The 57,671-nt window shown below is 41.9% G+C and carries 56 protein-coding genes and 3 pseudogenes (2 of these 59 running past the window's edge); 34 read left to right on the top strand and 25 right to left on the bottom strand.

Features of this window, described 5'->3' with window-relative positions; genetic code table 11:
* The 3 genes from BN1067_RS16195 to BN1067_RS16185 form a co-directional block, all read left to right on the top strand.
* Nucleotides 1-688 carry the 3' portion of a DUF1028 domain-containing protein gene (locus BN1067_RS16195; protein WP_053219861.1) on the top strand. The gene continues 176 nt to the left of window position 1, outside the view, so the window shows 688 of its 864 coding nt (coding positions 177-864); the start codon falls outside the window, past its left edge; the stop codon is at nt 686-688.
* A 181-nt stretch (nt 689-869) separates the two neighbouring features.
* Nucleotides 870-2,297 (top strand): hypothetical protein, encoded by a 1,428-nt coding sequence (locus tag BN1067_RS16190; RefSeq protein WP_053219860.1) that lies wholly within the window; start codon nt 870-872, stop codon nt 2,295-2,297.
* 144 nt (nt 2,298-2,441) lie between these two features.
* Entirely contained in the window at nt 2,442-3,431 is a 990-nt protein-coding gene (locus tag BN1067_RS16185) for a zinc-binding dehydrogenase (RefSeq protein ID WP_053219859.1), read from the top strand.
* 82 nt (nt 3,432-3,513) lie between these two features.
* Here the strand turns inward: BN1067_RS16185 and spoVAE are convergent, their stop codons facing one another.
* The 5 genes from spoVAE to BN1067_RS16160 form a co-directional block, all read right to left on the bottom strand.
* Complete coding sequence (gene spoVAE / locus BN1067_RS16180) at nt 3,514-3,864, bottom strand: stage V sporulation protein AE (RefSeq protein WP_053219873.1); 351 nt, start codon at nt 3,862-3,864, stop codon at nt 3,514-3,516.
* Nucleotides 3,864-4,880 carry a stage V sporulation protein AD gene (gene spoVAD, locus BN1067_RS16175; RefSeq protein WP_053219858.1) on the bottom strand — a complete coding sequence of 339 codons (1,017 nt, stop codon included), beginning with the start codon at nt 4,878-4,880 and terminating at the stop codon, nt 3,864-3,866. Before spoVAD ends, spoVAE begins: the two co-directional genes overlap by 1 nt.
* A complete protein-coding gene (gene spoVAC, locus BN1067_RS16170) occupies nt 4,880-5,347 on the bottom strand; it encodes a stage V sporulation protein AC (protein WP_053219857.1) in 468 nt (155 codons plus the stop codon). Before spoVAC ends, spoVAD begins: the two co-directional genes overlap by 1 nt.
* A gap of 16 nt (nt 5,348-5,363) precedes the next feature.
* Nucleotides 5,364-5,837 (bottom strand): YhcN/YlaJ family sporulation lipoprotein, encoded by a 474-nt coding sequence (locus BN1067_RS16165; protein WP_053219856.1) that lies wholly within the window; start codon nt 5,835-5,837, stop codon nt 5,364-5,366.
* A 267-nt stretch (nt 5,838-6,104) separates the two neighbouring features.
* Nucleotides 6,105-7,115 (bottom strand): aldo/keto reductase, encoded by a 1,011-nt coding sequence (locus BN1067_RS16160; RefSeq protein ID WP_053219855.1) that lies wholly within the window; start codon nt 7,113-7,115, stop codon nt 6,105-6,107.
* A gap of 172 nt (nt 7,116-7,287) precedes the next feature.
* On the opposite strand from BN1067_RS16160, the gene BN1067_RS16155 reads away from it, so the two are divergent.
* The gene (locus BN1067_RS16155; protein ID WP_053219854.1) at nt 7,288-7,734 is read left to right on the top strand and encodes a hypothetical protein; all 447 of its coding nucleotides are present in this window, start codon (nt 7,288-7,290) and stop codon (nt 7,732-7,734) included.
* 24 nt (nt 7,735-7,758) lie between these two features.
* Here BN1067_RS16155 and BN1067_RS16150 read toward each other — a convergent pair whose 3' ends face one another.
* Entirely contained in the window at nt 7,759-8,523 is a 765-nt protein-coding gene (locus tag BN1067_RS16150; RefSeq protein WP_053219853.1) for a hypothetical protein, read from the bottom strand.
* Between the two features lie 225 nt (nt 8,524-8,748).
* Between BN1067_RS16150 and BN1067_RS16145 the strand changes: the two genes are divergently transcribed.
* Nucleotides 8,749-9,123 carry a hypothetical protein gene (locus BN1067_RS16145; RefSeq protein ID WP_053219852.1) on the top strand — a complete coding sequence of 125 codons (375 nt, stop codon included), beginning with the start codon at nt 8,749-8,751 and terminating at the stop codon, nt 9,121-9,123.
* A 43-nt stretch (nt 9,124-9,166) separates the two neighbouring features.
* On the opposite strand, the gene BN1067_RS16140 is transcribed toward BN1067_RS16145, so the two are convergent.
* A complete protein-coding gene (locus BN1067_RS16140) occupies nt 9,167-9,349 on the bottom strand; it encodes a hypothetical protein (protein WP_053219851.1) in 183 nt (60 codons plus the stop codon).
* A 164-nt stretch (nt 9,350-9,513) separates the two neighbouring features.
* Here BN1067_RS16140 and BN1067_RS16135 point away from each other — a divergent pair, with 164 nt between their 5' ends.
* From BN1067_RS16135 to BN1067_RS16120, 4 genes are all read left to right on the top strand, one after another.
* The gene (locus BN1067_RS16135) at nt 9,514-10,113 is read left to right on the top strand and encodes a class I SAM-dependent methyltransferase (RefSeq protein ID WP_053219850.1); all 600 of its coding nucleotides are present in this window, start codon (nt 9,514-9,516) and stop codon (nt 10,111-10,113) included.
* Between the two features lie 426 nt (nt 10,114-10,539).
* A complete protein-coding gene (locus BN1067_RS16130) occupies nt 10,540-11,079 on the top strand; it encodes a TRAP transporter small permease (protein WP_053219849.1) in 540 nt (179 codons plus the stop codon).
* A complete protein-coding gene (locus BN1067_RS16125) occupies nt 11,076-12,356 on the top strand; it encodes a TRAP transporter large permease (protein ID WP_053219848.1) in 1,281 nt (426 codons plus the stop codon). Before BN1067_RS16130 ends, BN1067_RS16125 begins: the two co-directional genes overlap by 4 nt.
* A gap of 15 nt (nt 12,357-12,371) precedes the next feature.
* A complete protein-coding gene (locus BN1067_RS16120) occupies nt 12,372-13,424 on the top strand; it encodes a DctP family TRAP transporter solute-binding subunit (RefSeq protein ID WP_053219847.1) in 1,053 nt (350 codons plus the stop codon).
* Between the two features lie 292 nt (nt 13,425-13,716).
* On the opposite strand, the gene BN1067_RS16115 is transcribed toward BN1067_RS16120, so the two are convergent.
* A complete protein-coding gene (locus tag BN1067_RS16115) occupies nt 13,717-14,040 on the bottom strand; it encodes a hypothetical protein (RefSeq protein ID WP_053219846.1) in 324 nt (107 codons plus the stop codon).
* A 302-nt stretch (nt 14,041-14,342) separates the two neighbouring features.
* Between BN1067_RS16115 and BN1067_RS16110 the strand changes: the two genes are divergently transcribed.
* Together BN1067_RS16110 and BN1067_RS16105 are read left to right on the top strand one after the other, a co-directional pair.
* Complete coding sequence (locus tag BN1067_RS16110) at nt 14,343-14,750, top strand: YwpF-like family protein (protein WP_053219845.1); 408 nt, start codon at nt 14,343-14,345, stop codon at nt 14,748-14,750.
* Between the two features lie 190 nt (nt 14,751-14,940).
* Nucleotides 14,941-16,329 (top strand): putative bifunctional diguanylate cyclase/phosphodiesterase, encoded by a 1,389-nt coding sequence (locus tag BN1067_RS16105; protein WP_053219844.1) that lies wholly within the window; start codon nt 14,941-14,943, stop codon nt 16,327-16,329.
* Nucleotides 16,330-16,386: 57 nt separating this feature from the next.
* On the opposite strand, the pseudogene BN1067_RS20645 reads toward BN1067_RS16105, so the two are convergent.
* From BN1067_RS20645 to BN1067_RS16085, 4 genes and pseudogenes are all read right to left on the bottom strand, one after another.
* Nucleotides 16,387-16,891: pseudogene (locus tag BN1067_RS20645) on the bottom strand (IS5/IS1182 family transposase); the annotation flags it as partial.
* A 378-nt stretch (nt 16,892-17,269) separates the two neighbouring features.
* Nucleotides 17,270-17,347 (bottom strand): annotated as a pseudogene (locus tag BN1067_RS20260) (YjcZ family sporulation protein); the annotation flags it as partial.
* Between the two features lie 350 nt (nt 17,348-17,697).
* On the bottom strand, nt 17,698-18,864 hold the full coding sequence (locus tag BN1067_RS16090) for a S1C family serine protease (RefSeq protein WP_053219842.1): 1,167 nt from the start codon (nt 18,862-18,864) through the stop codon (nt 17,698-17,700).
* Between the two features lie 27 nt (nt 18,865-18,891).
* The gene (locus BN1067_RS16085; RefSeq protein WP_053219841.1) at nt 18,892-20,049 is read right to left on the bottom strand and encodes a zinc ribbon domain-containing protein; all 1,158 of its coding nucleotides are present in this window, start codon (nt 20,047-20,049) and stop codon (nt 18,892-18,894) included.
* 569 nt (nt 20,050-20,618) lie between these two features.
* Here BN1067_RS16085 and BN1067_RS16080 point away from each other — a divergent pair.
* Together BN1067_RS16080 and BN1067_RS16075 are read left to right on the top strand one after the other, a co-directional pair.
* Entirely contained in the window at nt 20,619-20,852 is a 234-nt protein-coding gene (locus tag BN1067_RS16080) for an aspartyl-phosphate phosphatase Spo0E family protein (protein ID WP_110943622.1), read from the top strand.
* A 42-nt stretch (nt 20,853-20,894) separates the two neighbouring features.
* Entirely contained in the window at nt 20,895-21,068 is a 174-nt protein-coding gene (locus BN1067_RS16075; RefSeq protein WP_110943523.1) for an aspartyl-phosphate phosphatase Spo0E family protein, read from the top strand.
* A gap of 415 nt (nt 21,069-21,483) precedes the next feature.
* Here the strand turns inward: BN1067_RS16075 and BN1067_RS16065 are convergent, their stop codons facing one another.
* Nucleotides 21,484-22,641, bottom strand: a complete 1,158-nt coding sequence (locus BN1067_RS16065) for an aminotransferase A (RefSeq protein WP_053219838.1) — start codon at nt 22,639-22,641, stop codon at nt 21,484-21,486.
* A 389-nt stretch (nt 22,642-23,030) separates the two neighbouring features.
* On the opposite strand from BN1067_RS16065, the gene BN1067_RS16060 reads away from it, so the two are divergent.
* Nucleotides 23,031-23,906, top strand: a complete 876-nt coding sequence (locus tag BN1067_RS16060) for a patatin-like phospholipase family protein (RefSeq protein WP_053219837.1) — start codon at nt 23,031-23,033, stop codon at nt 23,904-23,906.
* Nucleotides 23,907-23,969: 63 nt separating this feature from the next.
* A complete protein-coding gene (locus BN1067_RS16055) occupies nt 23,970-24,356 on the top strand; it encodes a hypothetical protein (RefSeq protein ID WP_053219836.1) in 387 nt (128 codons plus the stop codon).
* A 576-nt stretch (nt 24,357-24,932) separates the two neighbouring features.
* Here the strand turns inward: BN1067_RS16055 and BN1067_RS16050 are convergent.
* The 4 genes from BN1067_RS16050 to BN1067_RS16035 form a co-directional block, all read right to left on the bottom strand.
* Nucleotides 24,933-25,142 (bottom strand): hypothetical protein, encoded by a 210-nt coding sequence (locus tag BN1067_RS16050; RefSeq protein WP_053219835.1) that lies wholly within the window; start codon nt 25,140-25,142, stop codon nt 24,933-24,935.
* 198 nt (nt 25,143-25,340) lie between these two features.
* Nucleotides 25,341-25,811 carry a YkyB family protein gene (locus BN1067_RS16045; protein ID WP_053219834.1) on the bottom strand — a complete coding sequence of 157 codons (471 nt, stop codon included), beginning with the start codon at nt 25,809-25,811 and terminating at the stop codon, nt 25,341-25,343.
* Nucleotides 25,812-25,893: 82 nt separating this feature from the next.
* Nucleotides 25,894-26,469, bottom strand: coding sequence for an SCO family protein (locus BN1067_RS16040; protein ID WP_053219833.1), 576 nt, complete (start codon nt 26,467-26,469; stop codon nt 25,894-25,896).
* Nucleotides 26,470-26,572: 103 nt separating this feature from the next.
* Nucleotides 26,573-27,424, bottom strand: coding sequence for a metallophosphoesterase (locus BN1067_RS16035; protein ID WP_053219832.1), 852 nt, complete (start codon nt 27,422-27,424; stop codon nt 26,573-26,575).
* 144 nt (nt 27,425-27,568) lie between these two features.
* Between BN1067_RS16035 and fadH the strand changes: the two genes are divergently transcribed.
* Nucleotides 27,569-28,336 carry a 2,4-dienoyl-CoA reductase gene (gene fadH / locus BN1067_RS16030; RefSeq protein ID WP_053219831.1) on the top strand — a complete coding sequence of 256 codons (768 nt, stop codon included), beginning with the start codon at nt 27,569-27,571 and terminating at the stop codon, nt 28,334-28,336.
* A 55-nt stretch (nt 28,337-28,391) separates the two neighbouring features.
* Here the strand turns inward: fadH and trhA are convergent, their stop codons facing one another.
* Nucleotides 28,392-29,030, bottom strand: coding sequence for a PAQR family membrane homeostasis protein TrhA (gene trhA / locus BN1067_RS16025; RefSeq protein WP_053219830.1), 639 nt, complete (start codon nt 29,028-29,030; stop codon nt 28,392-28,394).
* Nucleotides 29,031-29,285: 255 nt separating this feature from the next.
* Between trhA and cbpB the strand changes: the two genes are divergently transcribed.
* The 4 genes from cbpB (at nt 29,286) to BN1067_RS16005 (ending at nt 32,642) form a co-directional block, all read left to right on the top strand.
* Nucleotides 29,286-29,762, top strand: a complete 477-nt coding sequence (cbpB, locus tag BN1067_RS16020) for a cyclic-di-AMP-binding protein CbpB (protein WP_053219829.1) — start codon at nt 29,286-29,288, stop codon at nt 29,760-29,762.
* Nucleotides 29,763-30,177: 415 nt separating this feature from the next.
* Nucleotides 30,178-30,897 carry a 2,3,4,5-tetrahydropyridine-2,6-dicarboxylate N-acetyltransferase gene (dapD, locus tag BN1067_RS16015; RefSeq protein ID WP_053219828.1) on the top strand — a complete coding sequence of 240 codons (720 nt, stop codon included), beginning with the start codon at nt 30,178-30,180 and terminating at the stop codon, nt 30,895-30,897.
* Nucleotides 30,898-31,018: 121 nt separating this feature from the next.
* On the top strand, nt 31,019-32,146 hold the full coding sequence (locus BN1067_RS16010; protein ID WP_053219827.1) for an N-acetyldiaminopimelate deacetylase: 1,128 nt from the start codon (nt 31,019-31,021) through the stop codon (nt 32,144-32,146).
* Nucleotides 32,147-32,399: 253 nt separating this feature from the next.
* The gene (locus BN1067_RS16005) at nt 32,400-32,642 is read left to right on the top strand and encodes a YkuS family protein (RefSeq protein ID WP_053219826.1); all 243 of its coding nucleotides are present in this window, start codon (nt 32,400-32,402) and stop codon (nt 32,640-32,642) included.
* A gap of 66 nt (nt 32,643-32,708) precedes the next feature.
* On the opposite strand, the gene BN1067_RS16000 is transcribed toward BN1067_RS16005, so the two are convergent.
* Entirely contained in the window at nt 32,709-33,554 is an 846-nt protein-coding gene (locus tag BN1067_RS16000; protein WP_053219825.1) for a mechanosensitive ion channel family protein, read from the bottom strand.
* Between the two features lie 354 nt (nt 33,555-33,908).
* Here BN1067_RS16000 and BN1067_RS15995 point away from each other — a divergent pair, with 354 nt between their 5' ends.
* The 5 genes from BN1067_RS15995 (at nt 33,909) to BN1067_RS15975 (ending at nt 40,963) form a co-directional block, all read left to right on the top strand.
* Entirely contained in the window at nt 33,909-35,660 is a 1,752-nt protein-coding gene (locus tag BN1067_RS15995; RefSeq protein WP_053219824.1) for an ABC transporter ATP-binding protein, read from the top strand.
* Between the two features lie 12 nt (nt 35,661-35,672).
* Nucleotides 35,673-37,517, top strand: a complete 1,845-nt coding sequence (locus BN1067_RS15990; protein ID WP_053219823.1) for an ABC transporter ATP-binding protein — start codon at nt 35,673-35,675, stop codon at nt 37,515-37,517.
* Nucleotides 37,518-37,880: 363 nt separating this feature from the next.
* Nucleotides 37,881-39,212: a cytochrome ubiquinol oxidase subunit I gene (locus BN1067_RS15985; RefSeq protein WP_053219872.1), complete on the top strand. Its 1,332-nt coding sequence runs from the start codon at nt 37,881-37,883 to the stop codon at nt 39,210-39,212.
* Nucleotides 39,209-40,222 carry a cytochrome d ubiquinol oxidase subunit II gene (locus BN1067_RS15980; RefSeq protein WP_053219822.1) on the top strand — a complete coding sequence of 338 codons (1,014 nt, stop codon included), beginning with the start codon at nt 39,209-39,211 and terminating at the stop codon, nt 40,220-40,222. The genes BN1067_RS15985 and BN1067_RS15980 overlap by 4 nt, the downstream gene beginning before the upstream one ends.
* 72 nt (nt 40,223-40,294) lie before the next feature.
* On the top strand, nt 40,295-40,963 hold the full coding sequence (locus BN1067_RS15975; RefSeq protein WP_053219821.1) for a potassium channel family protein: 669 nt from the start codon (nt 40,295-40,297) through the stop codon (nt 40,961-40,963).
* A gap of 97 nt (nt 40,964-41,060) precedes the next feature.
* Here BN1067_RS15975 and rnjA read toward each other — a convergent pair whose 3' ends face one another.
* Both rnjA and BN1067_RS15965 read right to left on the bottom strand, forming a co-directional pair.
* Nucleotides 41,061-42,728 (bottom strand): ribonuclease J1, encoded by a 1,668-nt coding sequence (gene rnjA / locus BN1067_RS15970; protein ID WP_053219820.1) that lies wholly within the window; start codon nt 42,726-42,728, stop codon nt 41,061-41,063.
* Between the two features lie 3 nt (nt 42,729-42,731).
* Nucleotides 42,732-42,941, bottom strand: a complete 210-nt coding sequence (locus BN1067_RS15965) for a DNA-dependent RNA polymerase subunit epsilon (protein ID WP_053219819.1) — start codon at nt 42,939-42,941, stop codon at nt 42,732-42,734.
* A gap of 513 nt (nt 42,942-43,454) precedes the next feature.
* On the opposite strand from BN1067_RS15965, the gene BN1067_RS15960 reads away from it, so the two are divergent.
* A complete protein-coding gene (locus BN1067_RS15960; protein ID WP_053219818.1) occupies nt 43,455-44,228 on the top strand; it encodes a Cof-type HAD-IIB family hydrolase in 774 nt (257 codons plus the stop codon).
* Nucleotides 44,229-44,393: 165 nt separating this feature from the next.
* Here the strand turns inward: BN1067_RS15960 and def are convergent, their stop codons facing one another.
* On the bottom strand, nt 44,394-44,945 hold the full coding sequence (gene def / locus BN1067_RS15955) for a peptide deformylase (RefSeq protein ID WP_053219817.1): 552 nt from the start codon (nt 44,943-44,945) through the stop codon (nt 44,394-44,396).
* A 238-nt stretch (nt 44,946-45,183) separates the two neighbouring features.
* Here def and BN1067_RS15950 point away from each other — a divergent pair, with 238 nt between their 5' ends.
* From BN1067_RS15950 to BN1067_RS19920, 7 genes and pseudogenes are all read left to right on the top strand, one after another.
* A complete protein-coding gene (locus BN1067_RS15950) occupies nt 45,184-45,927 on the top strand; it encodes a YkyA family protein (RefSeq protein WP_110943521.1) in 744 nt (247 codons plus the stop codon).
* A 515-nt stretch (nt 45,928-46,442) separates the two neighbouring features.
* Nucleotides 46,443-47,525: a pyruvate dehydrogenase (acetyl-transferring) E1 component subunit alpha gene (pdhA, locus tag BN1067_RS15945; protein WP_053219816.1), complete on the top strand. Its 1,083-nt coding sequence runs from the start codon at nt 46,443-46,445 to the stop codon at nt 47,523-47,525.
* A 3-nt stretch (nt 47,526-47,528) separates the two neighbouring features.
* On the top strand, nt 47,529-48,506 hold the full coding sequence (locus BN1067_RS15940) for an alpha-ketoacid dehydrogenase subunit beta (RefSeq protein WP_053219815.1): 978 nt from the start codon (nt 47,529-47,531) through the stop codon (nt 48,504-48,506).
* Between the two features lie 27 nt (nt 48,507-48,533).
* Complete coding sequence (locus tag BN1067_RS15935) at nt 48,534-49,817, top strand: dihydrolipoamide acetyltransferase family protein (protein ID WP_053219814.1); 1,284 nt, start codon at nt 48,534-48,536, stop codon at nt 49,815-49,817.
* A gap of 3 nt (nt 49,818-49,820) precedes the next feature.
* Nucleotides 49,821-51,230, top strand: a complete 1,410-nt coding sequence (lpdA, locus tag BN1067_RS15930; protein WP_053219813.1) for a dihydrolipoyl dehydrogenase — start codon at nt 49,821-49,823, stop codon at nt 51,228-51,230.
* A gap of 361 nt (nt 51,231-51,591) precedes the next feature.
* A pseudogene (locus tag BN1067_RS15925) lies at nt 51,592-52,578 on the top strand (dihydrolipoyl dehydrogenase); the annotation flags it as partial.
* A gap of 335 nt (nt 52,579-52,913) precedes the next feature.
* Nucleotides 52,914-53,069, top strand: coding sequence for a hypothetical protein (locus BN1067_RS19920; RefSeq protein WP_199868543.1), 156 nt, complete (start codon nt 52,914-52,916; stop codon nt 53,067-53,069).
* A 455-nt stretch (nt 53,070-53,524) separates the two neighbouring features.
* Here BN1067_RS19920 and BN1067_RS15920 read toward each other — a convergent pair whose 3' ends face one another.
* Together BN1067_RS15920 and BN1067_RS15915 are read right to left on the bottom strand one after the other, a co-directional pair.
* Nucleotides 53,525-53,905: a hypothetical protein gene (locus BN1067_RS15920; protein ID WP_053219812.1), complete on the bottom strand. Its 381-nt coding sequence runs from the start codon at nt 53,903-53,905 to the stop codon at nt 53,525-53,527.
* Between the two features lie 345 nt (nt 53,906-54,250).
* A complete protein-coding gene (locus tag BN1067_RS15915) occupies nt 54,251-55,792 on the bottom strand; it encodes a glycine betaine uptake BCCT transporter (protein ID WP_053219811.1) in 1,542 nt (513 codons plus the stop codon).
* 360 nt (nt 55,793-56,152) lie between these two features.
* Between BN1067_RS15915 and BN1067_RS15910 the strand changes: the two genes are divergently transcribed.
* Nucleotides 56,153-57,034: a polysaccharide deacetylase family protein gene (locus BN1067_RS15910; RefSeq protein WP_324777926.1), complete on the top strand. Its 882-nt coding sequence runs from the start codon at nt 56,153-56,155 to the stop codon at nt 57,032-57,034.
* Between the two features lie 61 nt (nt 57,035-57,095).
* Here BN1067_RS15910 and BN1067_RS15905 read toward each other — a convergent pair whose 3' ends face one another.
* Nucleotides 57,096-57,671, bottom strand: the 3' end of a protein-coding gene (locus tag BN1067_RS15905; RefSeq protein ID WP_053219810.1) for an aminotransferase class I/II-fold pyridoxal phosphate-dependent enzyme. It continues 897 nt past the right edge of the window; only the last 576 of its 1,473 coding nucleotides appear in the window; the start codon falls outside the window, past its right edge; it ends in the stop codon at nt 57,096-57,098.

Genomic DNA, 57,671 nt, shown 5'->3' with positions numbered 1-57,671 from the left:
GCGGGGACTAGAGCTACTGGAAAATGGCCTGACACCTGAAGAAGCGATTGAACAATTGATAAAAGAGGATCCTGAGCATGAGGAACGCCAAGTAGGCATAGTCGATGCCAAGGGAAACAGTGCTACATACACAGGTGCGCGATGTTTTGACTGGGCTGGGGGCATTCGGGGCGAAAATTTTGCAGCACAAGGAAATATACTCGTAAATGAAGCGACTGTGACACAAATGGGGAATGCCTTCCAAGAAACAGACGGAACGTTGGCAAAACGGTTGCTGGCATCGTTGCAAGCAGCACAAAAAGCTGGCGGAGATAGCAGGGGGAAGCAGTCAGCAGCCCTCTATATAGTGAAAGATAAGGGAGGTTACGGCGGCTTCAATGACAGAATGGTCGACTTGAGGGTAGATGATCATCCTGAACCGATCAAAGAACTTGTTCGTCTGTATGAGCTCCAACAGCTATATTTTGGGGAAACCAAGCCGGAAAACGTACTTTCTATTGAAGGAGCAACTAAACAGAAAGTGATCGCAGGTTTGGTCAGAAAGGGGTACCTTCCTAACGGAGAAGTATCCATGGAAGAACTCCAGAAGGGGCTGACGGCATACCTTCATACGGAAAATTTTGAAGAAAGAGAACTGGAACCCGGAAAAATTGATAAAGAAGTATTGCAATTTTTGAATAAGCAATAACTATTCAAAACCGTTCTGTCTGCATAGCAGGACGGTTTTTAGTTGCCTATCCAAACTGGAAAGGCGTCAATTCGGTGCACTGTGGTAGAACGGTCAGTCCAGAAGCCGGCACTCGCTGGGTCCCTGTCGCATAGGCTATAGCACATACACATAGCAGCACAATTGAAGGAGGATCCTTGCTATGGAATTGACTGTTTCCCATTGGATGTATGGTTTCTTTACTTTACTGATTATCATCACCATGATGTTTCGAAAAGGGGTGGTATTGCCGACCCTCCTGGGCACTTTTCTGGTTGCATGGGTCTTCAAAGGTAATGTTATCGGTGGTTTTACCGCTGTTTTTAATGCGAACCTTGTAGCTGCTAAAGAACTCTTTAATATTTTCTTGATAATTACTTTTATGGTGGCGTTACTTCATTCTTTGAAGGACCTGGATGCCGACAGAAGAATGATTCAGCCTATTCAAAAAGTAATGATTAATGGTCATCTTGCTTTTTTTGTTTTAGTAGTGGTAACCTATGTGATTTCATTGTTTTTCTGGCCAACACCTGCTGTCCCGCTTATATGCGCGCTGCTTGTTCCAGCTGCCATCCGGACAGGACTACCTGCGGCTGCAGCGGCCGTTGCTGTTGCTCTTTCCGGGCAAGGGATGGCTTTATCCTCTGATTATGTTATCCAAGTGGCCCCTGGTTTATCTGCGGCATCCGCCGGAGTGGAAACGGCCGACGTATTGGATAAAGGATTTATTTTATCCTTGATAACCGGAGGAATTGCCATTTTCCTTGCTTATCTGATCAACCGACGGCATATCCGATCGCAAAATGACCCGAGAAACGAAACAGAGCTTACGATGATGCGGGGAATAGAAGAGGGAGATCAACAGGAAAAAGATAAACCGAAAGTCCCGCTTTGGGGAAAGTTTTTTGCTGTGATTGTTCCACTGTCGATGCTGGCTGTCATGATTTACATGGTATCCACCAAGCTAACATCCGGAAGAATGGGAGGATTTGAAGGGGGAGACGGAGCAGCTTTTATCGGGGGTGTAGCAGTCGTATTGCTGCTCTTATCGACCGTGGCATTTGGCAAACACCGTGCGTTGGATTATATTAGTGAGCACATCACCAATGGATTTGTTTTTGCGTTTAAAGCTATGGGACCTGTTATACCGATTGCTGGATTTTTCTTCTTGGGCAGTGCTGATTTTGCCGGCTCTATTCTGTCTATAGAGGAAGACCGAACACCTGCCCTGCTTTTTGATTTAGTCCAGTCTTTCCAAACCTATCTTCCGGAAAGTACCATTCTGGCAGGATTCAGTATTTTGCTTATCGGGATTATCACTGGTCTTGATGGTTCTGGATTTTCCGGCCTGCCTTTAACCGGAGCATTATCCGGGGCTTTGGCTAACGGCACGATTGATCCATCCGTACTGGCTGCTATCGGTCAAATGGGCTCGATATGGACCGGGGGAGGCACCATTATTGCCTGGTCCTCCTTAGTAGCGATAGCCGGATTTTGCGGAATACCGGTCATGGAACTGGTCCGCAAAAACTTCATCCCTGTTATGGCGGGCCTATGTATTTCTACCCTGCTCGCGCTATTTATTTTCTAATCGGATGAAGTAGAGGGACAGTCCCTGAAAGTCAGGGGACTGTCCCTCTGTTCATTGGTGAACGAATTGTTTCGTTCCCTGGTGAGAGTTATGATACGATAAATGCTAGTAGGACAGTACATATTCCATAGGGAGGATGGTTTGATGAAAGCTTTTGTCCATCAGGGTGACGCAATTGTCTATACGGATGTAAAGGAACCGAGAGTCGATCAGGGCATGGTCAAGGTCAAACTTCAGACTGCAGGTTTGAATCACCGTGACTTAAACATTCCGAAACGAAGAGGAAGCCAGCCTGAACCATTAGTGTTGGGTTCGGATGGAGCAGGGACAATTGAGGAAATCGGAGAAGGCGTGTCCAGTTTTAAGATTGGAGATGAGGTAATTCTCAATCCGGGATTAGGCTGGTATGATAACAGTGAAGCACCGCCTGAAGGGTTTGAAATTTTAGGCATGCCGGATAACGGTACATTCGCCGAATATATTGTGTTATCAGCAGAACATGTGGAAAAGAAACCTGCCTTTTTAACCTGGGAGGAAGCTGGAGTTCTCGCTTTAGCCTCTCTGACCGGTTTCCGGGCGCTGTTTACCAAGGGAAATCTCCAGCCTGGGCAAACCTTGTTTATTCCAGGGGCAGGAAGTGGGGTTGCTACCTTTTTGATTCAATTTGCCAAAGTAAAAGGTGCTCGGGTTCTTGTCTCGTCCAGAAGCGGTAAGAAGCGAGAAAAAGCGTTGGAACTTGGCGCTGACAGGGCAATAGACACGAACGTCGATTGGCGAGAAGCTTTATCAGACGAAAATATTGATCTTGTTATTGATAGTGTCGGCCGAGCTACCTTTAATAGATCATTGGATGTATTGAAAAAAGGCGGCAGGATTGTCAGCTTTGGTGCCACAACAGAGGATGAAATCAACATCAATATCCGGAAGTTTTTCTATGGGCAATACCAGCTGTTCGGTTCTACAATGGGCAGCAGGGAAGAATTGCGGGACATGCTTCGCTTTATTGAGGAGCATAACATCCATCCGGTTGTAGGAAACACTTTCGCTTTGAAAGAGGCACAGGCAGCATTTGATTATTTGCAAGAAGGAAAACAGTTTGGCAAGGTGGCACTTCGTATTGCTTCGACAGATTAATCAGTAAATTCCTTCCAAAAAACAGGTCCGATTCTTCAAAGTGGAGAACCGGACCTTTATTTTTTGGCATCCCTAGATTGGCTCATCCTTTTGGCTTAAACAAAATCGCGCCAATCATACCGAAAATGATCGCTGCGGTTATACCGGAACTAGTCATTTCGAACATACCAGTCACTACGCCGATCACACCATGCTGTTCAGCTTCCTGCATGGCTCCATGTACCAGTGAGTTTCCGAAACTGGTAATAGGGACGGTGGCCCCGGCACCTGCAAAGTCGATGAGCGGTTCATATAAACCGAACCCATCCAGTAAAGCTCCGATTACAACCAAAATACTAAGTGTATGGCCGGGAGTCAGTTTGAGTACGTCAAACATCAATTGTCCTATGACACATATAATACCCCCGACAACGAATGCCCAAAAATACATCATCATGATACTTCACCTCCGTATTCAATTGCCACCGCATGGGCGATACATGGAATAGACTCTTTTTGCTGCGTGGTGAGCGGTGACAACAAGGCTCCGGTGGCGACAACCAATATACGATTCAGTTCACCGCGTTTCATACGATTGAGAAAGTGACCGTACGTGACCACTGCGGAACAACCTGCGCCACTTGCTCCTGAATGGACGTTTTGCTCATCCCGGTAAATGGTCAAACCACAATCAACATAGTTTTTTTCCGGTACATTCGTTCCGTTTTCTTTGAATAAATCAAGGGAAATTTGACGCCCGATTTTGCCCAAGTCTCCCGTAATGATTAAGTCGTAATAAGAGGCATCGACGTTTAGATCGTTAAGATGGGCTTCTATTGTGTCCACTGCAGCTGGTGCCATGGCTCCACCCATATTGAACGGGTCATTCATGCCCATATCAATTACTTTTCCGATTGTAGCGGAAGTAACCACGGGACCTTGTCCATCCTTACTTAGCAGAGCAGTACCTGCACCTGTAACAGTCCATTGGGCTGTCGGTGGCTTTTGACCGCCATATTCGGTTGGATAGCGGAATTGCTTTTCGACAGCTGCATTATGACTGGATGCTCCGGTCAACACATAATTTGCCCCTCCTGCATTGATTAAGAAGGCGCTTAGTGCAAGTCCGGCCATTGAGGTGGAACAGGCGCCGAATAACCCTAAATAGGGCGTTCCCAACGTTTTTGCGGAGAAACTTGTAGGCGTGATTTGATTGATTAAATCACCGGCTAGAAAAAACTGGACTTGGTCATTGGTCACTCCTGCTTTTTCGATCGCTTTTTGTCCGGCTTTTTCAAGTAGTACTTTATGTGCTTTTTCAAAAGTATCCTGTTCCATATATAAATCGGGATGAAGCAGATCAAAGTCTTCTGCTATGTTTCCTTCTGCCTCAAAAGGTCCGCCAACTGTTCCCGTAGAAATAATAACCGGCTTATTGGCGAATGTCCAAGTTCGTTGGCCAGTTAGCATTATAATACACCCCATTGGATAAGTAATGTTTTAATTAACGCAATCACAAAAGCAGAGAACACGCCAAAGAGAATAACAGACCCGGCGAGTTTGAACATATTACCACCGACCCCGAGCACGAATCCTTCTGTCCGGTGTTCAATTGCTGCCGAGATGACCGCATTGCCGAATCCAGTAACTGGAACAGCCGACCCTGCACCTGAGAATTGTGCGATTTTGTCATAAACACCAAAACCTGTCAATAACATCGTGAGAAAAATCAACGTGGCCACTGTCGGGTTTCCGACATTTTGCTCGGTGAAATGGAAAAAATGAATATAAAAATTGGATATTAATTGGCCGAATGCACATATTAGACCACCGATGAGAAAGGCTCGGACACAATTCATGAATACCGGACGTTTTGTTTCCCGTTGTTTAGCGAATTGTTGATATTGTTGATTTGTTTGTTTGTTTTTGGAAGTCATCTTTATCCCTCGTTCTTTAAGCCTGATCTGAAATCAGTTTCTTTATCCTGTCGGTTTGTTTTTGTAATTTTTTCTTTGATACATCCTCTGTTTGCAATTGACCTTCTAATTCATCCAGCTCTAAGTAAATTTTTTTATCAGTAGATACTGTCACCTTTTTATCTTTAAACTTTTTTTGTAGTGCCGTAGTGAATTTCTTTTCCAGTTTTTTAAGGCGAAGGCGATCCATTTGCCGGACTTCTATCGCTATAAGCAACTGATCGGAAGTATTGACTCCACGAGCACCGATCACTTCTTTATTTTTCAACAAAGTCCGTTTCGCCTGGTTAGCTATTTCCTGGCTGACGTCCGCTTTATTGCTCACTTGTGTTAAATCGTAATTTGAATCATTGCCGGCACTGCGTCCGTCATTATTGTTTCCACAGCCTGCCAAGGAAAAGAGAGTCAATAGTAAAACGGGCATTGTGATTGTTATCAATATTCCTTTCATTTGCATCACCTGTAGTAGTCAGAATGAAAAACAAAAAGCAGTGTAAATTCCTGCCGTCTTAGCATGAACTTATCATGGATAAATATACTTTCAATAAATTACCTGTAAAAAAGCAGGAGAGGAGTATAAAAATCTATGGTTTTCATGAATAGCGGGTGCTTCTGATAGGGGTAATGGATAAGGACGAGGTGAATCCGGGAAAATGACCAAAAGAAAAAACTTGTAGAAAAACCGGGGTTTCTCTACAAGTTGAAGGGAAGAAGGTGTTTATCCATATAATTCCTGCTTATTAGGAGGAGCCATAAACTCTGTACCAATTGGAGAGTGAATGGAGCGCATGAGAATTTCATCTATATCCTTTATCGTATCGTCGTCAATGGAAAAATCCCAAAGTCCGTCCATAGGAGACAGCTGATCCGGATGACGTGCACCCCATAAAGAAATATTCTCGCCTGGCTGCTGAAGGTTCCAGCGTAAGGCCAACTCAAGCACGTTTTTTTGAAATCTGTCCTGAGCCAGGTCGTTTAATTCATTGACAGTCTTCATGTATTGCTCAAAACGAGGTTGTTGAAATTTTGGATCCGTTGCACGGCGGACATCTCCTTCTGGAAAGTGGGTGTTTTCGGTAATCTGTCCAGATAACAACCCTCTCGTCAATGAACTGTAAAAAAATGTAGTTATCTCATTATTCTCCGCATATGGGAGGAGTTCATCTTCACTACTTCGCTCAAAAAGATTATGCGGGACTTGAATTGCATGTATTGGTGCAGCTTCCCGAAAAATATCCATTTGTTCCGTGGTGAAATTACTTAGACCGATTGCTCTGATTTTGCCCTCTTTATACAAATAATTCAAAGCTTCCGCTGTATGGTGAAATGGGGTCAAAGTATCCGGCCATTGGACATGGTACACGTCGATATAATCGGTTTTAAGGTTCCGGAGTGATCGTTCAACGTCCTTGTGAATAAAGGATTTGGTGGAATCCCGAAACAGTTCACCTTTCTCATTCCAATTCAGTCCCGTTTTAGTAGATATCGTTATTTCAGACCGATTCAAACCGGCGGATTGCAGCGCCTTTCCGATTAATTCTTCTGCTTTCCCAAATCCATATGACGGAGCCGTATCAATTAACCTAATTCCCTTGTCAAAGGCGGCATGAATGGTTTTAACCGCTTCCTGTTCATCGCTGCCTCCCCATTGAAAGCCTCCGATCGCCCACGTGCCTAAACCAAGTTTGCTCGTTTCTATATTCGTTTGTTTCAGTTTTATTTTTTCCAAAAATTTCACCTCCAGTAATAACGGGCGCTGATAAAACAATTCCCACAATCTCTGTCATTCAATCGTAAAAAAAATGTCGGTAATATGAAACTTTTTCCATATAGGCATCGTCTATAATATAGGAGAATGGTATGACACAGATGTATGTTTTGGAAACAAGAGGGGGAAAAATATGGGTAAAAAAATACTGGTGATTTGTGCGGCATTGGTTGTTTTCGGGGCAGTGGCCGTTTATTGGTTTGTAGAGACCTCCAGTGCAAAGCTGGCGGAGCCTGTGCAGGTAAGCAAGGAATCAGAGGATTTTATCATGCACGTACAAGTCGAAAAAACGGACGAGGGGTTTCAGGTTTTGAGGTCGCTCGAATATACAGGAAATGAACCGGTCGTATTATCTCATCGTACTCCATTAATTTCACTCCATGTCAACCATGACACGAAAAATTTTACCGGCAGTCCCGTTACCAAGGAACTCAATCCCGGAGATGTCTATCATCCCCAGGAAGCCAAAATATACAATCCCTTAAAAAAGGGCAAACACACTTTGTTCATGGATTGTGAATTTTTCATAGACGGAGAACGAAAAAATATTAAAGCGGAAAAAGAAATGATCTTCCGGTAACAATCCAATATTCAGAATGCTCGATTATTGGATTGTTAATTCTAGCGTTTTTGTCGGTTGCTCGGACTCATACCAGGTTTCCAGTGATTCATCTGTTTCCTCACTGTCGGGAAGAGTCACGGACAAGCTTTGATTGTTTTTCCAGGAAGCGGACAGAATCGGCCAATTGTATTCATTTTTAAAGGGTTCGCCATTGTCCATTAACGTTTTTTGCCGTCTCATGTCTGTCAAATCTACTATTACCATTTTATCTCTGGTAATGTCTTCGTGGATACTGGGCTGTTTTCTTTGGAATAGAAGTAACAGCAGGTCGTTTTCAGGTGAAATAGAGGCAGATTTAAACATCGCTAAGTCTGCAGCAAGAAAGGAGCCACCCTCTTCCTGTTGGTTCAGTAAAAGGTAAGAGCAGTTATCCTCTCTGCAGGAAAATTCTAAAAGATAAATCGTATCTTTATCCGGGATGTCTACTCTGGTTATCGACATGCCGTCTATTTCCGTCTCCCTATCTTCTGCAGCAGATAAATAATGCTTCAATATCTTTACTTGATTCAAATCAATGACGACCTGTTCACTAGGCAAGGTAAACTCAAGAAACATTTCCTCCTGCTCAGAATCCTCATCCTGCTCTTCGGCTTCTTTTTCAACCAATACCGGTTTTTTTTCAGATGCATCCGCTTGCTCTTCTGACTTGACGAGTACCGGTTGGCCTTCTTCATCGGAACACGCCGAAACCATCATCATTATAATCATTAAAATCAACCAGGTTAGTAATCGTATTCCTGCACGCATTTTGTCAACCTCCGGCCATTTATTGAATGCTTTGTTTTCATTATACATAAGTTTTGTTAAAAAGATTAGGGGAAAAGGCTGTTGGATGGGGCAAAATCTCCATTAGCATGTGGAGTTGAGGGCAAGGCTGCTAGGATCTTCGCTGATAAAAATAAGTTTCTATTTTAAAATAAGTGGTAAGAGTATTTTAAGATGATTTTTAATATAATGGAGAAAACATCTTAAGTGGCAGGAAAGGTGCTGACAATGGGAAATCTAATTGATTTCGATCAGAAAAAGACAAAGAAGAGGATGAAACAGATCGCCGAATCGAAAGGGATCGTTTATGAAATCTATCTGATCGTCGTTAAGTATGTGTATAAATACGCTGACAAGGAACGAATCGATGCTAGCGACTTCCTGACCACGGAAGCAGACCTATTGAGTTTGTTTGCCGGAGACAGGGCAAAATTCCGTGATGCCTTCGAAGAGATAATGAGCTATTGGGATATCGCTGAACAGCAGGAAGCCATCCGCGGACAGGAATTCCAGCGATTCCGAACAATCGGTGACTTGTGTTTTTATATTGAAGAAAGAGTCAATAGACAACAAGGTCTATAGCAAGTACGAGGCGTGCATGCAAGGCACGCCTCGCTGTTGGTTGTTAAAGTTTTTCTGCCTGATCTGTTTCATGTTCGGCTCCACGCTTGATGTAATCCTCATTGAATGCTTCCAGTTCTTCCGGAGTCATGTCAGTATCATTCTTTCTTTTTCTCCCATTCGTTTTGAAATAGACGATAACACCCGCTAGAAAGGCAAACATAATTATAAAAAAGATCCATGCCATATTCGTTTCCTCCTTGTATCATGTGTTTTACAATTCCCTATATTTATCGTTCCTAATCGGCTGATATGAAAAAAATTCCAAATGTGAATGGGAAAGAAGGAGTGTTTGAAGGAGAAAATAATAGGCTACATACCAGTATACTTATAACGGAAAGGGGATTACACATGGCAGGAGAACTATTTTCTTATCAAAAAGCAGAACAATTACTTAATCCTGAACGTGAGGAGGTAGTGCCTATCAATCAAGTTGTCGATCTGTTGGATTTACATGGGAATGAAAAAGTGATTGATTTGGGCGCGGGAAATGGTTATTTAACAATCCCAATAGCAAAAAAGACGGAAGATCGGGTTGTAGCGGTTGATATCCAACAGGAGATGCTAGAAGAGCTTGCTGATCGCGCCGCTGAACAAGGATTAGAGAATATTGACAGGATGCCCAGTGGTATCGACTATCTGAATTTCCCTGACAACTCTTTTCAACGGGGAGTTGCGGCATTTGTCTTCTATGAAGTTGATCAGCTGGAAAATGCCTTGAAGGAAATCCATCGGGTCATCAGCGAAGAGGGGAGACTACTTATCATGGAATGGGAAAAATCCGGCAACGAGGAAGGACCGCCTTTGGATGTCCGGCTTCCCAAAGAAGCATTACAGGAAAAACTCGAGAATGCAGGTTTTTCTGTATCAAATGGCAATTTAAACACGAATGTTTATTACTTGATAGCAGAGAAAGAAAAACACTTTAAAACAATAGGTACTGATCTATAGAGGTTACAGTCTGAGCATCGTTCGGCCAAGAGACTGAGAAACAATCCATCCATGTAACGTTTCGAAACAGTCTTCCGCTTCTTATAATGAATCTACATGATAAGAAGTGGGGGACGGATATGAACATTTATGAAATGGAAATAGAATTGGAGCGGCGAAAGCCTGTTCGATTACAACTGAATAGTGAAAATTCGACCAGCTGGATTTAGCTGGTCTTTTTTCTTTTCTTTAAATAGTTCATTCCTTTTTGAATTCCTTTGAGAAACGTTGTAAGCCTCCTCGTGGCAAGCAAAATAAATAGAGTAACAAGGCAAGTGAGCGAGTAAGCAAGACAAATTTCCTGCTTAGTTGGTAAATCGGAAGTTTATTCTCTTTTCCTAGCAGGTAATTAATAGTACGGGCTTAAAGTATGAAAGGATGATCAGGATGAATGTATTTAGAAAAATAGATAGAATTCAGGCAGGCATAGAAAGATGGATCATCATTATGGCCATATTCGGGATGACCATCATATTACTGGCCAATGTCATTGCCCGAACATTTGGCAACAGCTTGACCTTTGCCGAAGAGGTTGGACAATTTTTCATCATCATTGTGACCTTCATCGGGTTGAGTTATTGTGCCAGAAGGGGCAGACATTTGAAAATGACAGCAATTGTAGAATTTTTACCGTTTAAAACTCGCAAAGTTCTTGTGCTGATTATTACAGCGACAACCTCTTTATTGCTTTTTTACTTATGCTATATCTCCCTAGATTATACCATAACGCTATATCAGCTAGGGAGAGTGACCGCGGCCCTTCGATTTCCAGTATATTTAATCACATTGTTTATACCTATAGGGTTTTTATTCAGTGGTCTTCAGTACTTAAGGGAGTTCTGGCTTAATTACAAGTACAAAGATGAAATGATTGACGGGACGGAGGACCCAAACTGGAACAGAGAGGAGGCGGATGAAACGATATGATATGGATACTTTTGGGAATTATGTTTATTCTGTTATTTCTAGGTTACCCGATTATGGTTCCGCTTATTGTGGCACCCCTGGCAGTTGCCCTTATTTTTTTTCCTGAGTTAAATCCGATGGTGCTGATCCAACAATTCTCAATAGGCATCCAGACGTTTGTACTCTTGGCGGTTCCTATGTTTATTTTTGCCGCTGACATTATGTCTTCTGGTAAGACATCAACAAGGCTATTGGATCTTGTGGGCAGCTTTATTGGCCACATCCGGGGGGGTTATGCAATCACAACTGCTGCTGCCTGTGCCTTGTTTGGCTCGATTTCTGGTTCAACACAGGCAACGGTCGTTGCTGTCGGTACACCGACGAGAGAAAGGCTGAAGGAAATTGGTTATAAAGATAAGCAGGCGATTCCTCTAATTATTAACGCCAGCGATTTGGCTCTTATGATTCCGCCGAGTATCGCAATGATTGTTTATGGAGTTGTCACAGGTACTTCGGTCGGTGAGCTCTTTATTGCCGGAATTGTACCAGGACTGATCATATTTCTGTTCTTTGCACTTTATTGTTACTTTTTGGCGACGGCAAAAAATTTGGGCCAGGAACAGAAGGCTACTTGGAAGCAACGCGGCAGAGCTTTTAAAAAGGCAATATTGCCTTTGGGCTTTCCTATCGTCATTATAGGAGGGATATACTTAGGAATCTTTAGTCCTACGGAAGCAGCTGCTGTATCGGTATTATACGCATTTATCCTGGAAGTTGTAATTTATCGGGACGTAAAGCTCAGTGATTTGCCAAAAATAGCTGAGTCTACAGCGATCGTTACTGCTGCGGTGTTTATTTTGGTAGCTGCTGGAACAGGCTTAAGCTGGATACTTGCTTATGCAAAACTGCCGCAAGAAATCACCTCGGCTGTTTTAGGAAATGACCCTTCGGCGACATATGTGCTGCTGATCGTAGCTATTTTCTTCTTTGTCGGCTGTATGTTTGTCGATCCATTGGTAGTCATATTGATTTTGACGCCAATTTTCTACCCGGTGGCAATGGATGCAGGTGTCGATCCGGTGGCGCTTGGTATTATCGTGACGCTGCAGGCGGCCATCGGTTCGGCTACTCCGCCGTTCGGAGTGGATATCTTTACGGCTATTGCTGTATTTCAACGACCCTATAAAGAAATCATTAAAGGGATTTGGCCATATATTTTGATACTAATGGCTGCTTCCGCTTTATTTATCTTATTTCCGGAGATTATCACTTCTTATCAATACTTTTATTCGGAATAGAGAGAAGGTGACGTAATGAAAAGAATAACGATCATAATGTCCTTTGTTATTTTATGCTTACTGAGTGCCTGTGGATCTGGTGGAACGGAAACAACTAGAGGAGAGGGCGCTCCTGAATATGTTTTCCGATTTGCCCATGAAGAATCGCCGGACTCAGTCCAAAATACGTATGTTGAAGAATTCAAAAAAATAATCGAGGAAAAATCCAACGGAAACATCAAAATCGAAATTTATCCGGTTGGACAACTTGGAAATGCTACAACACAGGCTGAATTGTTACAAATCGGAGCCATTGACTTTGCGATTATTTCGCCAGGTAATATCGGTACGATGGTCCCTGAATCCCAGTTATTATTATTGCATTTTCTTTTCTCAGACGATATGGAAGTGAACAAGGAAATCATGAATAATAGCGAGGCATTATATGGACCATTGGCAGATAAATTCGCCGAAAAGAAAATAAAAGTATTGTCCTATTGGACAGAGGGGTTCAATCAATGGACAACGCAAACCAGGATAGAACAACCGGAAGATTTCACGGGTATGAAGTTCCGGACTATGCCATCTCCTTTGATCGTTTCTTCTTATGAGCAGTATGGAGCAAACCCTACTCCTGTTCCTTATGAACAGGTTTACAGCGGGCTTCAGCTGAATATGATTGAAGGTCAGACCAATCCAATGTTTGCGATAGAGCAGATGAAATTTTACGAAGTACAAAAATATTTAACCCTGTCCAAGCATTCATTATATACAACTACCACGGCAGTGAATCCGGATTTGTATGAAGGGTTGCCAGAGGACGTCAGAAAGATGATCGACGAAACAATAGAAGAGATGAAGGATAAGGCTTTTTCCATTCAGGAAGAAACCAACCAGAAAGCATTAGACGAAGTAAAGGAAAATAGTAATATCGAAATTACTGAATTGACAGATGAACAAAGGGAAGCATTTCGCGATGCGAGCATGCCGGTCAGAGAACAATATGTTGACCAGGTAGGAGGAAATGCCGGCGAAATTATTAATAAGCTTGAAGAAGAAATAAAGGAAGCTGAACAAAAAAGCAAGTGAAAGAAAACCAGGCTGGATTCTGCAAAGGTGATCCTGCCTGGTTTCTTTTTAGTCCTTTTCAGAAACCCTTTTCAGAAAAGATTGCATAGGTAATGGTGATAATTTTAATCGAAGGACGCAATCATGGAGCTTAGACAGATGACAGGAACTCGAACGATCTGAATAAGAGCGAGGAAGATAAGAAAAAGACAAATAAAAAGACAAAACCCGGTTGATCCAGATTTTGTCGAATAAAGATGGAGAAAAGGATGATTTTTTATGATAAACTTCTTAATAAGAAGCAATCAGCTAGTTAAATGACAAAGGAGATGTCATTTTCCACTTTGTGTCGATTTCGGATTTTCGCTTGCTTCACATTTTTGATCAACAGTTGTTTGATATGTTGATAACCTTCTTCCGGTTTTTCGCCATCAACGATGACCACGAGTGGTTTCATTATTGAAGCTACCAGGAAAAAGGATAATAGCTTAGGGAAATTTCCAGCATCCGCTACCTGTCCGTTTTGGTATAAGTAAACATCATATTTACTTTTAGCTACATATCGATGCAGTTTCATCATTTCTTGTGTAGTCAACTGGCAAGTTAAATCTACTTGATAGGATGTAATTTCTTTCAAGGTAACCACCTCTCTGTTTTTTGTTGTTTAATCGGTCTATCTGATCAGAAATGATAAGTAAACAATCCGGCCAATCACTAAGTTTTTCCTTCTGTTATCTAGATACCCCAGGGATGCTTGGATAAAACTTGAAGCGTCCATTAAAATCGGATGAGTTAGCCGGCAGGGTAAAAACGATTCTGTTTGTTTAGAAACTTAGCGGGTTTTGGTACAATGATGTAAAAGAAGATTGTGAGAAAAAGACCTTCTAAACCAGATCAATCTTCAAAGAAAATAGGTTTCGGTTATGATAGGAGGAAATCATGAAAACTTTTAAGCTTATTTCTCTTGACGTTTTGGAGGATCAGCAGGAGGAAATTCGCCCGCGGAATATTCCTTTGCTTGACGGATTGATTATCAATCGAGAAGATGACCAAAACCATTGGCTGCTGGAAGCCTATTTAGACAAGTCATATGAAGTTTATTTTCAGACACTGAAAGAAGAAAATGAAGTAATGATTCAGGGGAAAATCACCAAAGAAAGTAATCAGCCGGCAACTTTCATGGCTTCCGTTATTGATATCAATAAGATTGGTGAACATATCAATGTTCTGTTTTTAGGTACATTGGTCGATCGTAAAAAGGGAGAGATAGAGCGTACACTAAAGGTATTAATAGAAGAAGGGTACCAGGGGGACGAACTGCTGGAACAGTTTAAAGACAGAATGTGACAGTAGCGTCTGTTGTTACTGGAAGGCCGGACTGTTTGATAAATTAGTCCGGATTAATTCTTTGATTATTTTTCCTAATATTTCAACAATTTAATTTTTAACCTCTTCCTGCAAGGAATGTAAAGGCAACATACTCCTTAAGGAGATAGAAAGCAATCAAATAGAAGCATGGACTTGAGGAGGCAACGGCATGTCAAACAAACCAGAAATAAAGGAATTACCATTGCGCAGCGGGAGATCAGACGTCCATTCGGAAGCCATTTTTTTGGAAGATGTTGAAGAAGGGATGTTCCATTCCATCGGTGAAAAAGATGGGAAGAAACCTCAAGTACCAGTACCAGCCTATTATTTTTTGCAGCTGGTTTCCAAGGAATTGGGAGAGTGTGAGGCTGTCGGCAGTTCTCCAGCTGTCCTATATCTTGGCGTGGATTCGTTGAGAAAGATCAGCCATACATATGACTATACTAGAACTGATTTACTTCGGAAATGTGCGGAAAGGGTGCAAGTAATCATCAGTGGGGTTTACGGCGTGGCAGAAGGTGGGGAAGGATTGTTATTTCTGGTTGAAGACTTAACAAATACCGAAAAGGCAGAACAAACAGCTCAAGAGATTATGGAAGCGTTCTCCGATCCGTTCTTGTTTAACGGAACGGAAATCTACTTGACGGTTAGTTTAGGTATTTGTCCGTATTCCGAAGATAAACAGTCCGCCAATGCATTGATAGAAGGAGCAGAAATGGCTTCCCTACTAATTAAAGACAGACCCGGCAGCAATTATTACTTTTTCAATCCCAGCATTTCCGCTGAATGGAAAAATAGCTACAGTTTGGAGTTTTCTTTGAGAAAAGCCCTAAAAGAAAATCAGTTTGAACTTCATTATCAACCGCAAAAAGATATCAAATCAGGAAATATTGTAGGATGTGAGGCATTGTTGAGGTGGAAGCATCCTGATAGAGGATATATACCTCCTGACCTTTTTATCCCGGTGGCTGAAGAAAACGGGATGATCATAGAATTGGGTGAATGGGTTTTGCGGGAAGCTTGCAGACAGAATAAAGAATGGCACAGCCAAGGAAATTATCGCGGGCTAATAGGCGTCAATTTATCTGCAAGGCAGTTACAGCAACCAGGCTTGGCGGATAAAGTAAAAGAAATTTTACTGGAGACCGGACTTTCTGCCGGGTATCTGGAATTGGAAATTACGGAAAGTACAGCAATATCGCAAAATAATAAAGCGTTGGATAATCTAATCATGCTCCGGGAGCTCGGAATCCAAGTATCTATTGACGATTTCGGAACTGGGTATTCCTCTTTAAAGTATTTAAGTATCTTTCCTATTAGTAAGTTGAAAATTGATAAGCTGTTTTTACAACAAGAGATACAACACAATCAAGCAATTGTAAAATCGATTATCCGAATGTCGCATTCCATGGAAATGAAAGTAATTGCCGAAGGGGTGGAAACCGAAGATCAGCTTGTTTTTCTAGAAAAGGAAAACTGTGATGAGATCCAGGGATATTATTTTTACAAACCACTTCCACTTGAGGAAGCGAGCGATTTGTTTCTACAGGCGCAATAGTGTAATAAAAAAACAACCCCTCCAAAATCGAGACTTGGCTTTTCTTTACCAACGCAGGTCTCCGGTAGTCATTGTGGCCGCCGTAATGATACGTTCCTGCGTCATGCCTATGTGTGTCTTATATCCAAAGAAAGCAGAGTCAGCTGATTTATGCCCTAAACGGGCATCAGGAGCAGGGATTCTTGTAGTTCTAGTTGGTCATCGGCAATCGTCTCTTTGAAGAAAGTTCGCCGGTTCTTTGATTTGGGGGATAGAGACGAGCTTTGGTTCTTTTTCAATGTACTTCGACAAGGCGTTCTGAATAGTCTAACTCAGCTTCAAGCGTGTCTTCAGTTGGCTTCTCTGGAAACTTTTCCTTCATCGATTCATCGACGGAATAATTCATTTTTCGGACGTTCTTGGAACGGGCGCGCAATACCTCTTGAGGAGATGTTTGATTGTATTGAGCTTTGGTGTGCGTAGCATCAAGAATAAGGGACTTCGATTGAATCACGCCTTTCTCAAGAGCGACTTCCACCGTTTTTCCAATCAGGAGATCTAAAAGATTTTTGTCTTTAAGACGTTGTTAAACTCATGGATAATTGACGGGTCTAGCATCGAATCTCTCCCTTTTATATATTCCTTTTCATTTGTACAAGAAAAAAGAGTGATTTTCTTTTTTAAATCAAAGAAAATCAACTCTTTTTAGATTGGCCCTTGGTAATTCCACGATAAGCGAGCGGTGGTGACGCCTGCGGGAACAGCGCGAGCCGAAGATTCACTTGGTCAAGTGATCTTCTTGACCAAGTTAGCTGAGGTCGTGCCCGCGGCAAGCATCCACCGACAAGCGATTCGCGGAATCAACAACGAGCATTGACAGCCACTTTAGATTAAAAGGAATTTTTCAGTGGCCTCCCAAAATCGGGGGTTGTTTTGGTGTGGTGGTCGAATCAAGGTACGTTTAGTAGTAGAAAGCAGCACCAACAATGATGAGTAAAATGAATAGAACCACGATCAAAGCAAAGGAGTTACCGTAACCGTAACCGCCGCCATAGTAGCCACCGCAGTAGCCTCCTCTAGAAGGATAACCATAAGACATACATACTCACCTCCTGAATGTTTACAATTTACTATATGGGAGAAGTGGCCAGTGTGTATGGACGTCTGCCCAGTGAAAAAGGGATTATAGGATTTGGGCAGTTACATGCAACTTCTATTTTTGGAACGGTTTGTTACATATAGTAAAACAAATGCCAAAAACTCGGATTGTAAACAGAGGTAGAAAACGCGGAGAAGGAGCCGGGTTTCATTTTTTTCTGTTTGAATAAAAAAAGCCCAAATCATCAAGCGATCTGGGCTGCTGGCATTCCATTTCTATTACTTCTTTCTTTAATCCTGTTGCTTTTCTTTTTCACTGATCAATTCTCTATTTCCTTTTAGGAGACGGATCTGGTCATTTTCATAGCCAACTTCAAAACGGTATTTATATACCCTGGTGAAAACTTTTTCAGGACTTCTTCGTTCATCATGTTCGACTTCCATCGTTACTTTTGCAAGATTGCTTCCTTCATCGAAATGTATATGCATGTCTGATGTTTTGGTATCGACGATATAAATATAATCTTCCCTAAATTGCTGATAGCTTGTACTGGTTTGCCAGTCACTGCCAAGTAACGTATAAGCATTGATGAAATCACGAATGGAAATACTTTCGAAAAAATAATTAACCATGTATTTGGCATCTTCTTCTAATTTATCCGGATCTACCTCTTGAGCATTATCCACTGCGCTTTCATAGTCCAGGTCTTTTTCGTCTGCTTCCTCCGACCATTGTTCAGCTTGATCGATTACTTGCTGTATCGGAATGCTGAATCCCATACTGCCATTATCCATCCCAGCTGAATTGACCGCAATGACTTTTCCAGAAGAACGATCTATGAGTGGGCCACCGCTATTTCCGTGATTGATCTGGGCAGAGATTTGGTAGGCGTCCTCATAATCGAAATCCTCAATTTCAAATGATCGATTCATACCGGATATAATCCCAAGGGTGACAGAATTTTGAAACCCCAGCGGACTTCCGACAGCTAGGATTTCATGGCCAAGCTCCGCTTCGAATTGGGTATCAAGGACTGCAGGAGACTGATTGGCAAGCTGAGGAACACGGATAACAGCAATGTCCAATTCTTCTCCAATTCCAGCTAAGGCAGCAGTATACGTTTGAGCGTTTGCCGTTTTTACATAAATTGTTTCGGCATTTTTCACTACATGGGCATTGGTGATAATATCGCCTTTATCATTATACAAAAATCCCGATCCAATGGTTTCATTCCATTTATCCACGGCTTCCACTTGCACTACATTTTTCTGTGATTGGTGAATAATCGATTTCAAGTTCACTGTGTCTTGTCTTTCTTCTACTTGGTGAGCGAGCGTATTTTTTACTTCTATGGCTTGATGATCCCAATTTCGGTATATTAGAAAAACTGCTGCTGCACCCGCGATTAGAAGAAGAAAAGTTAACAGAACCGGCAGAAAAAGTTGTTTGTGTTTCATTATCTCACTCCGTCTTTTGTATATCGGTTAATCCAAGAACCATTTTATTTTTTCAATTTCGATATCCGAAGTATCAGCTGCTTTCGTATCAAAGTGGGTAAATTCAAATTTTCCTTCTTCACCTGGATAAAGGGTATCCGGATAGATATATACTTCATTTGAAAGCAATTCGCTATCCGATTTATCGAGTATTTTGTAATCGACAGATATGGAGTAAACCGGAACAGTAGCCACACTCTTCAATTTTCCGCTGACAACTGCATTTCCTTGTTCATCCCTCGATATCGATACATCGATCATTTCCACTGCGTCATTTTTATTTAGATTTTGCTCTTTTTCAGCGGCTGTAGCAGCTTGCTCGATTCTATGTTGCTGTTCCGTTTCAAAAGCAGTTTTTTCTTTCTCAATTGTCGTCTGTAAGCTTTGGAGTTTATCTGAATTCGGGACGAAGTTCAGTCCTTCTTCCACGATGTCTCGTGCGTCGGTAAATTGCTTCTGTGACAATTGCTCGTTTGCTGTAGAAAAAATATAGGAAATGATTTGCTCTTCTATTGTTTCGGTAATGGATTCCGCTTCTTCACTGCTAATCGCTTTCGCTTGCCAAAGTAACGTTTTCAACTTTTCAATCGATGGATCGTTCTCCATGGACTGTTGTAGCTGTTCCAATTGGACTTCACTTCTTTTTTCCACCACTTCATTAATAATGACATCGACTGCTTCCCCATTATATACTTTCAGGTTGTTTTCTGCTTCATCGATTTTTTCCAGTGATTTTTGGAAATCCTTTTCAGCTGCATAGTCTGAAGCTTGTTTTAAATCTAACCTTGAACGGAGTGCAACCTCCATAAATGATTTATTTTCGTGGGCGGCAGGAAAGTTATTTTTTTCTTCAAGTGCCTTTTCGAAATGGATGAGTGCTTCATCATAATTTCCATCCAAAGCTTGTTCTTCACCTGATCGGAAAGCTTCCTTTGCCTGTTCAGTTTGATGCTGCAGGAATAGGTAACAAAATCCTATAGCAAGGAAACTAAATAGGAGGGAGATGGCAGGTAAATACCAAATTCGCCGATCGGGTCCTGGTTCAGCAATCCGATCATAACGATCCTCCGGTAACTTTTTTCCACATTGAATACAAAACAGTTCGTCATCGTTCGTCTTGCTTCCGCAATATGGGCAATAGAGCATTAATACACCCGCTTTCTTTTCTGGGAAACTAGTTTTATGTCGAGAGTCTCAAAGAATAGTTTACCACAATCCCCCTAACATCCGTACCCATTTTTTGTTAATCACACGAATAAAATAGCCAGGAGAATATAAGGGAATCGTAAAACAAAAATCCATTGAGTTGGTTGCTGTAAAATGAATCAAAGGCTACAATATAAGTGGAGGTGTAGGAAGATGGTTAATGCCGCTTTAGCAGTAATTTCAGTAGCAATTCTCGTAGTAAATATCGGGTACTGCATTTTTGATAACAGTTAACCGAAAATGGCGCGAAGAAACCTCCCGCTAAAAGGCGGGAGGTTTTCCATGTAGTAGCATGGAGAGCTATTTATGTTAAATAGCCGGAAAGAGAGCAATTGCTTGCGAAATTGTTGAATAGGTTTTCTTCCGGTGTCGAAATCTCTGTCTTTCTTTTTAATTCATCATAAATTGTTATAAAATTTTGTCTAATTTTGCGATTCGCTTTACTTCTTTAATTTCCTTTGACATAATCATGAAGGTTTGAAAAAAAGAAAAAGAGAAAGGTTTTGGGGATGTTGAAAGGGAAAATAGCCGGAAGAGATTTTTATCATTTACAAGAAAGAATTGCGGAAAAACGCGGCCAAATGATACAGGCGGCAAATAAAAATGGGCTGTCTAGTCTCATTACATTGAAAATCAGCCAGGAACTTGATGGATTGCTTAATCAATATGCAAAAGACGGACAGACCATAAAAAATCGAAATGTAAAGAAAGAGGAAGCAGTTACACCCAGAAAAGCAATTTGAGAGAGTATATCAGCAAGCTGTTAGGGGGTAACCAAGCCGAAGATGGAAAATTCTCAGGTGCTTTTAGAAAAAATTGAATACTTACGCAACAAAATGGCGAAAGTAGCCCTCCGTAAAGGCTTCACCAGTAACGAATCCATTTCATTAAGCCAGGAACTGGACCACCTTTTAAACACCTACGAAAAAACAAAACACTATCAAAAAATAGATGAATAAATAAGAAAAGCGAAAGCGTCTTGATCAGCAACGTATAAACTGCACTCCCGCAACGGGAGTGGTTCGACGTTGCCGCGCAAAGCGGCGGTTTTCGATCGAACAGCCTTGCTTTTTGAGATAAAGGAAACAGGATGAGCGGAGCGAATCCATGTTGACTTATCGTACGGAGGCAAGGGAAGTTTGCTAGTTGCTAGGCGCTGAAGTAGAAATTAACTGTTTGGATTTTTGCCAACATTTACAAGTCGGGAGAAGAAAGAAAAATGTTGGCAAAAATCCTTATTTTTTTAAAAACGTACGCCTTGACCGGTTCAGCCAACTCCTCGTAAAACCCAAAGTATTAAAGCAAAAACGATTGATGAGCTTTACGGGGAAGGTGTAGAGCTGGATGAGGGCCAAACCATATCCGGTCAACCTCTCACTGATAATTAGCTAAAAATGTTTCAAGCCTATTTAAAGCTTCCTCTAAAGTAGGTAAATCATAAGCATAGGAAAGACGTAAATAGCCTTGTCCCCCTGCAGAAAAAGCATCTCCTGGAACTAGCGCCAACTTAGCCTCCTCTACAAGTTTTAACGCTAAATCAAACGATGATATATCTCCGAGTTGAATTCCGATAAAAAAATAGAAAGCTCCGTCTGGTTTGGTGACATCCAATCCCATGTCCAGCAGGCGATCGTAAACGTAATCACGCCTTTGCTTATACTGCTGTCTCATCTCCACAGGGTCCTGTCTGCCTTCTGTCAATGCAGCTAAAGCAGCATGCTGACTAATGGATGTAGCACAGGATACGTTATATTGATGAACTTTCAAAATATGTTGAGATAGCCATTCTGGACACATTAAATAGCCGATTCTCCAACCGGTCATCGAATGTGATTTAGACAAGCCGTTGATAACGATGGTTTTATCTTTCACTTGGGGAAACGTACCGATTGAAGTATGCTCTTGCTCATATACGAGTTCGCTATAAATTTCATCTGCTAAAACAAAGATTTCTTTATCAGCCAATAAATTGGCAATCTCCTGAAGTTCTTGTTTGGTTAGCGTCATTCCCGTAGGATTGGAAGGATACGGTAGAATGATACACTTTGTATGATCTGTAATATGCTGTTCAATCAGATCCCTCGTCAATTTGAAATTGTTTGTGCGAGTATCTACATGAACAGGTGTTCCACCGGCCATGCGGATTAAGGGTTCATATCCCGGATAAACCGGGGAGGGAAGGATTACTTCGTCCCCATTTTCGACAATCGTCCGTAAGGTAATATCGATTGCCTGGGAAGCACCGACCGTCACAATTACTTCCGTTTGCGGATTGTAAGATAACTTGTATTTTCCCCTTGCAAAATCCGCAATTGCTTGACGTAAAGGCAGCATTCCGGCGTTATGCGTGTACGTCGTATGATTTCTTTGAATGGCTTGTATTCCGGCATGTTTCACATGCTCGGGAGTAGGGATATCAGGCTGACCAATTGTCAGGGAGACAATGTCCTGTTTATCACTTACCATATTGAAAAATTTTCGGATTCCGGAAATTTGCAGTGCTTTTACTTGATCATTAAGAAGATGTTCCATGTTTGCCAACCTCCTGAAAAGTTCTCTGATTTGTTCAACCTGAGGATAAATATAGGGAGTATGTACGATCAGGTTAACGTGAGAGATACCAATCAATACCAGGTAGTAACAGTTTTGCGATTACATCAAGTTCGTAGAAAGAAGAACTTTTAAAATCCTCAAATGGAAACTAGGATGCAAGCCAAATAGAACAGCCCGATAATTCGACTGGTAAACTGATGATACCATAATACGTTTTATTCTAAAAACTCTTATAGTTAGAGAAACTTATGTTCCATCGACCGGATCCCGTCTTTTGAATTTGCTAGATGAATTTAAATTCGATATAATGGTTCTATTTTAAACCTATTAATTTCCAATTGCTTATAGATGAAAAAGGATGTGTCTACATGTTTCAGGATGTTGGATTAGTTTTGGAAGGCGGAGGCATGAGAGGAGCATATACAGCTGGAGTGCTTGATGCTTTTCACGACCACGGGATTAATTTTCCTTTTGTAACAGGGGTTTCGGCTGGTGCTTGTAATGCTACTTCCTATGTGGCGGGACAGCGAGGACGAAATTACAAAGTATTGGTGGAATATGGAAGCCATCCAGAGTACATATCACTCAAAAGAGCTATTACGAGAAAAGAACTGTTTGGCATGGACTTTATCTTTGATGTTCTGCCTAATCAGCTTGTCCCCTTTGATTTTAATTCTTTTTTTAACAGCAATATCCGTTTTGTAGCAGGTACGACAGATATTGATACCGGTATGCCGGTGTACTTTGATACGTTTCATTCGGATAAAGAATTACTTAAGATTATCCGGGCTTCCAGCTCTCTCCCTTTTGTGTCGCCAAGTATTTCGGTTCAAGGGAGGAACTTGATGGATGGAGGGATTGCAGATCCTATTCCTATACAACCATCTATTGATGCGGGAAATCGTAAACATGTTGTAATTCTAACAAGGAATCAAGGTTATGTTAAGAAACCGATGAAGTTTGCATGGTTGTTTAGACGCTCATTCAAAGCACATCCTGCTCTTCTTCAGGCCATGCAAAGCCGATATGAAAAGTATAATAGCAGGGTTAAGATGCTGGAAGAGATGGAAAGAAATAACCAAGTATATATTATAAGGCCAGAACAGCCCTTGGAAGTTGGCAGAATTGAACGGGACAAATCGAAACTTGACGCACTATATCGTCAGGGATATCAGGAGGTCCAACAGAAGAAAGATGAAATTATTCGCTTTGCCAGCACTGCAGGTGAACCGGTATTGTCTTGATGTATAAAGCTTCCATCAGGTGGATAGGCTGAATCCAAAAGACTGAAAAGGTGAGGATGTACCATGACTGTATGGGTTACGATACCTATATGCAAATTATCTTCCATTATAAATACCAATCAATTGCATACGTTGGGCATCTCGGACCGTTATTTGTACACACTTTTGGGATTCTTTAGTATTCTGTTATGTTTTTGGCTAATCAGACCGTTGGTGAAATTTATGATTTTGCTGCATTGGGCAGATTTATTAACTTACCTTATTGGCGGTATCTTCCTTCTTTCTGTCTTATTGCTTGCTTTTCAAGCAGAGGACGGGATGAGAGGAGAGGAACAGGGAGTACAGCTATCCTTTTTACTGCTTGGCTTTGTGTTTTTCGGAGGCTTTTTATTTATTGTAAAACTCTTCAAAACATTGGCCGGAATTCAGAAAAAACAAGCTCGTCAGTAGCAAAAAAAGAACACAGTATTCCTCATTCTAATTAATGGGGATTGTTGTGTTTTTTTGTATTTCGTATGGTGCCCGTTTTCCAAGAAGAAAACCAAACGGTTACATGGGTATAGAAATCAAGTCATCCAAGGTCCAATCGCTATTGATGAGTTCAAAGGAGATGCAGGAGGAGAAAGGTTCCAACTGATTTCATTTCATCAGGCAGTGATTGGATGAATGGTTAAAGCATCAAATTTTAGGGCAGCAAGCGGTTAAGAAGGCTTTTTAGAGAGAAATAGAGTAGCAGGAACTAAGCGAGACTCCTGCGGAAAAACGGACGACCGAGACTCCGCAGCTGGCTTTGCGAGGAGGCTCGGACGTTCGTCCGCGGAAAGCGAGTTATTTCCTCTGCGGCCTGAGGAAAAATAGCTATTTTTTTGGAGGGAGCCTTTCGATAAAGAGAGGGTGGAGTGAAAAATCACACCACCACATTGACAGAGAACCAAAAAGGGAAAAGCTTATAAATTTAGAATTAAATGGACAAAAATGCTTTCAAACCTAATGTTTACCTATTTACCCATAGGAAACGCTGGTCGTTTACTCATTTGATATACCCATTTCTGTTTGCATGGCGGACAGCCATTTGGTAGCATCTTCTGCTAAGACATCAGGTGGAGTTTGGTTCGGTGATTGGGATAAAACAAACTGCTTTTCCGAATCCGATAGTCTATTATATGCATCTTTCAGGATGGATGTCTGATCCATATATTTATTCAATTCATATAGAAAATCCTGCAATTCAAGCATGTAATAACCTCCTTTTATGGAACCATTTCCGTTTCTTTGTTGGAATAAACCACTATCCAATGAAAATAGTTGTTACAGACTAGCAGAATTTCCATATCTGTTTGCCATGTTCAACTTTCTTTTTTAATCGGAACGGAATGGAAGTGAAAAAGCTTGTAGATAAACCACGATTATCTACAAGCTGACCGAGAGAAGCTATCATCTTTTTTGTTTTTTACGCGGCCGTCTTTCCCACTGGCCAAGTGAAGAGGGAGTATAATAGGAGGAAGGGCGTCTTTTGGCAGGTTCCGCCTTCTCGGGATAAGTCCATCCCAAGTATCCGGAGAGTATTTTTTTTGCCGTGTTCAGGCTCATTTGGGGTTTAGGATTGCGGAAATTTTTATCTGTCGGTCCCAGATGCTTTACATCTTGAAAATCTTGTTTGGCGGGAGGGATATGGAAGTAAAAGTTACTTACTTTTACCAATAAGGTGGAATGTTGCCTGCTTAACTTTGGACGGTCAGAGAAATGCAAGCCTACTTTTTCAGCTTGTTTTTCTTGTAGCAATTTATTAATAGCCTGTTTTTTCATATCATAAAGCCCACGGGGATTAAGCGCCGTCTTTGCATGACGGTTTACGATAAAAAGGGCTTTGGCAATTTCGTCCAGATCATTTGTTTTTCTGCTCATGTTTTGTCCTCCTTGTTGCTCAAGGTGAAAGATAAATTGTTTAGGGTTTCCGGCCTGGTGGATCCAGGCCGAAAGAGTAAGATTAATTGCTCATTTTTTTAATATCTTCCACAATTTTATCCATTTCAGCCGCTTTTGTACCATCATAAGCTTTGATGGCATTGCCTTCTGGAGATACTAAATAGAATCTTGTGGCATGTAAGTATTGACCGTCATCGAGTTCTTCGACCAATGCTTTAAATGATTTAACCGAAAACTCTTTGATTTCGTCAAAATCATATCCAGTAAGCAAGTCCCAGTTGTCAAATTCGCCCCCGCGTTCTTCACTATACTGCTTCAAATCTTGTGGGGTATCATGCTCTGGGTCGATACTAAAGGAAACAAGGTGAACATCCAAATTTTCCGCTTTCAATTTATCTTGCAATCGAGCCATGTTAGCTGTCATAGGAGGGCACACGGTTTCACAATTGGTGAATATCATGTCGGCTACCCAAAATTTCCCGTCCAAATCCTCCTTTGAGACAGTTTCGCCATCTTGATTTTCATAAGCGAAGGGCTTTACTTCATAAGAAAAATCCCCTTCATACTTTGGTCCGCAGGCAGCTAATAATAACAGAGTAACAATCCCTGCTATTGCTGCAATCCATCTTCGAGTCATCTGTAAGAACCTCCGTAACTCCATTTCTGTTTGTCCATCATTTTAGCATGGCTGAGTGAAAAATACCATGTCCGTTCTGTGAAGCATTCCATATTCGGTGTGGCTATTGTTCAGATTTTAATTGAAAAATGGTTATTTCCGGAGCACATAAAAATCGATAAGGCAGCCGGGTAGTACCGATACCTCTGCTCACAAACAACTGCAATCTGTCACCTAGTTGATAGTTTCCTTCCACGTATTTCTCTGCGTAAGCCGGAGTGTAAATATGACCAATCAAAGGTATTTGTACCTGTCCTCCATGACTGTGACCGGAAAATTGGACATCTATTGGATAGTGCTTTGCTTTTTCCGCATAGTCAGGCTCGTGAATCATTACCATTGTATAGGCATCAGGATCAGCACCTTCTAACGCCGTATCCAAGTCAGGCTGTCCGAGCATCACGTCGTCTACACCAGCCATTACTATCGATTCATTTCCTTTTTTAATCGTTGTGTGCTGGTTTTGTAAAAGTACGAACCCACCAGCTTCCATTGCTTCTTTTACGGTTTCCGTACCATAACCGCCGTGGTCATGGTTACCATAAATCCAGAACTTGCCTTCAGGTCCGTGTATGCTTTTCAGAATATCTGAGATTCGGCGATTCCAGGAAAATTGATGAGGTTCATCAACTAAATCACCAGTAAATAAAACGATATCCGGGTTTTGGCTGTTTATTTCTGCTGTTAGCTGGTCTAGTTGCTCAAGTGTATAGTGAAAACCAACATGTGTATCGGAGAATTGCAGTATTTTTAAACCATCGAATGATTTCGGGATATTTGTTGAGGAAAGTGTTTCCTTATGAATCTTTAACATACCAGGTTCTATTTCCCTGGCATAATAATAGGATCCGCCCCCAATCCCTAATAGTGCGAGGACAGAAGCTGTCATTTTTTTCAGGAACGATCTTCGGTTCATCTATGTCCAAACCCTTCTTCTGCTAGAGTAATCTAGTAGCATTATAGCACGGATTAAAAGTTTTCGTGTCTAAGAGAACCTTTTATTGTTGAAAGGGTTTTCGATCATTATATGGAAATGTATATAGAGAAGGGAGAGATGGGAATGGAAAACGAAACAGTCATTATCACAGGGGGATCCAGTGGTATGGGAAAATATATGGCCAAACGTTTCGTACAAGCCGGAGCTAAGGTGATGATCACCGGCAGGACGGAACAAAAATTAGCAGAGGCCGTGAAAGAAGTTGAAAAAGCAGGGGATGGAAAAGCCGCGTACAAAGTAATGGATGTCCGGAAGCCCGAACACGTTTCGGAGATGCTGGAGGAAACCGTCCGGATATTCGGAAGTGTCGACCATTTAGTTAATAATGCTGCAGGCAACTTTCTATGTCGTGCCGAGGAATTGAGCGTGAACGGTTGGAATGCGGTTATTGATATCGTTCTGAATGGGAGTTTTTATTGCAGCAGGGAAATCGGCAGCTACTGGATCGCCAACAAGCAAAAGGGGAATATCGTCAATATGGTTGCCACCTATGCATGGAATGCTGGTGCAGGAGTCATTCACTCAGCAGCTGCTAAGGCAGGAGTTCTTTCTATGACCAGGACGCTTGCTGTGGAGTGGGGAAGCAGTTATGGAATAAGGGTAAACGCAATCGCCCCGGGACCAATCGAGCGAACAGGCGGAGCAGACAAATTGTTCGAATCAGAACAAGCTGCTCAAAAAACAGTGGAATCCGTACCGCTTCAACGACTCGGTAAACCGGAAGAAATAGCGGAGCTGGCCCATTTTCTCTGTTCCAGACATGCGGCGTATATTAATGGGGAAGTGATCACGATGGATGGGGGACAATGGTTGAATAAACGTCCATTTTAGCCGGTATACAAGAAAAACAGACGCAGCTTTCAGAGACTGGCGTCTGTTTTTTTTACTAAACCAAATAAAGAATAACGGAAAAGAAGTGGAGGGCGGTCCCTGCCAGAACAAACAGATGCCAGATTGCATGATGAAATCTAAATCCTCTCCACATATAAAAAATCGATCCTATCGTATAGAGCAAACCGCCGATCACAAGCAAAAGCAAACCATTAAAATGGATGTTTTCCGTGAGAGTATTCCAGGCAAAAACGATTTGCCAACCGACAGCAATATATCCGATTGTGGAAACGAATAAAAATCTTTTGACAAAAAAACATTTAAATATGGTTCCAGCTATCGCAATTCCCCATACTATTCCGAATAAGGTCCAGCCAAGCCATCCTTTTACAGCTACAAATAAAAACGGAGTATAGGAACCTGCGATAAAAAAGTAAATCGAAGAATGGTCGAGAATTTCAAATATATCTTTTCCGCGACCTTTTGGCAAAGCATGCACAAAAGTCGAAGATGTATATAACAGAACCATGGTGACACCAAAAAGAGTAAAACTAACTACATGCCATACGTTTCCGAACTGACTTGCATACATAACCAGGATTACCAAGGCGGCGATGCTGAAAACGGCACCGACAGCATGAGTGATAGCATTGGCAATCTCTTCATTTTTAGAAAAAGTGTGCGTTTGAGCCAAAAAATCATCGTCCTTCCGCAAGAGGATTATTGCATTTAGTTTTTATTATACACGTATTGGTGCTTTTTATAAAGGAAATAGAGGTTTCGATTAAGCGAAATTTGTGAAAAGAGGAAGTGGCAGTTGTCGAATTCGGTCGCTATTTCCCGGCGAGAATATGGGGCATCGAATGGTTTTCATTATGGAGTTATGGTAAAATAATGGTGGGTTTAGAGCGTGAAAACTCCTTCAACTGCTAAAAAGGAGTGTCAACAAATGAGTAGTACGCAAAACAAAAACATGACAAATATGGTAGTGGAAGATTTAATGATTCCAGCAGAAAAAGTAGCGCACGTTCAAATGGGCAACCCATTGGAACACGCACTGCTCGTACTTGTGAAATCAGGTTATTCAGCAGTACCAGTACTGGATGCTTCGTTCAAATTGCAAGGAACGATTGGTAAAACGATCATTTTGAACGGTATTCTTGGACTAGAGCGATTTGAGATGGAGAAACTATCAGTGGCAACGGTCCATGAAGTGATGAATACAGACATACCCTGCCTCTCAAAAGAAGATGACTTTCTTACTGCATTAAAAGCAGTCATTGATTATCCTTTCGTATGCGTTGCTGACCAACAAGGTTATTTCGACGGGATAGTAACAAGAAGGGCAATTTTAAAGCAGTTGAATAAAAACCTTCACGCAAGCAAGTATTCTACAGAAACAGAAATGATAACTGAAAAAATTTAAAATCTTCATATTATAGAGGGTTCTTGGTTATCCAGGAGCCCTTTTTATATGGAAAAAGTTTGCTTATGGGCCAAAACGGAATGTAGTAGTGTTCCTAGTCGAGCCAAATAGCATAGTAGAGCATAAGAGACCAGACTTTTGTGAAAAAAACGGGGTGTCGAAATCCGACAACTGGCTTTGCGAGAAGGCTCGGACAATCGTCCGCGATAAAGCAAGTTTATTCCTCCGCGGCCTGGTTATTTTGGGACCTTTCGATATAGAGTGGTGGAGTGAAAAATCACACCACTACATTTGGCAGAGAACCTTTTTTTGAAAGAAGATAATAAGAATCTTCGCTTGTGGATTAAAATGCTTGTATCCATGTTTGAAAATTTGATAAAGTGGATAACAGAGTATGAATATTGGAGGGAAACTGATGAAAATGATGGATGCGAATGAAATTATATCATTCATTTCTAATAGCAAAAAATCGACACCTGTAAAAGTTTATGTAAAAGGCGATCAATTGAATACGATTGATTTTGGTGAACAAATCCAGGATTTTGTGGATGAAAAGACAGGTGTTCTTTTTGGTGAGTGGAAAGACATCGCTGCTGTATTGGATACATATAAGGAGCAAATTAAGGATTATGCAATCGAGAACGACCGGAGAAATTCGGCTATTCCTTTACTCGATTTAAAAGAGGTGAATGCCCGAATTGAACCAGGTGCTGTTATCCGCGACCAAGTGGAAATCGGTGAGGGTGCCGTCATTATGATGGGAGCCATGATTAACATTGGCTCGGTCATTGGAGAAGGAACCATGATTGATATGAATGTAACATTAGGCGGAAGAGTTACGGTTGGTAAAAACTGCCATATCGGTGCTGGTGCTGTACTTGCAGGCGTTATTGAGCCGCCTTCCGCAAAACCGGTCGTAATTGAAGATGGGGTGGTCGTAGGTGCCAATGCAGTGATTCTTGAAGGAGTCACTGTCGGTGAAGGAGCGGTCGTTGCTGCAGGAGCAATTGTTACAAAAGACGTTCCGGCCAATACCTTGGTGGCAGGTACTCCTGCTAAGGTTCTGAAGGAAATCGATGACCAAACTAAAGCGAAAACAGAAATTAAGGCAGAACTGAGAAAACTAGATCAGTAAAGTGAATCATTAGAGATCAAAGCAGGAGATGTTTCTCCTGCTTTTTCCAATTCGACCCTGGCTTCGGTAACAGCCAAAGAGAAATTTTTTGTTTACAACACATTGAATGGAGGGTGGAGCAATGAACCAGGAGGATTTGATTGCTACCAGAAGAGACTTACACCAGATCCCCGAGTTGGGTTTTCAGGAGTTTAAGACCCAAAAATATTTAAAGGACAAGATCGGGCACTTTCGTCAGGAACATTTGACAATAAAACAATGGGAAACGGGATTATTAGTAAAAATATCGGGTACGAATCCTTCCCGACTAATCGGATACCGTACAGACATAGATGGGTTACCGATTAAAGAGGAAACAGGCTTCTCATTTGCTTCAAAGCATGAAGGGAACATGCATGCATGCGGACATGATTTTCACATGACCATCGCTTTGGGAGCATTGCAACGTTTGGCAGAGCAACCGGTAGAAGATGATGTTTTGTTTATTTTCCAGCCGGCAGAGGAGGGCCCCGGTGGTGCTTTGCCCATGCTTCAATCCGCCCTGGTAGGTGAATGGAAACCTGATACGATTTTTGCCTTGCATGTAGCCCCCGAGCTTCCTGCTGGTACGGTTTCGACTCGTGCAGGCCTGTTATTTGCTAATACGAGCGAATTGTTTATCGATTTCAAAGGCAAGGGAGGGCATGCTGCCTATCCGCATTTAACCAATGATATGGTAACTGCAGCCAGCAGTTTTGTCACCCAGCTGCAGCAAATTGTAGCAAGGCGCATCGATCCATTGCAAAGTGCTGTGGTGACAATCGGAAAAATCAGCGGTGGTTTCGTTCAAAATGTTATTGCAGAAAACGCCCGTCTGGAAGGGACAATTCGAACGCTTGATCCGGAAGCGATTCATCTCGTGAAACAACACATCGAACAAATTGCCAAAGGGCATGAGATTAGTTTTGACTGCAAAATAACGATCGATTACGGAGCTAATTACCACCAAGTTCTCAATTCAGAGCAGTACGTGGAAATGTTTAGGCAAGTCGTTACCGAAGCGGGATATACATGGAAAGAAGCCAAAGCAGCGATGACAGGTGAAGACTTTGGCTATATGCTGAAAGATATACCCGGTTTTATGTTTTGGCTAGGTGTCGATTCCCCTTATGGTTTGCATCATAGTAAGTTGAGCCCCTCAGAGGATGCACTGTTGACAGGTGTTGAAATCGTGGAGAAAACGATACGGAATATGTCTTTTGCTAGCTAGTTCCAAGGAGACCCAGAGTTTGTGGCGTCTCCTTTTTTATTGCCTTTCTCCCCTGAGGAACTTTTCCGGTATGAACAGAACATTGAGGGGAATCTCTGGAGAAAAATTGATCAGTTGCGCACGGCCACTAAAATTGTCCCGGCATGAGTCTGTTCAATGATAGACCTAGTACAGCTGTTTTTTTGTATGCTTTTTAGGGTTTTTGGGGAGTTTATGAAAGATATTTTAATTCAATTAGACGGGAGGTATTTGGATGCCGCGAATCGGGATAGAAGGCACGCTTTCTGATGTGAAAGGAGCATTACAGGAGCGGGGCTATGATTTGGTGGAATTGAGACAGGAAGCAGATGTGCAAAATTGTGATTGCTGTGTTATTTCCGGTCAAGATAAAAACGTGATGGGAATGGCGACAGCAAGTACGCAGGCTCCCGTTATCAATGCAGACGGGATGACTGCAGACGAGGTTTGTCAGCAGGTCGACAATCGTTTTCGGTAAGTGGGCAAGCATGAAAAGAGACAGGCTTCCGTTCGATTAGAAGCCTGCCTCTGTCTTTTCATGTAATTATTTAGGCTGTTTGTCCACATTAACCTGATGCGGGTAGGGAATGTCGATACCAGCAGCATCGAATTCTTCTTTGATTCTTTTTCGCAAGTCTCGCTCTACTTCCCACTGTCTCATGTTTTCGGTCTGTCCGAGTACGCGCAGAACGATATCTGAGGAGCCGATACTTTGTACGCCGAGAACGTCGGGACCTTCCGTACAGCGTTCATCATTTTCGCGGAAATCATCGCAAATCCGCTGGAGAACGGCCATTGCCTCGTCTATGTTGTCTTCATAACTGATTCCGATATCGACGAGAGCACGCATCGTACCGCGGGAATGATTGCTGACACTGGTGATTTCTCTATTCGGAACGAAATTTAATGTGCCGTCGAAGCTTCGGATCTTGGTCGTCCTCAAACCAATTTCTTCCACAACTCCGTCAAATCCACCTAATGTCACGTATTCATCTACTTCTACTTGTTTTTCTAATAGAAGAAAAAAACCAGTGACAACATCGCTGACTAATCCTTGGGCCCCAAAGCCGATTGCGAGACCGAGGACACCAGCACCTGCAAGCAATGGACCAATCGGTATCTCAAATATGCCAAACAACATGACAATGAACAGAAAAATAAGCACATAAGAGTACACATTGATCAGCAGTTTTTCGAGTGTTTTCATTCTGCCTTTTGATATTTTTTCCCTTCTGCCAGCCCCGGATAGCGCGTTAGAAATAACCTTTTTCCCAAGTGGAGCAGCAATCATAAAGCCGATGATGATCAGGATGATTTGCAAACCATATCCGATGATCAGCTCCAGGAGTGCGCTAACATCCAAGGATAAACCTTCTTGAAATAAGTTCATACTAGTTCTCCTTCCTCTATTATTTTAGGTTAAAAGAAAAAAATATTGATTGCAACTATACGCAACAATTCTCTCGATATTTCTTCGAATTTCTCGGCTTCTTTATAGGGATTGTACTTTATCAATCATCATCTATTGGCAGTATTTCATTCTCCAGCAACATATTTCTTCAAAGAAAATCGATAGAAAATGATGTCCATTTTCCATCCTATTAAAGGAAAGACAGTACAGAAACCATTCCATTCACAGGCGATTAAAAATTTTAAAAAAATTGAGTCAAATGGGTGGAAAAATATTTCGCAACCCGATATATTTATACATACGTGAAAAAAACCATCAGGAGGAGGGATATACTTGGATACTTTTAAAAAATTGCATTCCTATTACTGGCCATTTAAAAAGCTGTTTTTTGCTTCCTTGTTTTTCGTCATGCTTGTAACAGCAATAACGGTTGTTTATCCAGTGGTTCTGCAGTTGACCATCGACCATGTAGTGTTGGATGGACAGTACCAGTTGATTCCGTATTTATCGGTCGGATTTATTTTGATTATGGCTATAAAAGGTATCGCTAACTTTTCCCAGCAATATTTAGGCGAGTTATTCGGGGTTAAATCTGTTTATACGTTAAGGGATAGCTTATACAAAAAACTGCAAAGGCTTTCGTTTTCCTACTATGACAACGCGAGAACAGGGGATTTGATGTCTCGCCTTACCATGGACGTGGAAGGCTTTAAATTTTTTCTTGCGGCTGGTTGTAAAGAGCTGATCAAAGTAGTGCTTCTGATGCTTCTTAGTCTGAGTGTTATGTTTTACTATTCCTTTCCGCTTGCTCTGGTCACAATGGCAGCCATGCCATTTTTAGGAGTTGTCGTCTATAAGTTCGACAGGCGAGTCCATCCGTCATTCCGGAAGATCAGAAAATCGATGGGCCGGCTTAACACCAGAATTCAGGAGAATGTCAGTGGGATGAATACGGTGAAATCCTTGTCGAAAGAGGATTACGAAATTTACCGTTTTACAGATAAAAACGATAATTACAAAGACAATTATATTGCCACTTCTCATATTTGGGCACGTTACTTCCCGCTTATGGAATTCATTGGAAATATCTGCATGGTGGCTTTGCTTGCTTACGGCGGCTATTTGGTTATCAGCGAGAATCTAAGTATGGGTGAACTTGTTGCCTTTTTCAGTCTTGTCAATTATATATTGGGACCATTAATGCAGCTTGGTTTCATTGTGAACATGTTTTCTCAAGCAAAGGCATCTGGAGAACGGTTACTGGAAATTCTGGAGGCAGAAGAGGACATCCAAAATATCGAGGATTCGGTGGAAGCCAACCGTCTGCAAGGTCATGTCACTTTTCGCAATGTCACCCTTACCTATTCTGAAGATGATGATTCTGCCTTGAAAGATATTACTTTTGATGCCCCTCCAGGCACGGTGGTTGGTTTAATCGGTTCTACCGGAGCAGGTAAAACAAGCATTACACAATTGATCACCCGCTTTTATGAACCAGAAAAAGGAGAAGTGCTGGTTGATGGAAGAAAAGTGGAGGAATACGATTTAAAATCCCTTCGCCGTAATATCGGTTTTGTATTGCAGGAATCTTTTTTGTTCTCTACCTCTATCAAAGAAAATATCGCATACGGCAACCCGAATGCCAGTATGGATGAAATCGTGGATGCAGCTAAGCGTGCACAGGCACATGAATTTATCATGGAAATGCCTGAGGGCTATGAAACAATGCTTGGCGAAAGGGGAATGGGACTATCCGGGGGGCAAAAGCAACGGATTGCCATTGCCAGGGCCATTCTAATCAATCCGAGCATTTTGGTATTGGATGATGCCACCTCTGCCGTCGATATGGAAACAGAGTTCAAAATCCAAAAGGCTTTAAAAGAAGTCATGAAGAATCGAACTACTTTCATCATCGCACATCGGATCTCTTCTTTGAAGCACGCGGATGAAGTGCTGGTCCTGGAGGATGGCGAGATAGTCGAGCGCGGTAGACATGAAGAACTGTTGACGAACGGTGGACCGTATCAGCGGATATATGATATTCAGTATCAGGATAAACAGGAAATTATGAGCGCTGTAAAATAAAGGGGGAGTATTATGGCAAAAACAATGGCAAATCAGCCGAAGCAAAACAGGCATCTCAACAGATTTTATTACCCACTGGATCAAGCAGTGGAAAAGCCCTTTAACTGGAAACAAATGCTGCGTCTCCTGACGTACGTAAAGCCTTATACTGGTAAACTGGTGCCAGGTGCCATCATCGCCATGTTTATTTCTACGCTGATCAGGATGGCTGTACCTGTTTTGATTGGTAAAGTGGCGATCGACATAGCCATAAAAGATAAAGATGTCGGTTTTCTGACTTACCTTGTCATCGGGATCTCCATCCTGTATTTGATTAGTTATGCGGCCAATACTTTTCGGATCAAATGGGTAAACATCCTTGGTCAGAATGTCATATATGATTTGAGAAGAAATCTTTTCTCGCACGTACAGCACTTATCCCATAACTTTTTCGATAAAAGGTCAGCCGGTTCAATTCTTGTCCGGATATTGAACGACGTCAATTCCCTGCAAGAGCTATTTACTAACGGAATTATTAATCTGTTGATGGATGTCGTGATGCTGCTCGGAATTGTCATCATTCTATTTGTACTCAGTCCTCCACTTGCATTGGCTGTCATGATCGTATTACCGATTATGTTCTATATTTCTACAAAGCTGCGTCGTAATATCAGACGTGCTTGGCAGGACGTACGTATCCAAAAATCCAGACTGAATTCTCACCTTAATGAAAGCATGCAGGGGATTCGAATTACCCAATCTTTTTCACAAGAACAGGAAAATACGGCGTTTTTTGACGGAGTGAACAAGGATAACTACGAAAGTGAACGATTAGCTACGAAAAAGAGTGCTTACTTCGGTCCGTTCGTAGAAATGAGTAATGCAATCGGTACCGTCATCCTGATCTCTTACGGAGCGCATTTATTATTGCTGGGAGAAGCAAATGGAGGCATTGAAATCGGTACATTCGTTTCGTTTGCCTTTTTCCTTGGCATGTTTTGGGAGCCGATTTCACGGCTCGGACAAATCTATAACCAGCTTTTGGTTGCGATGGCTTCTTCGGAAAGGATTTTTGAATTTCTCGATGAACAGCCGAATGTAGAAGAGAAGCCTGACGCAAAAAGAATTGATCATATGGAAGGGCATATTGAATTTGATAAAGTACAGTTTTCCTACGATGAAAACAGGGTTGCTTTGCACGAAATTTCATTAGAAATGAAGCCTGGTCAGACCGTTGCGCTTGTTGGTCATACCGGTTCAGGAAAATCAACGATAGCTAACCTGATCAGCCGATTTTATGACCCGACGAAAGGTGCTGTCAAAATCGATGGATTGGATCTCCGGGATTTAAAACTTGACAGCTTGCGAAAAAATATCAGTGTGGTACTGCAGGATACTTTTATTTTTTCAGGAACCATCATGGAAAATATCCGGTTCGGCAGACCGGATGCCGCGGATGAAGAAGTATACGAAGCAGCCAAAGTAGTCGGTGCAGACGAGTTCATCCAGCGTCTTGCAGAAGGATACCAAACAGAGGTAGAAGAAAGAGGTAATATTTTATCAGCTGGTGAGCGTCAATTATTGTCCTTTGCACGTGCACTACTGGCTGACCCTCGCATATTGATACTTGATGAAGCAACAGCGAGCATTGACACGGAAACAGAAATGAAGATCCAGCAGGCATTACGCAAGCTGTTGAAGGGGCGAACAGCAATCATGATAGCACACCGACTCTCTACCATCAGAGAAGCGGATCAAATCATTGTATTGCAGCATGGAAAGATTCTGGAAAAAGGAAACCATCAGGAATTGATGCAAAAAAGAGGAGAATATTTCGATCTTGTCAAATCTCAATTTCAAATGTTAAACGCCCTTTAGATACAGGGGTTCCCATTAATAAGCAAGTAGAAAAAACAATTTTTTTCTACTTGCTTTTATTTTTTTCTGAATGACGAGATCACAGAAACATCGAAACTTCCGGGGATAGTAATCCGGATAAAAAAATCCCACAAATAAAATCATTGGGTATGGCGGACAGCTTTTTGTATGTTTGTTAAAAATTCGGCATATAGTTGGAAGGGGTATCCGGGACAACTTTCAAAAAGTGTTCATAAATAAGTGCTTTTTTCCGTTTATCGTTTGCTTGTTAAGGAAAATACACATGAAGATAGGATTCTTTTGAAAGAGCTAACGGAGGGTTAAAGAAAGGGAGGATGCAGTTTGTTTGCTGATAGTGTAGCGATGAGCAGAGCGTTGACGTCGCTAACGCTTGGCTTTCATATCATATTTGCAACTATCGGGGTAGGCGTTCCGTTGATGATTTCGATTGCCGAATTTCTTGGCATTAAAAAGAAGGACGCGCATTATATTTTGCTGGCAAGAAGATGGACTCGTGGGTTTGTCATAACAGTAGCAATTGGAGTTGTGACTGGTACTGCCATCGGACTTCAACTATCGTTACTTTGGCCAAGCTTTATGCAAATCGCAGGAAATGTCATCAGTCTTCCTTTATTTATGGAAACTTTTGCTTTCTTTTTTGAAGCTATCTTTCTCGGGGCTTATCTCTATACATGGGATCGATTCAAGAAACCGATCTACCATTGGTTGTTGTCCATTCCCGTTATAATCGGTTCAACCATGTCAGCAGTTTTTATCACGACGGTGAACGCCTTTATGAATGCCCCGCAAGGCTTTGAATTGGTTGGACGAACCATCACATCCATTGATCCGATTGCAGCCATTTTAAATCCGGCAACACCTGCTAAAGTGTTTCATGTGGTAACTTCGGCTTATCTAGCATCCGCTGCTATCCTGGCTGCCATTACTGCTTTTACTATTCTGAAGAAAAAAAACCACCCGTACTACAAAAAAGCATTGAAATTGACAATGGTATCCACCTTGATTTTTGCTCTGGCCACTGCTATCGCTGGTGACGTATCAGCAAAGTATTTGGCCGAACATCAGCCTGAAAAACTGGCGGCCTATGAATGGCATTTTACTACTGAAAGAGGAGCCGATTTGATTTTATTCGGTAAGCTCAATGAAGAAAATGAAGTGGAGCATGCTATTCGTCTGCCAAATTTTTTGAGCTTCCTTTCTTTTGGAGATTTCAATAGTGAAGTGACAGGATTGGAAGCATTTGATGAAGAGTTGACACCTCCTTTATGGATCCATTATTTATTTGATGGAATGGTGACATTGGGTTTATATGCCTTGGGAATCGCTATGTTGTATTTGATATCGTTGAGGATTCGCCGGTGGAATGAAGAACATCCCCTGTTATTGTGGATGATTGTCATCAATGGTCCCCTAGCGGTGCTGGCTATAGAATTTGGCTGGATCCTTGCTGAAGTAGGACGCCAGCCTTGGATTTTGAGAGGTTACATGAAGGTTACAGAGGCTGCCACGACTTCTCCGCACGTAGGCTGGATGTTTTTATTGTTTTTAGGGTTATATATCGTTTTGGGGGTTATCGGTGTCCGGGTACTGCGAAAGCTATTCCAAAACAATCCAGTTGAATTGGAGCTGGAACAGCGGTTTCCCCACATTGGCAAGAAGGATGATGTTCAATGAGTTATGAAATGATCGGAATAATCGTTCTCTGGATGTTCCTTTACGGTTATTTGATTGTCGCATCTGTCGATTTTGGTGCAGGTTTTTTTGCATTTTATGCTAAGATCACTCATAACGACCATATCATTAACCAGTTGATATCCAGATACCTTTCACCCGTGTGGGAAGTGACAAATGTATTCTTCGTATTTTTCTTTGTCGGTCTTGTCGGCTTTTTTCCTGATACCGCTTATTATTACGGTCAGACGTTGTTGATTCCAGGCAGCTTTGCCATCGTGTTATTGGCTATTAGAGGCTCTTTTTATGCATTTGAGAACTATGGTTCAAAGAAAAGCAATATCTATATGTTTTTATATGGTGCTACCGGCCTACTGATACCCGCTTCGTTGTCGGCTGCGCTGACCATATCAGAAGGAGGATTTATTCAGGAAACAGAAGAAGGGGTTACATTGCTTGCAGGAGAATTGATTTCGAGTCCTTATTCCTGGAGCGTTGTATTTCTGGCGATTGTATCGGTGCTTTATATCAGTGCTGCGTTTCTTAGCTTCTATGCAAATCGGGCAAACGACTACCATGCTTTGGAACTTGTCAGGAAGTATGCGCTATTTTGGAGTGTTCCTACCATTATTGCTTCGCTCACAACCTTTATCGCACTTAGCCAGCATAACATGGAACACTATCAAAACATGATTGATCTTTGGTGGATGTTCGGCTTGTCGCTGATTTGTTTCTTTGTGGCGATTTGGTTGATTTATCGAGGGTTCTATTATGGACTTGCATTTGTATTTGTTATGCTTCAATTCTTTTTTGCCTTTTTTGGTTATGGTGCAGGACATCTCCCATACTTGTTGTATCCCTATGTAACCATTCAGGAAGGGGCAACACATGAAGCAATGGGTCTTGCTCTGGTGATCGCTTTTATTCTCGGTTTACTATTACTCATTCCTTCTCTTTATATGCTGATGCGTATGTTTTTATTTGACGCAGACTATGTAAAAGGGAAAAAGTAGTGTTCCCACTGCCTCTTCTGCACAAAATATGGTAGAATGATGAAAGCATTGATTAGATTTGGAGGAAAAGGCATGGGTAGAGAATTTGCAGTCATCGGACTCGGTCGATTTGGCGGAAGTATTTGCCGTGAACTTAGTAAAGAAGGGATGCATGTTTTAGCAATTGACTTGGCTGAGGACAAAGTCAACGAGTTTAAAAATATCGCATCACACGCTGTTATCGCAGATACAACAGATGAAAAGGTATTAAAAGAATTAGGAATCCGGAACTTCGATCATGTGATCGTGGCGATAGGTGATAACATTCAATCAAGTATTTTGACCACTCTGATGCTTAAGGAATTAGGTATCAATAAAATAACCGTCAAGGCACAAAATGATTACCATGAAAAAGTACTGAATAAGATTGGTGCCGACCATGTCGTCCATCCGGAAAGAGATATGGGTAAGCGCATCGCCCATAGCATGATATCCAATAATATACTCGATCACTTGGAGCTTTCTGATGAATACAGCATTGCGGAGGTAAAGGCTGGAAGCAAAATGAGCGGGAAAACGTTGATTGATCTGGATATCCGTGCTAACTATGGATGTAATGTTGTGGCGATTAAGCAGGAAAAGAATATCAATGTTTCACCGATGCCGGATGAAGTAATCGACCATGACGATGTATTGATCGTTATCGGGGCCGATAAAGATATTAGCAGGTTTGAAAAACAATTAGTAGTCGATGAGGACTAATTACAAATAAAGAAGCGCCCTTTCCATACCCGGAAAGGGCGCTTTTCTATTATGAAAAAAGCTGGCCGCAAGTTTTGCGACCAGCTGGTTACTTTAATCAAACTTCCATAATGATAGGTAGGACCATAGGTTTACGCTTCGTTTTTTCGTATAGGAAAGGTGCAATCGTGTCGGTTATCTCATTCTTGATTTCCGACCATTGTGTCGTCCGCCGTTCCATCACTTTATTAAGGTGAGAGGAAACAAGCTTTTGGGCCTCTTTGATAAGGTCTTCTGACTCTCTCATGTAGACGAATCCTCGTGAGATAATGTCTGGACCAGATGCGATTTTGAATTCTTTCATATCAATGCTCACGACTACAATTACTAAACCTTCTTCCGAAAGAATACGGCGGTCACGAAGCACGATGTTTCCGATATCGCCGATACCGCTGCCGTCAACATAGACAGAACCGGACGGGATTTTGCCGGCTACGGCAGCATTATCCTTACCTAAAGCGAGGACATCTCCATTATCCATGACAAAACAATTGCCAGGATCAATATCACAAGCATTTGCAAGCTTGGTATGCTCTTTTAACATCCGGTATTCCCCGTGAATAGCCATGAAATACTTAGGCCTGATAAGGCGCAGCATCAGCATTTGTTCCTGCTGACTGCCGTGACCCGAGGTATGAATATCATTTAACGGTCCGTGTATAACTTCAGCACCGGCACGATATAGCATGTTGATGGTTCTGCTGACGCTTACGGTATTTCCAGGGATTGGAGAGGAAGAAAATACGACCGTATCGCCAGGTATAATCTGAATTTGCCGATGCGTTCCATTGGCAACTCGGGAAAGGGCAGCCATTGGTTCGCCTTGAGAGCCTGTACAAAGAATCGTCACTTCATTTGCCGGCAGTCTGTTAAGTTGCTGAGCGTCAATAAAGGTATCCTTTGGAGCTTTTATATAGCCAAGCTCGAGACCGATATTAATGGACGCCTCCATACTTCTGCCAAATACCGCCACTTTCCGGTTATGCCGAACGGCGGATTCCACTACTTGCTGCAAGCGGTGGATGTTGGATGCAAAGGTTGCGAATATCAATCTGCCACTTGTTCTGGCGAAGATATCATTGATACTGCTGCCAACAACACGTTCGGATTTGGTGAAACCGGGCACCTCGCTGTTTGTACTGTCTGATAATAAGCAGAGAACACCTTCTTTGCCGATTTCGGCCATTTTCGCCAGGTTTGCCGGTTCGCCTACCGGTGTGAAATCAAATTTGAAATCACCGGTGTGAACGATGTTTCCTGGTGGTGTTTTGATTACGATTCCATAGGAATCAGGAATGCTATGAGTGGTTCTGAAAAAGGTAACTGATGTTTTACGGAATTTAATGACGTCGTCTTCTTGGAATGTATTTAATTTAGCATTTCGCAAGAGGCCGTGCTCGTCCAATTTATTTCTGATTAATCCAATCGCAAGTTTTCCAGCATAGATCGGGACATTGATTTGTTTCAGCAGGTAAGGAATACCGCCGATATGATCCTCATGTCCGTGGGTGATGAATACCCCTTTAATTTTATCTTGGTTTTGCACAAGGTACGTGTAATCCGGGATGACATAATCGATACCGAGCAATTCATCTTCCGGGAATTTGATTCCAGAATCAACAATGATGATTTCATCCTGGAACTGAACCCCGTACATGTTTTTGCCGATTTCTCCCAAACCGCCTAGTGCAAAAACCGCTGTCTGATCATTTTTCACAAATTTCATTTATCAGACAGACTCCACTTTAAAATCGGGTGATTGTTTTTCATATTCAAGGTGTGTTTCATCAAGCTGCTGGATAAACTCGATATTAATTTTGCGATTGGCTAGTTCTTTTCTTACTTGACGTTCTGATTCAGCTTCGAAATATAAGCTTTTTGTGCGCTCACGCACTGGAATTTCTTCCGGTAACTCCTGGTAAAGTATTTTATATACCATAATTATTATCTCTCCTTAATAGCTTGTATTACCAGTTTTATCCTTTTTCATAGCGTATGATTATCAGTAAAAATACAGTAACAAAAACGCAGCGGGGGGTATTCAGTGGCAGTCATTTTCAAAAGTACTAGGTACGCCTTTGCGACCGCGACCTAACAGACCTTTCCATTGTTTTTTCAATTTTTCCCTCAAACGTTTTAACATGATTACGTACAGCTCCTTTCCTTATACACAAAGAAAAGCAACAGAAAAACGTTTACCGATCCAATCCCTATTGTTTATAGTATAGTATGAAATGGCAAATATTGAAATAGAAACGCGCTTCTAATTTTAATTTTTTCTGTTTCAGCCGTATTTTTCTTGAGTTTTTTGCTGCCTCGTGTGATGATATTTTTTACTGAACCAGCCAACTTATACTAGCTGGATGCAGAATTTCGCATTTTGCCAGCTTTAATGGAAACAAGGGCTGCAGATGGAATAAATGACTGAAAAGATGATATTGGGGGAATGAATATGGCGGATAAGATTGTATTTTTGGATATAGATGGCACCATCGTCGATCACGAAAAGAAAATCCCGTTGGAAACGAAACTAGCGGTTAAAAAACTGAAAGCGAAAGGAATCCACGTGGCAATCGCGACAGGAAGGGCACCCTTCATGATTGAAGGGATCCGTAGAGATTTGGATATCGATTCTTATGTTTGTTTCAATGGACAATATGTGGTCTTAGATGGGAAAACAGTATATGAGAATCCATTGACTATGGAGCAGCTGACCGCGCTCACTAAAAAAGCAAAGCAATCCGGACATGCCATGGTGTACTTGAACCACGAAGGGATGCGTGCTTCAGTAAAGGAAGACCCGTTTATTGCTGATAGCCTGTCCACTTTGAAGTTTGCGTATCCGGAAGTGGATCCTGAATATTTTTACAAAAAGGAAATTTACCAGGCGTTGTTATTTTGTGAGAATAATGAAGAGACGGCATACGACACCGACGATGATTCCTTCACTTTGATCAGGTGGCATGAATATTCATGCGATGTGCTTCCAGGCGGTGGATCGAAAGCTGTAGGGGTGAACAAACTGATTGAGGCAAGCGGGTTAAACATAGAAGATGCTTATGCGTTTGGAGATGGGCTTAATGATATCGAAATGATTAAGCATGTAGGTACCGGAGTGGCAATGGGGAATGCTGTACCTGAATTGAAAGCAGTGGCCGACCATGTCATCGGAGAAGTAGACGATGCGGGCTTGGCTAAGGGTATGGCGCAACTCGGTTTGTTGTAGGGGACGAGAATAAAAACAGGTTTCTTTTAACTTGATTCAAACAGACTGAGGGGACAGACATATCGGTAGCTGGTCTTGATACCTGTTTTATACCTTTGTTAGACAAAAGGGGCTGCCGGCATAACTTTTACAGCTTATGCCGGCAGCCCCCTTTACGTGCTGAAATTACTCGATTGGCCTGGAGTTTTCCGGCGCTTCAAATGGGTTGGCTGGATTGATGTAGTCGTAAAACATGATACCATTCAGATGGTCGATTTCGTGTTGAAATACAATGGCAGCATATCCTCTTAAACGGAGTTTTACCGGATTTCCTTCCAAATCAGTTGCTTTCACGGTAATTCTCGCATAGCGAGGAACGTAACCAGGCACTTCACGGTCTACGGATAAACAGCCCTCGCCAGTTGAAAGATAAGCTTTCTCCACAGAATGGCTGACAATCCGGGGATTGAAAAGGCCGTAGCTGTATTGTTTGCCATCAAAGTCCTCAAAATGGACTGCAACCATACGTTTTGATATACCTATTTGCGGTGCCGCAAGTCCGACACCTGCTCGTAATTTATATTGTTCAGCAATTTTTTCATCCTGGCTGTTTTTTAAAAATTGCAGCATTTCTTTCAGTGTCTCTGTTTCTTCCTCTGTCGGCGGCAGAGAAACTTCTTCAGCCGTTTTAGTCAGTATCGGGTTGCCCTCCCGGACAATATCATCCATCGTTATCATAACTTTCACTCCTAAGCTGCATACTTTGGTGATTTTTAGTTTAACACACAACTGCAAACGGCGGAAAAGGAAATACTTCACCCGTAGCAAGAATGTTTGAAGTTCTTCCTCATAAACTAGAATATCCACCGTTTTAGGATGGAAAACCGCTTTATAATCTGTTTGAATTATTATATGATTGAAAAAGTAATCGAAACTACATAAAAGATCATTCAGCCGGAAGATAGGAGGAGAATCATTGCCGCGGAAGAGTATTTTAATCCTTTCAGGGATACTGGTGTTCGTGTTGGCGGCCTGTAGCGGGCAGTCTCCAGCAGAAAAAATGTACGACCATTTAGAGGAGGCTGTTACACAGGAAAAGGGTTTTGCAGAACAGCAACAGCCGCTGGTGGAACTCGAGAAGAAGGAAAAAGACCTATATAATGAAATCATTACACTGGGAATGGAAGAGTTTGACCAGGTTAAAACATTATCAGAGGAAGCTTTAGGATTAATTGACCAGAGGGAAGAACTATTGGCCTCTGAAAAAGAAAGCATCGAATCGGCGAAGTCGGAATTCGATAAAGTTGAATCTCTGGTCGAAGAATTGGAAGACGATAAGGTACAGACCACTGCCACTGAGATGATGGGTGTCATGGATGAAAGGTATCAGGCTTATCAGGAACTGAATGAATCTTACCAATCAGCCTTGGAGCAGGACCGGAAGTTGTACGAGATGCTTCAAGATGAGAGTCTCCAGGAAGAAGAGTTGAAGGAGCAAATTGATGTAATCAATGCAAACTACGATAAAGTGATTTCTGCCAATGAATCGTTCAACCAAAAAACGGAAGATTATAATCAATTGAAGCAAGATTTCTATAACCAGGCTGATTTGAATGTTGAATATGAAAGACAAGTGGAAAATGAGTCAGACAATCAAGGCGACGCAGATAGCGATAGTAAAGAAGACGACCATGAGCAGGATAGTAAAAAAGCTGAATAGAGTAACGTCCTCCACAATGGATGTGTGGAGGTTTTTTTGTGCAGAAAGAATGGAAGCCTATTAAAATTTGTCTACTAGTAATACAGTAAGGTGAAAATGCTGAAACAGCTATTTGATAGAAAGGACGGCAACTTGGCGGGGAGGACCTGTAGTCCGCCCGTTTATCTTAGAAAAAAATACAAACCGCAAAGGTAAAGTGTTTGACCATCCAATTTTAATGAGCTAAAATTAAACCAGAGTGAGAATTGTACCAGTCATTTTCTAGAAAAACTATGTAACAGTTTGTTGGTTGCTTTATCAAACGATTAAGTAGATAACATATAGGGTATTGTTTTTTATCAAAATTGGTACAGATTTTTTCAACTTTAGGGAAAGCTAGAAGCATAAAGGAGTTATGCCTTCGTGCGTGCTTTCTTAAAAAGTTGCCGGAAAGGTCTTTCCGCCCACTCAGTATTACTTACCCGTTATTTGCGGGACAAATCTAAAGGATAAGAGAAAGGAAGAGGTGAGTCAATTTGAAACGTACACTTGAAAACATTGAAAACCAATTTGAAACGTTTCGAATTCTGAACGAAGACGGCGAGATTATCAATGAAGATGCCATGCCTGATCTTTCGGATGATGAATTAAAAGAACTTATGCACAGAATGGTGTATACACGTATCCTTGATCAACGCTCTATTGCGCTGAACAGACAAGGACGTCTAGGATTTTATGCACCAACTGCCGGGCAGGAAGCTTCACAGCTGGGTACACATTATGCATTGGAGAAAGAAGACTTTATTCTTCCTGCATACCGTGATGTACCTCAATTGATCTGGCACGGTCTGCCATTGTATCAAGCATTTTTGTTCTCACGTGGACATTACCATGGAAACCAAATGCCAGAAGGCGTAAATGCGCTTAGCCCGCAAATCATCATTGGTGCTCAATATACGCAAGCTGCTGGTGTAGCTTTGGGTATGAAACGCCGTGGCAAGAAATCTGTTGCGATTACTTATACTGGTGATGGTGGTACGTCCCAGGGTGATTTCTATGAAGGAATCAATTTCGCAGGTGCTTATCAAGCTCCGGCTATTTTTGTGGTGCAAAACAACCAATTTGCAATTTCGGTGCCTGTAGAAAAGCAAACAGCTGCGACTACGCTGGCTCAAAAAGCAGTGGCCGCTGGTATCGAAGGTATCCAAGTAGACGGTATGGATGTGTTGGCTGTTTATGCAGCGACAAAAGAAGCGCGTGAGCGTGCGATCAATGGAGAAGGTCCTACTTTGATTGAAACACTGACTTATCGCTACGGTCCTCATACAATGGCTGGAGACGATCCTACTCGTTACCGTACGGAAAACATGGATAGTGAATGGGAGAAACGCGACCCGCTAGTTCGTTTCCGAAGCTTCCTGGAAAAGAAAGGCCTATGGTCTGAAGAGGAAGAAAATAAAGTAATCGAACAAGCCAAAGAAGAAATCAAAGCAGCAGTCAAAAAAGCTGACGAACAGCCAAAACAAAAGGTAACAGACCTTATCAAGAATATGTACGAAGAACTTCCTTCTCATTTGCAAGAACAGTTGGAAGAATACACAGAAAAGGAGTCGAAGTAAATCATGGCTCAAATGACAATGATCCAAGCAATTACAGATGCCTTGCGCACTGAATTGAAAAATGACGAAAATGTGCTGGTTTACGGGGAAGACGTCGGTAAAAACGGCGGTGTTTTCCGTGCCACTGAAGGACTTCAAGATGAGTTCGGGGAAGATCGCGTGTTTGACACCCCGCTTGCTGAATCTGGTATCGGCGGCATCTCCATTGGACTTGCATTGCAAGGATTCCGCCCAGTACCTGAAATTCAATTCTTCGGCTTCGTATATGAAGCGATGGACGCAATCAACGGCCAAATGGCTCGTATGCGTTACCGTTCTGGCGGTACACAGGCACAGCCGGTCACAATCCGTTCTCCGTTCGGCGGTGGTGTTCATACTCCAGAATTACACGCTGACTCATTGGAAGGACTTATCGCACAGCAGCCTGGTATGAAAGTTGTCATTCCTTCTTCTCCTTACGATGCAAAGGGATTATTGATTTCATCCATTCGTGATAATGATCCTGTTGTATTTCTTGAGCACATGAAGCTGTACCGTTCTTTCCGTGAAGAAGTTCCGGAAGAGGAATACACGATCGAACTTGGCAAAGCAGAAGTGAAACGTGAAGGTACAGATGTAACGCTTGTAGCCTACGGGGCAATGGTTCACTCCTCTTTGAAAGCTGCAGAAGAGCTTGAAAAGAATGGCATCAGCGCGGAAGTAATCGACCTTAGAACCGTTATGCCGATCGACATGGAGACAATCTTGGAATCTGTGAAGAAAACAAACCGTGTAGTAGTAGTTCAAGAAGCACAACGCCAAGCTGGTGTTGCTGCTCATATCATTGCTGAAATTCAAGAACGCGCTATTCTTCATTTGGAAGCACCTGTATTGCGGGTTACTGCTCCTGATACGGTCTATGCGTTCTCTCAAGCAGAAGAAGTTTGGCTTCCAAACTATAACGACATTATTGAAAGAGTCAACCAAGTAGTTAATTTCTAAAGAGAACCTGAATAGGAGGCAATATAAATGGCTTTTGAATTCAAGCTTCCGGATATCGGTGAAGGTATCCATGAAGGTGAAATAGTAAAATGGTTTGTCAAAGAAGGCGACCAAGTCAATGAGGATGACGTGCTTTGTGAAGTGCAAAACGACAAAGCAGTTGTAGAAATTCCATCTCCAGTAGAGGGTACTGTCAAAGATGTGAAAGTGGAAGAAGGTACGGTTGCCGTAGTAGGTGACGTCATTATCACGCTTGACGCAGAAGGTTATGAAGATAGTGGGGAAGAAGAAGCACCTGCAAAAGAAGAACAAGCTTCTGAATCAGAAGAAAAACCAGCTGCAGACGAACAGCCTGCTGCAAGTGCAGATGAGAGCGATGAAGATTCTGACAAACGTGTCATCGCCATGCCTTCTGTACGTAAATATGCCCGCGATAACAACGTGAAAATTTCGAAGGTACAGGGCTCAGGTAAAAATGGCCGAGTTACAAAAGAAGATGTGGACAGCTACTTGAACGGAGGCCAGCCTGCTGCTGAACAAACAGAGCAACAGCCTGCCGAGGACAAAACTGCTGCTCCAGCAGCTGCTCAGACGGTTCCAGAAGGAGAGTTCCCTGAAACTCGTGAGAAAATGAGCGGTATCCGTAAGTCGATTGCTAAAGCGATGGTTAATTCGAAAACAAAAGCTCCACACGTAACGCTTCACGATGAAGTGGATGTAACCGAGCTAGTAGCACACAGAAAGAAATTCAAACAAGTTGCTGCAGAACAGGAAATCAAGTTAACTTATCTTCCGTATGTAGTAAAAGCTTTGGTTTCTGCATTGAGAAAATATCCGATTTTAAATGCATCGATTGATGAAAATGCGGATGAAATCGTTCAGAAGCATTATTACAATATCGGTATAGCTGCTGATACTGATAAAGGCTTGCTAGTTCCGGTTGTAAAAAATGCCGATGCAAAATCCATTTTTGCTATTTCTCAAGAAATCAATGAATTGGCAGTTAAAGCCAGAGATGGTAAACTAAGTCCGAACGAAATGAAAGGTGCATCAAGCACTATTTCCAATATTGGTTCTGCAGGCGGACAGTGGTTCACACCTGTGCTTAACTACCCAGAAGCGGCCATCTTAGGAATTGGACGTATCGCTGAAAAACCTATCGTACGTGACGGTGAAATTGTGGTAGCTCCTGTATTGGCTCTATCCTTAAGCTTTGACCACCGTATCGTAGACGGCGCTACTGCCCAAATGGCACTAAACCAAATCAAGCGTCTGTTGAACGATCCACAATTAATTATGATGGAGGCGTAAATTATGGTAGTAGGAGATTTCCCAATCGAATTAGATACACTGGTAGTCGGCGCTGGACCTGGCGGCTATGTAGCCGCCATCCGGGCTGCACAAACCGGCCAAAAGGTTACAATTGTCGATAAAGGCAATTTGGGAGGCGTATGCTTAAACGTCGGATGTATTCCTTCCAAGGCTTTAATTCAAGCGGGCCACCGTGTAGAACAAGCGCATGGCGACGAAGAGCTTGGCATTAAAACGGAGAACGTAAGCGTTGATTTCTCCAAAGTCCAAGAATGGAAAGGTTCTGTTGTCAATAAATTGACAAGCGGTGTAGAAGGACTCTTGAAGGCGAACAAAGTGGACATCGTAAAAGGAGAAGTGTACTTTGTAGACAAAAATACGGTAAGAGTGATGGATGAGAAAAACTCTCAAACATACACTTTTAACAACTGTATTATCGCAACAGGTTCTAGCCCGATAGAACTTCCAACTTTCAAATTCTCCAATCGTGTTCTTGACTCTACCGGGGCACTTAACTTGGATGAAATTCCTGAGAAATTGATTGTAATCGGCGGAGGCTATGTCGGTACTGAGCTTGGTACAGCATATGCTAACTTTGGTACAAAAGTAACCATTTTGGAAGGTACGAATGATATTCTCGGCGGATTTGAAAAGCAGATGACTTCCATCGTCAAACGCCGTCTGAAGTCTAAAGGTGTGGAGATTGTCACCAATGCTATGGCTAAAGGCGTAGAAGAAACAGACAATGGGGTAAAAGTGACCTATGAAGCAAAAGATAAAGAAGAGGTTATCGAAGCTGATTACGTACTAGTCACTGTTGGTCGTCGTCCAAATACTGCTGAAATCGGTCTTGAGCAGGTAGGCATTGAAATGGATGATAGAGGCTTGATCAAAATTGACAAGCAGTGCCGGACAAACGTAGATAATATCTTCGCTATTGGTGATATTGTAGCCGGACCTCCGCTTGCTCATAAAGCTTCCTATGAAGGAAAAATAGCTGCTGAAGTTATCGGCGGTGAAAAATCTGAAATAGATTACAATGGAATTCCTGCTGTTGTATTCTCCGAGCCAGAATTGGCTACAGTTGGATATGACGAGCAAAGCGCCAAGGATGACGGATATGATGTAAAAGCATCTAAATTCCCATTCGCTGCTAATGGGCGTGCATTGTCACTAAATGAAAGTGATGGTTTCTTAAAACTTATTACTAGAAAAGATGATGGCTTGGTTATCGGAGCTCAAATCGCCGGACCGAATGCCAGCGACATGATCGCTGAATTAGGCTTGGCTATTGAAGCAGGCATGACTGCTGAAGATTTAGCTCTTACAATCCATGCACATCCAACGCTTGGTGAAATTACCATGGAAGCTGCAGAAGTAGCTATTGGTAGCCCAATTCATATTACAAAGTAATATAGACTTGTGATTTCAAAACAAAACCCCAGAAGTTTTCTGAGGCACTGAAAAAATGAAGGTCTTTGAAAAGTAGAATTTTAAAAAAGCGGTCTGTATGGAATTTGATTTCCATACAGACCGCTTTTTATCTAATTTCAAGTGATTTGTGCCCTTTATTCCTTCATTAGTTTAACGATTCGTTTCACATTAGCTGTGAAAATCGGGCTCTATACTGAATGTGGTGGTGTCCCCTGTTGTGATGGGTGTTCCTGTAGTGTGCAAAAAAATACACTCATTCCCTCTCTCTGTTACCCTAAAGTTGCTGACACCAAAGGAAAAAGAGAGGGATATGAGTGCAACGTCATTTTGTCATANTAACAACTGTATTATCGCAACAGGTTCTAGCCCGATAGAACTTCCAACTTTCAAATTCTCCAATCGTGTTCTTGACTCTACCGGGGCACTTAACTTGGATGAAATTCCTGAGAAATTGATTGTAATCGGCGGAGGCTATGTCGGTACTGAGCTTGGTACAGCATATGCTAACTTTGGTACAAAAGTAACCATTTTGGAAGGTACGAATGATATTCTCGGCGGATTTGAAAAGCAGATGACTTCCATCGTCAAACGCCGTCTGAAGTCTAAAGGTGTGGAGATTGTCACCAATGCTATGGCTAAAGGCGTAGAAGAAACAGACAATGGGGTAAAAGTGACCTATGAAGCAAAAGATAAAGAAGAGGTTATCGAAGCTGATTACGTACTAGTCACTGTTGGTCGTCGTCCAAATACTGCTGAAATCGGTCTTGAGCAGGTAGGCATTGAAATGGATGATAGAGGCTTGATCAAAATTGACAAGCAGTGCCGGACAAACGTAGATAATATCTTCGCTATTGGTGATATTGTAGCCGGACCTCCGCTTGCTCATAAAGCTTCCTATGAAGGAAAAATAGCTGCTGAAGTTATCGGCGGTGAAAAATCTGAAATAGATTACAATGGAATTCCTGCTGTTGTATTCTCCGAGCCAGAATTGGCTACAGTTGGATATGACGAGCAAAGCGCCAAGGATGACGGATATGATGTAAAAGCATCTAAATTCCCATTCGCTGCTAATGGGCGTGCATTGTCACTAAATGAAAGTGATGGTTTCTTAAAACTTATTACTAGAAAAGATGATGGCTTGGTTATCGGAGCTCAAATCGCCGGACCGAATGCCAGCGACATGATCGCTGAATTAGGCTTGGCTATTGAAGCAGGCATGACTGCTGAAGATTTAGCTCTTACAATCCATGCACATCCAACGCTTGGTGAAATTACCATGGAAGCTGCAGAAGTAGCTATTGGTAGCCCAATTCATATTACAAAGTAATATAGACTTGTGATTTCAAAACAAAACCCCAGAAGTTTTCTGAGGCACTGAAAAAATGAAGGTCTTTGAAAAGTAGAATTTTAAAAAAGCGGTCTGTATGGAATTTGATTTCCATACAGACCGCTTTTTATCTAATTTCAAGTGATTTGTGCCCTTTATTCCTTCATTAGTTTAACGATTCGTTTCACATTAGCTGTGAAAATCGGGCTCTATACTGAATGTGGTGGTGTCCCCTGTTGTGATGGGTGTTCCTGTAGTGTGCAAAAAAATACACTCATTCCCTCTCTCTGTTACCCTAAAGTTGCTGACACCAAAGGAAAAAGAGAGGGATATGAGTGCAACGTCATTTTGTCATAGAATTACTGGGGATTAAAGATAAACAAGTAGATGTATGGAATATAGAGGAAGAAGGAAGCGCCTTAAGAGTAGAGCTTTACACAAGACAAAGGCAACAAAAGTGCCCGTTCTGTAAAGAGAAAACAATGGTTTAAGACAAGTGATGCGAAGACAGCCGGAAAAGGGCTGGAAGAATGTTTGGAAAAGGGCTCTATAGAGCGAAATAGCGTAGCAGAGGAAATAAGCGAGACTCCTGCGGAAAAACGGGCGTCCGCGGAAAGCGAGTTTATTTCTTCTATGGCCTGAGGAAAATAGCTATTTTTTTGGAGGAGCCTTTCAGATTAAGAGGAGGGTGGATGAAAAACCACACCACCACATTTGACAGAGAACCATATCAAACGTTGTACTCTAAGCAGCGAACCCTATGGTCATTAATAAGCATAAAAAGGATTCGTTTCTACAATGGAAACGAATCCTTTTCTAAAATCAGCTATTATTTTGGTTGAGGATTAACATAGGATAGGGTGTATCATTTCAGGTGAATAGCAACTCTGTGAAGCAGTTTGACCCTGTCGGATTTGCCGTAAAGTTCAACATATTAGTTTATTTGCTAATTGACGGTTTGTTTCAGATGCTGCAATACCTTTGATTTATCTGTATCACCGCTGATACTCGAAACGGTTTTTCCATCCTTTATAATCACGAGTGCAGGGTATTCGCCAATTTTCTTTCTTTCAGCAGCTTCTTTGGTTGTTTCTTTTAGCTGTATATTATCCATTTGCTCGGGATAATCCTTCTTTAAATCCCAAATAGCAGTTAAGTACTCATTTTCTATTTTTGGATTGGAATTGGTTGTATAAAAAAAGACTTGAAAATCACTCGGTGTGAAGCTTACTTCTTCTATTGGATGCTTTGCATTACAACTCGTGGAGAATAGAACCATTGCCGCAAAAATAAAGGTAAGCCATCTTTTCTTGTTGATACGCCGCACCTTCCTCTTGTTTGTTGTGGTGATTTCATCATAACAAAAAAATCGGCAAAATTAGCGTCTATTACTCAATTGTTAACAAAATGAAACAGGAGCGAGAATTGTGTAACAATGTGAAAAAATCTATCCTAAACAAGAAAAAAGGAGATCAATTTGATACTGGTTAACAGCTAAAGTTGCTGTGATAGAAGGAAACAGCAGAATAAGACCCTGGAGGAATCAATTGAAGTATGTTTATTATTACCACCTTGTACGACTATTTACAAAATAAAACTGCCTTCCCTGGACTATTCAGGGAAAGGCAGCATAGGTGCTTTTGCTCAATTCGGAAGGTCAACTTTTTTATTTTTATCTATTCTCTCTTTTAGGTCGACGTAAATCAACAGATTTGGCTTCCTCACGGAAGGATTTGATCAAGGAGAACACAATCAGTATCATGATGATGGCAAACGGGAAAGCGGCAATGATAGAAGCTGTTTGGAGAGTTTCCAACCCACCTTGCCATAACAGGATCGCCGCTGCTGCAGACTGGATGATACCCCAAATGAATTTTACTTTGTTTGGCGGATTCAAGCCACCTCCAGTAGTCTGCATGCCAAGGACGAAAGTGGCAGAGTCGGCTGATGTAATAAAGAATGTACTAATCAGCAATACAGCCACAATCGACATGATCAATCCTAGTGGGTAAGATTCCAGCACTGCGAACAATGCTATTTCTGTTCCCATATCATCGACATATTGAATGATGTTTTCGCCTCCATAAAACTCAAGGTTGATTGCAGATCCACCAAAGACAGAGAACCAAAGCGCGCCGAAAACTGTCGGTACGAGAAGGACACCAAGGACAAATTCTCTGATCGTTCTTCCTTTTGATACCCTCGCTATGAAAGTACCGACAAATGGAGCCCATGCGATCCACCATGCCCAATAGAAAATCGTCCAGCCTTGAATCCAAGTATTGTCCTGATCAAAAGGAGTGAGACGGAAGCTCATACTGACAATATTGGAAGCATAGTTTCCCAGAGAAGTCGTAAATAAATCCATGATGAAATTGGTCGGACCTGCAAAAAGTAAAAACAACATCAGCAGAACAGCCAACACAAGATTTGTATTACTTAAATATTTTATTCCTTTGTTCAGCCCGGTCATCGCCGATAGTAAGAAAAGAATGGTCACAATAGCGATGATGATTAATTGAACGGACAATGTCCGGTCTATCCCCGGAAAGATGTAAGCAAGACCGCCACTAATTTGTATAGCACCGAGGCCAAGTGATGTAGCGACACCGAAAATGGTGGCAAACACAACGACAAAATCGACAACCGTACCCCATCCGCCTTTTATCTTTTCACCAAACAGCGGCTCAAGGATGCTACTTACAAGTCCCGGAGCTCCTTTCCGGAATTTGAAATAAGCAAGTGCCAGCGCAATGACAGCATATATCCCCCATGGATGTAAGCCCCAGTGGAAGAAACTATATCGCATTGCTGTCCGAGCAGCTTCAGCCGATCCTTCGGTAATCCTTCCATCTGGTGGAGTATGAAAATGGGACAATGGTTCTGCTGCTCCCCAGAATACTAAACCAATCCCCATTCCCGCGCTGAAAAGCATAGCGAACCAGGTCAAGTAGTTATATTCTGGCCGATCTTCTGGTTTTCCAAGCCTTATATTTCCATATTTAGAAAAAATCAAGAATAAAGCAAAGACCAGAAACCCTGTCGCTGAGAGTAAGTAAAACCAACCGAACTTTTCAACTATAAATCCCTGTATAGTGCCGGTGACATTATCCAGGTTGCCGGCAGGCAGGACATCTTCCGGGATCAAACCCCACAAGATAAAAATGATAGCTACAGATAGAGAAATATAAAAAACTCGTGTAATTTTATTCATTTTCCCTCGTTCCTTTCTCTATTATTTTTCATCGTACATATTTGCTATTTTTAAGCCACAATTATTTATTAAAACATAAATCGTCCAGATTTTAAAATGGTTTGCAGTGTACGGTGACGGAATTTGTCTTAATATGTCCATCTTTTTGTAGGTGATTCTGTTGGTGGAAAAGGGGGATGAGTATTGTAAAAACTCGACAAAATACAACAATATTTTATGTTACCCCTATCTTACAATAGCCGAAACACCGTAAAAATTCCATCTTTTTGACTAGAAAATAAATGCATTTACTGGTTTCATACAACCGGCAGAATTATTATAATAAAAAGACAGGAAACGACAAACGCAGGGGGTATTTTTTTGAGGAAGTATATCGCTATATCGATGGGGATAGCGGGCATGCTCATTTTTCTTTCCAGCTGCAGTCAGTTGTCTACTTCATCAAACCTGGACGCTAACCGACAGCAGGAAGAAACACAGGAAAAGGCCGAAGGATCAAATGCAGCCGAGATAAAAGAAAAAGTTCAAGACTCAGGTAAAAGCGAAGAGGGAATGGACGAAACAGCAGTATCTGACGCCTCACAGAAAGATGGGATTTCCGAACCGCTATACGAACTGACAGAAAAAAATTGGTCGATTCAACCCATTGTAGATCAAGCGGAAGAAAAAGTGGTGCTATTGACCATTGATGATGCACCGGACAAGCATGCACTTGAGATGGCTAAGACATTGAAAAGCCTGGATGCCAAAGCGATATTCTTCGTTAATGGACACTTTCTGGAAAGTGATGAACAGAAACAAGTTCTAAAGAAAATCCACGATATGGGTTTTGTAATCGGAAACCATACATACCATCATCAGTCTTTGAGCGATATAACGAAAGAAGAACAGAAGCAGGAGATTGTCAGCCTGAATGATTTGATAGAGGAGATCGTTGGAGAAAGGCCACAATTTTTCCGGGCTCCCAACGGTCAAAACACAGACTATTCTAAACAGGTTGCAGAAGAAGAAAGCATGCTTCTAATGAATTGGTCGTATGGCTATGATTGGAATCAAGAGTATATGAATGAAGAGGCACTTTCTGATATTATGGTTAATACGGAATTGTTAGGAAATGGAGCAAATCTGCTGATGCATGATCGGGAGTGGACGGCAAAGGCACTTTCTGATATTGTGGCAGGTTTACGAGATAAAGGCTACGAAATCGTCGACCCCGCTTTAATTAAAACCGCAAAAGAATGAACAAAAAAAACCTCACGGGTTCTGACGACCCTGTGAGGTTTTTCCTTATATTTTGACTGTTTCACCTGAATGCCTTATGCTCCTTTATTACACGAATGGAATGTAGCGTTTCGTCTTCTAGTCCCTGAACAGGTAATCCGGTTTTTAAATTTTCCTGGATATATTGAATGTTTTCCGTAGTGATGATTTCACCCGGGATAAAAATCGGAATACCTGGCGGATACACCATAATCGATTCGGCGCTAATGCGGCCAGACGCTTCCTGGAAAGGTATGACTTCCGTATCTGCGTAAAAGGCATCTCTCGGAGACATGGACAGCAACGGGATTTCAGGAATTTTGACTGGCACACTTTTCTGTATCGCATAGCTGCTGCGTTCCCATGCAAGCTTGTCCAGAGCTTCGACGAGTAAATTCGTTTCTTTTTCCGTGTCTCCGGGCGTGATAATGCAGAGGATATTGTACATATCCGATAATTCCACTTCGATGCGGTATTGTTGTCTGAGCCAAACTTCTACATCATAGCCAGTTAAGCCGAGATTTTTAACGGATATGATCAATTTGGTCGGATCGAAGTCGAATGTAGCTTCACTGCCAAGTATTTCGCTTCCCACACAGTAAAGATTCGGGATTCGGTT

The sequence above is a fragment of the Virgibacillus senegalensis genome, assembly GCF_000821245.2.
Lineage (GTDB): Bacteria > Bacillota > Bacilli > Bacillales > Amphibacillaceae > Sediminibacillus > Sediminibacillus senegalensis.
This window is presented reverse-complemented; position numbering and strand designations above follow the sequence as displayed.

Bases quoted from the DNA above. Each gene is read 5' to 3' on its own strand.
- spoVAC (WP_053219857.1), bottom strand. From the start codon at position 5,347: ATGACTTCCAAAAACAAACAAACAAATCAACAATATCAACAATTCGCT.
- BN1067_RS16050 (WP_053219835.1), bottom strand. From the start codon at position 25,142: ATGCTTGAATTGCAGGATTTTCTATATGAATTGAATAAATATATGGAT.
- cbpB (WP_053219829.1), top strand. From the start codon at position 29,286: ATGAGTAGTACGCAAAACAAAAACATGACAAATATGGTAGTGGAAGAT.
- BN1067_RS15935 (WP_053219814.1), top strand. From the start codon at position 48,534: ATGGCTTTTGAATTCAAGCTTCCGGATATCGGTGAAGGTATCCATGAA.
- spoVAD (WP_053219858.1), bottom strand. From the start codon at position 4,880: ATGCTAACTGGCCAACGAACTTGGACATTCGCCAATAAGCCGGTTATT.
- BN1067_RS16140 (WP_053219851.1), bottom strand. From the start codon at position 9,349: ATGGCATGGATCTTTTTTATAATTATGTTTGCCTTTCTAGCGGGTGTT.
- BN1067_RS16135 (WP_053219850.1), top strand. From the start codon at position 9,514: ATGGCAGGAGAACTATTTTCTTATCAAAAAGCAGAACAATTACTTAAT.
- BN1067_RS16120 (WP_053219847.1), top strand. From the start codon at position 12,372: ATGAAAAGAATAACGATCATAATGTCCTTTGTTATTTTATGCTTACTG.
- BN1067_RS16125 (WP_053219848.1), top strand. From the start codon at position 11,076: ATGATATGGATACTTTTGGGAATTATGTTTATTCTGTTATTTCTAGGT.
- BN1067_RS16150 (WP_053219853.1), bottom strand. From the start codon at position 8,523: ATGCGTGCAGGAATACGATTACTAACCTGGTTGATTTTAATGATTATA.
- BN1067_RS16105 (WP_053219844.1), top strand. From the start codon at position 14,941: ATGTCAAACAAACCAGAAATAAAGGAATTACCATTGCGCAGCGGGAGA.
- BN1067_RS16065 (WP_053219838.1), bottom strand. From the start codon at position 22,641: ATGGAACATCTTCTTAATGATCAAGTAAAAGCACTGCAAATTTCCGGA.
- BN1067_RS16090 (WP_053219842.1), bottom strand. From the start codon at position 18,864: ATGAAACACAAACAACTTTTTCTGCCGGTTCTGTTAACTTTTCTTCTT.
- BN1067_RS16110 (WP_053219845.1), top strand. From the start codon at position 14,343: ATGAAAACTTTTAAGCTTATTTCTCTTGACGTTTTGGAGGATCAGCAG.
- BN1067_RS16040 (WP_053219833.1), bottom strand. From the start codon at position 26,469: ATGACTCGAAGATGGATTGCAGCAATAGCAGGGATTGTTACTCTGTTA.
- lpdA (WP_053219813.1), top strand. From the start codon at position 49,821: ATGGTAGTAGGAGATTTCCCAATCGAATTAGATACACTGGTAGTCGGC.
- BN1067_RS16000 (WP_053219825.1), bottom strand. From the start codon at position 33,554: ATGAACTTATTTCAAGAAGGTTTATCCTTGGATGTTAGCGCACTCCTG.
- BN1067_RS15990 (WP_053219823.1), top strand. From the start codon at position 35,673: ATGGCAAAAACAATGGCAAATCAGCCGAAGCAAAACAGGCATCTCAAC.
- BN1067_RS15980 (WP_053219822.1), top strand. From the start codon at position 39,209: ATGAGTTATGAAATGATCGGAATAATCGTTCTCTGGATGTTCCTTTAC.
- BN1067_RS16130 (WP_053219849.1), top strand. From the start codon at position 10,540: ATGAATGTATTTAGAAAAATAGATAGAATTCAGGCAGGCATAGAAAGA.
- dapD (WP_053219828.1), top strand. From the start codon at position 30,178: ATGAAAATGATGGATGCGAATGAAATTATATCATTCATTTCTAATAGC.
- BN1067_RS15940 (WP_053219815.1), top strand. From the start codon at position 47,529: ATGGCTCAAATGACAATGATCCAAGCAATTACAGATGCCTTGCGCACT.
- BN1067_RS16075 (WP_110943523.1), top strand. From the start codon at position 20,895: ATGGAAAATTCTCAGGTGCTTTTAGAAAAAATTGAATACTTACGCAAC.
- BN1067_RS16035 (WP_053219832.1), bottom strand. From the start codon at position 27,424: ATGAACCGAAGATCGTTCCTGAAAAAAATGACAGCTTCTGTCCTCGCA.
- BN1067_RS15915 (WP_053219811.1), bottom strand. From the start codon at position 55,792: ATGAATAAAATTACACGAGTTTTTTATATTTCTCTATCTGTAGCTATC.
- BN1067_RS16190 (WP_053219860.1), top strand. From the start codon at position 870: ATGGAATTGACTGTTTCCCATTGGATGTATGGTTTCTTTACTTTACTG.
- BN1067_RS16045 (WP_053219834.1), bottom strand. From the start codon at position 25,811: ATGAGCAGAAAAACAAATGATCTGGACGAAATTGCCAAAGCCCTTTTT.
- BN1067_RS15960 (WP_053219818.1), top strand. From the start codon at position 43,455: ATGGCGGATAAGATTGTATTTTTGGATATAGATGGCACCATCGTCGAT.
- BN1067_RS15965 (WP_053219819.1), bottom strand. From the start codon at position 42,941: ATGGTATATAAAATACTTTACCAGGAGTTACCGGAAGAAATTCCAGTG.
- BN1067_RS16085 (WP_053219841.1), bottom strand. From the start codon at position 20,049: ATGCTCTATTGCCCATATTGCGGAAGCAAGACGAACGATGACGAACTG.
- BN1067_RS15975 (WP_053219821.1), top strand. From the start codon at position 40,295: ATGGGTAGAGAATTTGCAGTCATCGGACTCGGTCGATTTGGCGGAAGT.
- BN1067_RS16055 (WP_053219836.1), top strand. From the start codon at position 23,970: ATGACTGTATGGGTTACGATACCTATATGCAAATTATCTTCCATTATA.
- rnjA (WP_053219820.1), bottom strand. From the start codon at position 42,728: ATGAAATTTGTGAAAAATGATCAGACAGCGGTTTTTGCACTAGGCGGT.
- BN1067_RS16080 (WP_110943622.1), top strand. From the start codon at position 20,619: ATGTTGAAAGGGAAAATAGCCGGAAGAGATTTTTATCATTTACAAGAA.
- BN1067_RS16060 (WP_053219837.1), top strand. From the start codon at position 23,031: ATGTTTCAGGATGTTGGATTAGTTTTGGAAGGCGGAGGCATGAGAGGA.
- BN1067_RS16005 (WP_053219826.1), top strand. From the start codon at position 32,400: ATGCCGCGAATCGGGATAGAAGGCACGCTTTCTGATGTGAAAGGAGCA.
- BN1067_RS16165 (WP_053219856.1), bottom strand. From the start codon at position 5,837: ATGAAAGGAATATTGATAACAATCACAATGCCCGTTTTACTATTGACT.
- spoVAE (WP_053219873.1), bottom strand. From the start codon at position 3,864: ATGATGTATTTTTGGGCATTCGTTGTCGGGGGTATTATATGTGTCATA.
- BN1067_RS16185 (WP_053219859.1), top strand. From the start codon at position 2,442: ATGAAAGCTTTTGTCCATCAGGGTGACGCAATTGTCTATACGGATGTA.
- BN1067_RS15985 (WP_053219872.1), top strand. From the start codon at position 37,881: ATGAGCAGAGCGTTGACGTCGCTAACGCTTGGCTTTCATATCATATTT.
- def (WP_053219817.1), bottom strand. From the start codon at position 44,945: ATGATAACGATGGATGATATTGTCCGGGAGGGCAACCCGATACTGACT.
- BN1067_RS16010 (WP_053219827.1), top strand. From the start codon at position 31,019: ATGAACCAGGAGGATTTGATTGCTACCAGAAGAGACTTACACCAGATC.
- BN1067_RS16155 (WP_053219854.1), top strand. From the start codon at position 7,288: ATGGGTAAAAAAATACTGGTGATTTGTGCGGCATTGGTTGTTTTCGGG.
- fadH (WP_053219831.1), top strand. From the start codon at position 27,569: ATGGAAAACGAAACAGTCATTATCACAGGGGGATCCAGTGGTATGGGA.